This is a genomic window from Mycobacterium paraseoulense, from assembly GCF_010731655.1.
GTDB lineage: Bacteria > Actinomycetota > Actinomycetes > Mycobacteriales > Mycobacteriaceae > Mycobacterium > Mycobacterium paraseoulense.
The window spans coordinates 3260906-3317289 of sequence record NZ_AP022619.1 but is presented as its reverse complement, the minus strand read 5'-3'; the positions used below and the strand labels follow the sequence as shown (position 1 = coordinate 3317289).

At 66.9% G+C, this 56384-nt stretch carries 61 protein-coding genes and 1 pseudogene (2 of these 62 running past the window's edge); 26 read left to right on the top strand and 36 right to left on the bottom strand.

What is annotated here, in order from left to right; translation table 11 throughout:
• Together G6N51_RS15320 and G6N51_RS15315 are read right to left on the bottom strand one after the other, a co-directional pair.
• A protein-coding gene (locus G6N51_RS15320) for an SDR family oxidoreductase (RefSeq protein ID WP_083168402.1) crosses the window boundary here: on the bottom strand, positions 1-460 show its 5' portion. Its footprint begins 308 nt before the window's first position; only the first 460 of its 768 coding nucleotides appear in the window; it begins with the start codon at positions 458-460; its stop codon lies beyond the left edge, outside the window.
• An 86-nt stretch (positions 461-546) separates the two neighbouring features.
• Entirely contained in the window at positions 547-3339 is a 2793-nt protein-coding gene (locus G6N51_RS15315) for a helix-turn-helix transcriptional regulator (protein ID WP_372510136.1), read from the bottom strand.
• Between the two features lie 129 nt (positions 3340-3468).
• Here G6N51_RS15315 and G6N51_RS15310 point away from each other — a divergent pair, with 129 nt between their 5' ends.
• On the top strand, positions 3469-4287 hold the full coding sequence (locus tag G6N51_RS15310; RefSeq protein WP_083168405.1) for an SDR family NAD(P)-dependent oxidoreductase: 819 nt from the start codon (positions 3469-3471) through the stop codon (positions 4285-4287).
• On the opposite strand, the gene G6N51_RS15305 is transcribed toward G6N51_RS15310, so the two are convergent.
• On the bottom strand, positions 4284-4940 hold the full coding sequence (locus G6N51_RS15305) for a PAS domain-containing protein (RefSeq protein ID WP_083168408.1): 657 nt from the start codon (positions 4938-4940) through the stop codon (positions 4284-4286). The genes G6N51_RS15310 and G6N51_RS15305 overlap by 4 nt on opposite strands.
• A 212-nt stretch (positions 4941-5152) precedes the next feature.
• On the opposite strand from G6N51_RS15305, the gene G6N51_RS15300 reads away from it, so the two are divergent.
• The 9 genes from G6N51_RS15300 (at position 5153) to G6N51_RS15260 (ending at position 15093) form a co-directional block, all read left to right on the top strand.
• Positions 5153-5818 (top strand): TetR/AcrR family transcriptional regulator, encoded by a 666-nt coding sequence (locus tag G6N51_RS15300; RefSeq protein WP_083168411.1) that lies wholly within the window; start codon positions 5153-5155, stop codon positions 5816-5818.
• 11 nt (positions 5819-5829) lie between these two features.
• On the top strand, positions 5830-6024 hold the full coding sequence (locus G6N51_RS15295; RefSeq protein WP_083168689.1) for a ferredoxin: 195 nt from the start codon (positions 5830-5832) through the stop codon (positions 6022-6024).
• A gap of 1 nt (position 6025) precedes the next feature.
• On the top strand, positions 6026-7273 hold the full coding sequence (locus G6N51_RS15290; protein ID WP_083168413.1) for a cytochrome P450: 1248 nt from the start codon (positions 6026-6028) through the stop codon (positions 7271-7273).
• 158 nt (positions 7274-7431) lie between these two features.
• Positions 7432-8493: an amidohydrolase family protein gene (locus tag G6N51_RS15285; RefSeq protein WP_174814390.1), complete on the top strand. Its 1062-nt coding sequence runs from the start codon at positions 7432-7434 to the stop codon at positions 8491-8493.
• 10 nt (positions 8494-8503) lie between these two features.
• Positions 8504-9754: a M24 family metallopeptidase gene (locus tag G6N51_RS15280; RefSeq protein ID WP_083168416.1), complete on the top strand. Its 1251-nt coding sequence runs from the start codon at positions 8504-8506 to the stop codon at positions 9752-9754.
• A complete protein-coding gene (locus tag G6N51_RS15275) occupies positions 9744-10862 on the top strand; it encodes a M24 family metallopeptidase (protein WP_083168419.1) in 1119 nt (372 codons plus the stop codon). Before G6N51_RS15280 ends, G6N51_RS15275 begins: the two co-directional genes overlap by 11 nt.
• A 2-nt stretch (positions 10863-10864) precedes the next feature.
• Entirely contained in the window at positions 10865-11860 is a 996-nt protein-coding gene (locus G6N51_RS15270; protein WP_083168422.1) for an enoyl-CoA hydratase/isomerase family protein, read from the top strand.
• Positions 11860-14277, top strand: coding sequence for a CaiB/BaiF CoA transferase family protein (locus G6N51_RS15265; protein WP_232078399.1), 2418 nt, complete (start codon positions 11860-11862; stop codon positions 14275-14277). Before G6N51_RS15270 ends, G6N51_RS15265 begins: the two co-directional genes overlap by 1 nt.
• 6 nt (positions 14278-14283) lie before the next feature.
• Positions 14284-15093 carry an SDR family NAD(P)-dependent oxidoreductase gene (locus tag G6N51_RS15260; RefSeq protein WP_083168427.1) on the top strand — a complete coding sequence of 270 codons (810 nt, stop codon included), beginning with the start codon at positions 14284-14286 and terminating at the stop codon, positions 15091-15093.
• On the opposite strand, the gene G6N51_RS15255 is transcribed toward G6N51_RS15260, so the two are convergent.
• The 3 genes from G6N51_RS15255 to G6N51_RS15245 all read right to left on the bottom strand — a co-directional run bounded on the left by G6N51_RS15255 (position 15090) and on the right by G6N51_RS15245 (position 17668).
• Positions 15090-15920, bottom strand: a complete 831-nt coding sequence (locus tag G6N51_RS15255) for an SDR family NAD(P)-dependent oxidoreductase (RefSeq protein ID WP_083168430.1) — start codon at positions 15918-15920, stop codon at positions 15090-15092. The two genes, G6N51_RS15260 and G6N51_RS15255, sit on opposite strands and share 4 nt — an antisense overlap.
• Positions 15921-15931: 11 nt before the next feature.
• Positions 15932-16780, bottom strand: coding sequence for a mycofactocin-coupled SDR family oxidoreductase (locus tag G6N51_RS15250; protein ID WP_083168433.1), 849 nt, complete (start codon positions 16778-16780; stop codon positions 15932-15934).
• A gap of 237 nt (positions 16781-17017) precedes the next feature.
• Positions 17018-17668, bottom strand: coding sequence for a TetR/AcrR family transcriptional regulator (locus G6N51_RS15245; RefSeq protein WP_083168436.1), 651 nt, complete (start codon positions 17666-17668; stop codon positions 17018-17020).
• Between the two features lie 194 nt (positions 17669-17862).
• Between G6N51_RS15245 and G6N51_RS29685 the strand changes: the two are divergent.
• Positions 17863-18516: pseudogene (locus G6N51_RS29685) on the top strand (acyl-CoA dehydrogenase family protein); the annotation flags it as partial.
• A gap of 12 nt (positions 18517-18528) precedes the next feature.
• On the top strand, positions 18529-19086 hold the full coding sequence (locus G6N51_RS29680) for an acyl-CoA dehydrogenase family protein (RefSeq protein ID WP_408632573.1): 558 nt from the start codon (positions 18529-18531) through the stop codon (positions 19084-19086).
• On the opposite strand, the gene G6N51_RS15235 is transcribed toward G6N51_RS29680, so the two are convergent.
• The 8 genes from G6N51_RS15235 to G6N51_RS15200 all read right to left on the bottom strand — a co-directional run bounded on the left by G6N51_RS15235 (position 19083) and on the right by G6N51_RS15200 (position 25135).
• Positions 19083-19346: a DUF4190 domain-containing protein gene (locus G6N51_RS15235; protein ID WP_083168442.1), complete on the bottom strand. Its 264-nt coding sequence runs from the start codon at positions 19344-19346 to the stop codon at positions 19083-19085. The genes G6N51_RS29680 and G6N51_RS15235 overlap by 4 nt on opposite strands.
• Before the next feature lie 90 nt (positions 19347-19436).
• On the bottom strand, positions 19437-20195 hold the full coding sequence (locus G6N51_RS15230) for an acyl-CoA dehydrogenase family protein (protein WP_276055583.1): 759 nt from the start codon (positions 20193-20195) through the stop codon (positions 19437-19439).
• Between the two features lie 63 nt (positions 20196-20258).
• Positions 20259-21356, bottom strand: coding sequence for an acyl-CoA dehydrogenase family protein (locus tag G6N51_RS15225; protein ID WP_083168448.1), 1098 nt, complete (start codon positions 21354-21356; stop codon positions 20259-20261).
• Positions 21353-21784 carry a nuclear transport factor 2 family protein gene (locus tag G6N51_RS15220; protein ID WP_067921276.1) on the bottom strand — a complete coding sequence of 144 codons (432 nt, stop codon included), beginning with the start codon at positions 21782-21784 and terminating at the stop codon, positions 21353-21355. The genes G6N51_RS15225 and G6N51_RS15220 overlap by 4 nt, the downstream gene beginning before the upstream one ends.
• Positions 21756-22988, bottom strand: coding sequence for a metal-dependent hydrolase family protein (locus tag G6N51_RS15215; RefSeq protein WP_083168451.1), 1233 nt, complete (start codon positions 22986-22988; stop codon positions 21756-21758). The genes G6N51_RS15220 and G6N51_RS15215 overlap by 29 nt, the downstream gene beginning before the upstream one ends.
• A 3-nt stretch (positions 22989-22991) precedes the next feature.
• Positions 22992-23324 carry a hypothetical protein gene (locus G6N51_RS15210; protein WP_073876722.1) on the bottom strand — a complete coding sequence of 111 codons (333 nt, stop codon included), beginning with the start codon at positions 23322-23324 and terminating at the stop codon, positions 22992-22994.
• A complete protein-coding gene (locus G6N51_RS15205; RefSeq protein WP_083168454.1) occupies positions 23299-24585 on the bottom strand; it encodes an aromatic ring-hydroxylating oxygenase subunit alpha in 1287 nt (428 codons plus the stop codon). The genes G6N51_RS15210 and G6N51_RS15205 overlap by 26 nt, the downstream gene beginning before the upstream one ends.
• A gap of 13 nt (positions 24586-24598) precedes the next feature.
• Positions 24599-25135, bottom strand: a complete 537-nt coding sequence (locus G6N51_RS15200; protein WP_083168457.1) for a carboxymuconolactone decarboxylase family protein — start codon at positions 25133-25135, stop codon at positions 24599-24601.
• A 422-nt stretch (positions 25136-25557) separates the two neighbouring features.
• On the opposite strand from G6N51_RS15200, the gene G6N51_RS15195 reads away from it, so the two are divergent.
• From G6N51_RS15195 to G6N51_RS15155, 9 genes are all read left to right on the top strand, one after another.
• Positions 25558-26856 carry an amidohydrolase family protein gene (locus G6N51_RS15195; protein WP_083168460.1) on the top strand — a complete coding sequence of 433 codons (1299 nt, stop codon included), beginning with the start codon at positions 25558-25560 and terminating at the stop codon, positions 26854-26856.
• Positions 26857-26930: 74 nt separating this feature from the next.
• The gene (locus G6N51_RS15190) at positions 26931-28097 is read left to right on the top strand and encodes an acyl-CoA dehydrogenase family protein (RefSeq protein ID WP_083168463.1); all 1167 of its coding nucleotides are present in this window, start codon (positions 26931-26933) and stop codon (positions 28095-28097) included.
• Positions 28098-28131: 34 nt separating this feature from the next.
• Positions 28132-28941 (top strand): enoyl-CoA hydratase/isomerase family protein, encoded by an 810-nt coding sequence (locus tag G6N51_RS15185; protein ID WP_083168466.1) that lies wholly within the window; start codon positions 28132-28134, stop codon positions 28939-28941.
• A 4-nt stretch (positions 28942-28945) separates the two neighbouring features.
• Positions 28946-30094 (top strand): thiolase family protein, encoded by a 1149-nt coding sequence (locus G6N51_RS15180; RefSeq protein WP_083168468.1) that lies wholly within the window; start codon positions 28946-28948, stop codon positions 30092-30094.
• 148 nt (positions 30095-30242) lie between these two features.
• Positions 30243-30836, top strand: coding sequence for a TetR/AcrR family transcriptional regulator (locus G6N51_RS15175; RefSeq protein WP_083168471.1), 594 nt, complete (start codon positions 30243-30245; stop codon positions 30834-30836).
• Positions 30837-30853: 17 nt separating this feature from the next.
• A complete protein-coding gene (locus G6N51_RS15170) occupies positions 30854-31369 on the top strand; it encodes a hypothetical protein (protein WP_083168474.1) in 516 nt (171 codons plus the stop codon).
• Between the two features lie 118 nt (positions 31370-31487).
• Positions 31488-32759 carry a cytochrome P450 gene (locus G6N51_RS15165; RefSeq protein ID WP_083168477.1) on the top strand — a complete coding sequence of 424 codons (1272 nt, stop codon included), beginning with the start codon at positions 31488-31490 and terminating at the stop codon, positions 32757-32759.
• Positions 32756-32944 carry a ferredoxin gene (locus G6N51_RS15160; protein WP_083168480.1) on the top strand — a complete coding sequence of 63 codons (189 nt, stop codon included), beginning with the start codon at positions 32756-32758 and terminating at the stop codon, positions 32942-32944. Before G6N51_RS15165 ends, G6N51_RS15160 begins: the two co-directional genes overlap by 4 nt.
• A gap of 84 nt (positions 32945-33028) precedes the next feature.
• The gene (locus tag G6N51_RS15155) at positions 33029-33262 is read left to right on the top strand and encodes a DUF1330 domain-containing protein (RefSeq protein WP_276055579.1); all 234 of its coding nucleotides are present in this window, start codon (positions 33029-33031) and stop codon (positions 33260-33262) included.
• 3 nt (positions 33263-33265) lie between these two features.
• Here the strand turns inward: G6N51_RS15155 and G6N51_RS15150 are convergent, their stop codons facing one another.
• The 9 genes from G6N51_RS15150 to G6N51_RS15110 all read right to left on the bottom strand — a co-directional run bounded on the left by G6N51_RS15150 (position 33266) and on the right by G6N51_RS15110 (position 41089).
• On the bottom strand, positions 33266-33466 hold the full coding sequence (locus G6N51_RS15150; protein WP_083168486.1) for a ferredoxin: 201 nt from the start codon (positions 33464-33466) through the stop codon (positions 33266-33268).
• An 11-nt stretch (positions 33467-33477) separates the two neighbouring features.
• The gene (locus G6N51_RS15145; RefSeq protein ID WP_083168489.1) at positions 33478-34683 is read right to left on the bottom strand and encodes a cytochrome P450; all 1206 of its coding nucleotides are present in this window, start codon (positions 34681-34683) and stop codon (positions 33478-33480) included.
• A 111-nt stretch (positions 34684-34794) separates the two neighbouring features.
• Positions 34795-35595, bottom strand: coding sequence for an NAD(P)-dependent oxidoreductase (locus G6N51_RS15140; RefSeq protein ID WP_083168492.1), 801 nt, complete (start codon positions 35593-35595; stop codon positions 34795-34797).
• Positions 35592-36407: an NAD(P)-dependent oxidoreductase gene (locus tag G6N51_RS15135; protein WP_083168495.1), complete on the bottom strand. Its 816-nt coding sequence runs from the start codon at positions 36405-36407 to the stop codon at positions 35592-35594. The genes G6N51_RS15140 and G6N51_RS15135 overlap by 4 nt, the downstream gene beginning before the upstream one ends.
• Positions 36404-37303 carry an alpha/beta hydrolase gene (locus tag G6N51_RS15130; RefSeq protein WP_083168498.1) on the bottom strand — a complete coding sequence of 300 codons (900 nt, stop codon included), beginning with the start codon at positions 37301-37303 and terminating at the stop codon, positions 36404-36406. Before G6N51_RS15130 ends, G6N51_RS15135 begins: the two co-directional genes overlap by 4 nt.
• Positions 37300-38955 carry a thiolase C-terminal domain-containing protein gene (locus tag G6N51_RS15125; protein WP_083168500.1) on the bottom strand — a complete coding sequence of 552 codons (1656 nt, stop codon included), beginning with the start codon at positions 38953-38955 and terminating at the stop codon, positions 37300-37302. Before G6N51_RS15125 ends, G6N51_RS15130 begins: the two co-directional genes overlap by 4 nt.
• A gap of 92 nt (positions 38956-39047) precedes the next feature.
• Positions 39048-39368, bottom strand: a complete 321-nt coding sequence (locus G6N51_RS15120; RefSeq protein WP_083168503.1) for a hypothetical protein — start codon at positions 39366-39368, stop codon at positions 39048-39050.
• 120 nt (positions 39369-39488) lie between these two features.
• A complete protein-coding gene (locus G6N51_RS15115) occupies positions 39489-39785 on the bottom strand; it encodes a ferredoxin (RefSeq protein WP_083168506.1) in 297 nt (98 codons plus the stop codon).
• The gene (locus G6N51_RS15110) at positions 39782-41089 is read right to left on the bottom strand and encodes an NADH-ubiquinone oxidoreductase-F iron-sulfur binding region domain-containing protein (RefSeq protein WP_083168508.1); all 1308 of its coding nucleotides are present in this window, start codon (positions 41087-41089) and stop codon (positions 39782-39784) included. Before G6N51_RS15110 ends, G6N51_RS15115 begins: the two co-directional genes overlap by 4 nt.
• A 36-nt stretch (positions 41090-41125) precedes the next feature.
• Between G6N51_RS15110 and G6N51_RS15105 the strand changes: the two genes are divergently transcribed.
• Complete coding sequence (locus G6N51_RS15105; protein ID WP_083168510.1) at positions 41126-41599, top strand: hypothetical protein; 474 nt, start codon at positions 41126-41128, stop codon at positions 41597-41599.
• Positions 41600-41604: 5 nt separating this feature from the next.
• On the opposite strand, the gene G6N51_RS15100 is transcribed toward G6N51_RS15105, so the two are convergent.
• From G6N51_RS15100 to G6N51_RS15075, 6 genes are all read right to left on the bottom strand, one after another.
• On the bottom strand, positions 41605-42471 hold the full coding sequence (locus G6N51_RS15100) for an alpha/beta fold hydrolase (protein WP_083168513.1): 867 nt from the start codon (positions 42469-42471) through the stop codon (positions 41605-41607).
• Between the two features lie 15 nt (positions 42472-42486).
• A complete protein-coding gene (locus G6N51_RS15095) occupies positions 42487-42897 on the bottom strand; it encodes a Rieske (2Fe-2S) protein (RefSeq protein WP_142274826.1) in 411 nt (136 codons plus the stop codon).
• A gap of 1 nt (position 42898) precedes the next feature.
• Entirely contained in the window at positions 42899-44044 is a 1146-nt protein-coding gene (locus G6N51_RS15090; RefSeq protein ID WP_083168516.1) for an amidohydrolase family protein, read from the bottom strand.
• Positions 44045-44068: 24 nt separating this feature from the next.
• Entirely contained in the window at positions 44069-45166 is a 1098-nt protein-coding gene (locus G6N51_RS15085; RefSeq protein WP_083168698.1) for an amidohydrolase family protein, read from the bottom strand.
• 239 nt (positions 45167-45405) lie between these two features.
• Complete coding sequence (locus G6N51_RS15080) at positions 45406-46299, bottom strand: NAD(P)-dependent oxidoreductase (protein WP_083168519.1); 894 nt, start codon at positions 46297-46299, stop codon at positions 45406-45408.
• Positions 46300-46308: 9 nt separating this feature from the next.
• Positions 46309-46689 (bottom strand): carboxymuconolactone decarboxylase family protein, encoded by a 381-nt coding sequence (locus G6N51_RS15075; protein WP_083168522.1) that lies wholly within the window; start codon positions 46687-46689, stop codon positions 46309-46311.
• Between the two features lie 195 nt (positions 46690-46884).
• On the opposite strand from G6N51_RS15075, the gene G6N51_RS15070 reads away from it, so the two are divergent.
• The 3 genes from G6N51_RS15070 (at position 46885) to G6N51_RS15060 (ending at position 49812) form a co-directional block, all read left to right on the top strand.
• Positions 46885-47577: a nitroreductase family protein gene (locus G6N51_RS15070; RefSeq protein WP_083168525.1), complete on the top strand. Its 693-nt coding sequence runs from the start codon at positions 46885-46887 to the stop codon at positions 47575-47577.
• A 77-nt stretch (positions 47578-47654) separates the two neighbouring features.
• Positions 47655-48653 (top strand): acyl-CoA dehydrogenase family protein, encoded by a 999-nt coding sequence (locus G6N51_RS15065; RefSeq protein WP_083168528.1) that lies wholly within the window; start codon positions 47655-47657, stop codon positions 48651-48653.
• Positions 48637-49812 (top strand): acyl-CoA dehydrogenase family protein, encoded by a 1176-nt coding sequence (locus tag G6N51_RS15060; protein ID WP_083168531.1) that lies wholly within the window; start codon positions 48637-48639, stop codon positions 49810-49812. The genes G6N51_RS15065 and G6N51_RS15060 overlap by 17 nt, the downstream gene beginning before the upstream one ends.
• A gap of 52 nt (positions 49813-49864) precedes the next feature.
• Here the strand turns inward: G6N51_RS15060 and G6N51_RS15055 are convergent, their stop codons facing one another.
• The 7 genes from G6N51_RS15055 to G6N51_RS15025 form a co-directional block, all read right to left on the bottom strand.
• On the bottom strand, positions 49865-50437 hold the full coding sequence (locus tag G6N51_RS15055) for a hypothetical protein (RefSeq protein ID WP_083168534.1): 573 nt from the start codon (positions 50435-50437) through the stop codon (positions 49865-49867).
• Entirely contained in the window at positions 50434-51294 is an 861-nt protein-coding gene (locus G6N51_RS15050; protein ID WP_083168537.1) for a hypothetical protein, read from the bottom strand. Before G6N51_RS15050 ends, G6N51_RS15055 begins: the two co-directional genes overlap by 4 nt.
• 47 nt (positions 51295-51341) lie before the next feature.
• Positions 51342-51773 carry a hypothetical protein gene (locus G6N51_RS15045; protein ID WP_083168540.1) on the bottom strand — a complete coding sequence of 144 codons (432 nt, stop codon included), beginning with the start codon at positions 51771-51773 and terminating at the stop codon, positions 51342-51344.
• A gap of 126 nt (positions 51774-51899) precedes the next feature.
• Positions 51900-53264, bottom strand: coding sequence for a cytochrome P450 (locus tag G6N51_RS15040; protein WP_083168543.1), 1365 nt, complete (start codon positions 53262-53264; stop codon positions 51900-51902).
• 44 nt (positions 53265-53308) lie between these two features.
• Positions 53309-53509 carry a ferredoxin gene (locus G6N51_RS15035; protein WP_083168558.1) on the bottom strand — a complete coding sequence of 67 codons (201 nt, stop codon included), beginning with the start codon at positions 53507-53509 and terminating at the stop codon, positions 53309-53311.
• A gap of 46 nt (positions 53510-53555) precedes the next feature.
• Positions 53556-54431 (bottom strand): mycofactocin-coupled SDR family oxidoreductase, encoded by an 876-nt coding sequence (locus G6N51_RS15030; RefSeq protein ID WP_083168561.1) that lies wholly within the window; start codon positions 54429-54431, stop codon positions 53556-53558.
• 49 nt (positions 54432-54480) lie between these two features.
• A complete protein-coding gene (locus G6N51_RS15025; protein ID WP_083168565.1) occupies positions 54481-55182 on the bottom strand; it encodes an SDR family NAD(P)-dependent oxidoreductase in 702 nt (233 codons plus the stop codon).
• A 281-nt stretch (positions 55183-55463) separates the two neighbouring features.
• Here G6N51_RS15025 and G6N51_RS15020 point away from each other — a divergent pair, with 281 nt between their 5' ends.
• Positions 55464-56384: the 5' portion of an aldehyde dehydrogenase family protein gene (locus G6N51_RS15020; protein ID WP_083168568.1), read on the top strand. Its footprint extends 606 nt past the window's final position; only the first 921 of its 1527 coding nucleotides appear in the window; the start codon lies at positions 55464-55466; its stop codon lies beyond the right edge, outside the window.

Genomic DNA, 56384 nt, shown 5'->3' with positions numbered 1-56384 from the left:
CCGGCAGGCGGACCGTGTTGCCGTCGGTTGCCGAGTCGGCGATGGGTTCGACGAATTCGAAGAACTGTGTCGCTCGCACGATCGAGTACGGAATGTCCGATTCCTCGATCAACTTCTCCTGGGCGACCTTGGCCCGCATGTAGCCACTGTCCGGGGCACGGTCGGCGCCCACGATCGAGAGCGCGACGTGGTGTTGCACACCCGCCTCGCGCTCCGCGGCGAGAAGGTTTCTCGTCGACGTGGTGAAGAAGTGCATGACGGGGTCGTCGTCGAAGGACGGCGAGTTGGACACGTCGACCACCGTGTGGACACCCGCGACCGCCTCGGCCAGCCCTGTACCGGTGACGCTGTCGACACCCGACCGGGGCGAGGCCGCGACTGCCTCATGTCCCAGCTCCGTCAGATTGGCGACGACCTGCGAGCCGATCAGCCCGCTGCCGCCGATAACTAATACCTTCATGACCTGCGCCCTCCCGAGGTGTGCGATGAACTGGCGAATTCAGCGTCGCGTGGACGGGGGACGCTCGAACCCTTGGAAGTCCGTAGTCAGTGCGTAGCCGCTCCCCGGAGTTGCCTGCGCGAGGTGATGCCGAGCTTGGCGAACACCTTTCGCAGGTGCCACTCGACCGTATGCGTGCTGAGGAACAGTTGGGCGGCGATCTCGGGATTCGTCATACCTTCGCCGGCCAGCCGCGCGATCTGCGCTTCCTGGGCCGTCAATTCGTCTCCTGGTGCCGCGGACCGTTTGCTGACCTTCTCGCCCGTCGCCATGAGCTCGCGGCGGGCGCGCTCGGCGAACCCATCGGCTCCCATTCGGGCGAACATCTCGTGCGCGGTGTGTAGCTCCGCGCGCGCGTCGACGCGGCGGTTGCACCGGCGCAGCCATTCCCCGTAGACCAGATGGGCTCGGGAGAGGTGCACGGTAATCCGGGTGCGCTCCAGCCTCTCGATTGCCTCGCGGTAGTCCCGTTCGGAAACCCGGTCGTCTGCCAGCAATGCTCGCGACCGGGCCAAGATCCCTGCTGCCCAATCACTTCCGTTGCTTTGTGTGCGGTCTCGGAGTTGCTGCAGGGCGTCTTGCGCCGCGTCGCGTTCACCGCATCGGACGCCCGCCTCGATGAGTTCGACCAGGCACCAACCGAACAGCCCCAGGTCCTCGTGCTCGCATGCCTGCCGGACGGCCGTGAAGGCGTCGCCATAGCGGCCAAGGCCGTTGTACAGCACGGCCGTCGCGTACCCGGTCAACCCGATCACGCGCCCTTCGCCTCGGGTCATCCCGTCGGCGAGCGCGGCCTCCATGAGCTTCACTGCCTCGGCTTCGGTGCCCCGCCAGGCCGGCAATGTCAGGGAGTGATACTTCACCGGGGTGTAGCCGGTGGCGGCGGCGATGCCTTCGGCTTCTTCGATAAGCGCTGCAGCCGTGGCGAACTCACCCGCCTGCACGTGCACGCCGGCGCGGTAGACCAGCGCAAGCGGTAGCATGGCCAGCGCGCCCGCGTCGCGGGCCAGCCGGACGGCCTGGGTGGCCAGTTGGTGCCACGCGTCGTCGTCCCAGAGCTCATGGGCCGCGGATTCCTGGACGATGGGGAAGGCCTGCCAGAACCATCGCATCACCTCGGAATCGCCGCGGTGCGCTTCCGTGCAGATGCGGTCGATCGCCTCACGGAGCGCGGGAACGCCCGCGGAGTGGCCGTCGGTGGCCCGGATGGCAATGCCATCAAGTAGCAGATCGACGGGCCGGGCGGGTTCGGGCCGGGGCGGTGCCGAGCGCGCCGTCGCCGCGGTCATCGCGATGCCGCCATGCGGGCACAGCCGTCCGCCGAACATCGCCGCTCCCACGGCCTCCAAGTACGTCTCCCGGGCCTGCGCGTCATCGAGCGATTCCAGCCCCTTCGCGGCATCCAGCAGCCCGACCGCCGAGTCGGATACCGTCGGCGCGTTGGCGTCGCCGCTGCGGCTCCTGGCGAACGCTATCTGGGCGCGCAGCCGCTTGACCTGGGCTCGCTCCAGCGCTTCCAGGGACGCCGATTCCGCGATCGTGAGTAGCTCCTCCGCGGCGTCGAACGCGGCCACGTCGCGCTTCGCCTGAGCGGCCGCCAGCGCCCTGGTTCCACGGCGTACCGGGTCGGCTGTCAACTGGGTCGCTCGCTCCAGGAACGCGGCCGCGGCGGCGACACCTCCTCGGCTCTGCGCCCGACCCGCGGACCGCTCGAGTTGGACGGCGACGGATTCATCGGGACCCGCGGCGGCGACGGCCAAGTGCCACGCGCGCCGGTCCGGGTCGGTGTCCCGGTCGGTCGCATCGGCCAGTGCCCGATGAGCACGTCGGCGCTCCATCACATCCGCCGAGCGGTATGCCGCCGAACGCACCAAGGGATGGTGGAATCGCACCCGGGTCCCGACGTCAATCAACCCCGCCGCCTCCGCACCCGCCGCGGCATCCGGTTCGAGGCCCAGGCGCTCGGCGGCGCGAATCAACAGTGCCGTGTCGCCTATGGGCTCCGCCGCGGCAACGAGTAACAACCGCTGGGCGTGATCCGGCAGCGACCGAATCCGCCGCAGAAAGGTCTGCTCGATCTGGCCGGCCAGCGGCCAGCTGTCGGGCCGGCCGAACCCGCCCGCCAGTTCGGCCGCGGTGAAACCCTTGGGTAGTTCCAGCAACGCCAGGGGATTGCCACGCGTCTCGGCCACGATGCGGTCGCGAACCTGATCGTCCAGGCGACCGACGATGGCCGAATCCAGCAGCGCGCGCGCGTCGCCGGAATTGAGGCCGCTGACCGTCAGCTCGGGCAGCCCTGCCAGTTCGTCGCCCACCTCCTCGCGCACCGCGAAGATGATCGCGGCGGGTTCGGCGACGAGGCGCCGAGCGACGAAAGCCAGGGTTTGCGCCGAGATGCGGTCGATCCATTGCGCGTCGTCTACCAGAACGAGGAGGGGCTGGCTCTCCGTTGCCGCGCCGATCAGGCTCAGCACCGCCAACCCGACCAAAAAGCGGTCCGGCGCCGGCCCGGCGCTGCAACCAAACGCGATCTCCAGTGCCTCCCGCTGCGGGGCGGGCAGGCGGTCGATGCAAGCCAGCAGTGGCGAGCAGAGTTGCTGTAAAGCGGCGAATGCGAGTTCCATCTCGGACTCCACGCCCCCCACCCGCGCCGTGCGGAATCCCGCGGCGCGCCCGGCCACGAAGTCGAGCAATGCCGTCTTGCCGATGCCTGCTTCGCCCCGCAACACCAGCACCTGGCTGTGTCCGGAGCGCGCAGCCGACGTCGCACGATCGAGGGCCGCGCATTCACTCCGCCGGCCCCGCAAACGTTGTGCCGGGAATGTCTTGGTCACGCACACCGCCGCAAGTAAGGGATTGCCCTCTGACCTTACCGACCGGCCGGACCGCCGGGATGACGTGCCGCCGAGCCGCCCGGCGCTTAAATCAACTGCTTGACTTAACGCTGGCGACCCCGATTAACTCGTCGGGTGGTCAACGAATTGGATGGCAGGGTTGCCATCGTCACCGGCGGGGCGTCCGGCATCGGTCGCGGGATAGTGGAACGGTTCGTGGCCGAGGGGTCGAGCGTGGTCATCGCCGACATCGAGACGGACAGCGGCGAGGAGCTCGCCGCCACATTGGGCACCGCCGCCCTGTTCTGCCGGACGGACGTCTCCGATCCCGAACAGGTCGGGGCGCTGGTCGCGACCACCGTCGAGAAATTCGGCGGTCTGCACGTCATGGTGAACAACGCCGGAATCTCCAGCCCGCTGCGGCGACTGCTCGACGACGACCTTGCCGATTTCCACCGGGTGATGGGCGTCAACGTGCTGGGTGTGATGGCCGGTACCCGAGACGCCGCCCGCCACATGGCCGAATGCGGCGGGGGATCGATCATCAACCTGACGTCGATCGGCGGGATCCAGGCCGGCGGCGGGGTGATGGTCTACCGGGCCTCGAAAGCGGCGGTAATACAGTTCACCAAATCCGCCGCAATTGAGCTGGCGCGCTATGAAATCCGGGTCAACGCCATTGCGCCGGGCAGCATCCCGACCCCGATCCTGGCGTCCTCGGCCGTTGACGTCGACCCCGACGAGCTGGCGCGGTTCGAGGCGCGGATTCGCCAGGGGATGCGTGACGACCGGCCACTCAAGCGGGAGGGCACGCCCGACGACGTCGCCGAGGCGGCGTTGTACTTCGCCACCGATAGGTCACGGTATGTGACCGGGACCGTGCTGCCGGTCGACGGGGGGACGTCCGCCGGCAAGGTGATCCGGCCCCGCAACGAGTCGCGCAAGAGCGACTAGGGGCCGGCGTCAGGGCCCTCCGCGGCATGTCCCGCTTGGGTTTCCAGCCGCAGCTTGGCCAGCGCCTCGGCGCGCGTAAGGTCCTCGACGCCAGCGCTTTCCACGATCACGCTGTGGGAATGTGTCAGCACGCTCAGCACCGCCTCGTAGGGGAGGTCGGGGAACTGGCGCCCGAGCACCTCGGCCGCGCTCCTCAACTCGAACAGTTTGGGATACGCGCGGTCCGCGGGTGTCGGCGGCACGACGCGGCTGACGTCCTGGGCGTGCTGCAGCACGGCGACCGTCTTCTTGCCCTCTTTGATCGGCGAGTTCGTCGGCGTCCAGACTTTGTAGACGAACTCGCCGGGATTCTGTCGGTCAGGAATGTCGTAGCGCTGCACGCCCAGCCAATGCCGGACCCCGCGGCGAAAGACCAACTCGAGCGACGCCGAGACGTTGGCCACGCCGTCCGCGTCCGGATCGGCCGGGTTATCCGGAAAGACGTCGAACAGCGGGCACCCGAGCAGGCTTTCCCGCGGGTGGCCCGACACGCGTTCGCAGGCCGCGTTCACCGCACGGATCCGCAAGTCCGCATCGGACACCAGGTATGGCGCCCACTTCGACTGAAACCACGCCGAATCCTCGATCGCCGAGACCCGGTTGGCTGACAACATGACTACCCCCCAACCGATGGTTCACCGCCTCGACACCGCCACATCGTCGCCGCGCAAGAAGCCATCGTGACCCAGCGGGGCCGATCCGAACGAGGGCCCTTTGTCACCCGTCGCCCGCTATAGGGCATCGAAGCGAAGGCCGCCCGACCACGTGCGCGGCGATTTTAAATCAATCGCTTGACTTAATCGAGGGGGCGCGGTTGACTAGCCGGGTGACCACCATCGGCCGGACCGTTCGCACCGAGCGGGCCAGTTCCACCCAGGAAGCGATCCTGGCGGCAGCCGAGCGACTGTACGCCGAGCACGGCATGTTCGCCGTATCGAATCGCCAGGTGAGCGAGGCGGCGGGCCAAGGCAATAACGCCGCGGTGGGCTACCACTTCGGTACGAAGGCCGACCTGGTGCGGGCGATCGAACACAAGCACCGCGGGCCGGTCGAGCAGCTGCGCGAGCGGATGGTGGCCGAGCTACTCGAATCGGGTGGTTCCACTCAGATGCGGGACTGGGTGGCCTGTCTGGTGCGCCCGCTCACCGATCATCTCGACGAGCTCGGCAACCCCACCTGGTACGCGCGGTTCGCGGCACAGGCGATGACCGATCCCGCGTACTACCACATCATCGTCAAGGGCGCGCTGAGCTCGCCCTCCCTGGTCCAGGTGGTCGACGGCATCAATCGCTGCCTGCCGGACCTACCCGCCGAAGTGCACTTCGAACGAAACATCATGGCCCGCAATCTTTTGATGCATACCTGCGCCGACCGGGAACGCGCGCTTGCCGCCGGTGCCTCGCCGCTCCAGCGGTCCTGGCGGGCCGCCGCATCGGGTCTCATCGACGCCATCGTGGGCCTGTGGCTGGCGCCCGTGACGCCGTACGAGTGAAAGGTCTGCAGATGAAAGTGACTGTCGACCAAGACGTATGCGCCTCGTCGGGGAACTGCGTGATGAACGCCCCGGACGTGTTCGACCAACGCGACGACGACGGCGTCGTCGTTCTGCTGAACCCCAATCCGTCGGCCGAGCAGGCCGAGGGCGCGCGGCGAGCGGCCGCGGCGTGCCCCGCGCTGGCCATTCACATCGAGGAATGACATGTCAGAGACGATGACGAACAGTACGGCGACCGAGGCGGCCGCCGAGATCCCGGACTATCCGATGCCGAGGCAGGCGGGCTGCCCCTTCGCTCCGCCACCCGGTGTCATGGCGCTGGCCCAGGCCCGGCCGTTGTCCAGGGTCCGGATCTGGGACGGCAGCACGCCGTGGCTCATCACGGGCTATGAGCAAGTGCGGGAGCTGTTCTCGGATTCGCGGGTCAGCGTCGACGACCGGCTGCCGGGGTTTCCGCACTGGAACGCGGGCATGTTGTCCACGGTGCACAAGCGTCCACGGTCGGTCTTCACCGCCGACGGGGAAGAGCACACCAGGTTCCGACGGATGTTGTCGAAACCCTTCACGTTCAAGCGCGTCGAGGGGCTGCGCCCGACGATCCAGCGGATCACCGACGATCACATCGACGCGATGCTGGCCGGACCCCGGCCCGCCGACGTCGTAACCGCGTTGGCGCTCCCGGTTCCGTCGCTGGTGATCAGCCAGTTGCTCGGGGTGCCATACGAGGACGCGGACATGTTCCAGCACCACGCCAACGTCGGGCTGGCGCGGTACGCGACGGGGGAAGACACGGTCAAAGGCGCCATGAGCCTCAACAAATACCTCGCGCAGCTGGTCGAGGCGAAAATGGAGAACCCCGCGGAGGACGCGGTTTCCGACCTCGCCGAGCGGGTCAAGGCCGGCGAACTCAGCGTGAAAGAAGCCGCCCAGTTGGGCACCGGCCTGCTGATCGCCGGGCACGAGACCACCTCGAACATGATCGGCCTCGGGGTGCTCGCCCTGCTGATGAACCCGGACCAGTTGGCCGTCATCCGCGACGCCGAAGACCCCAAGGTCATCGCCAGTGCCGTCGAGGAATTGTTGCGTTACCTGAGCATCATTCAGAACGGGCAGCGCCGCGTCGCGCTCGAAGACATCCACATCGCCGGGGAGACCATCCGCGCCGGCGAGGGCATCATCATCGATCTGGCCCCGGCCAATTGGGATCCGCATGCGTTCCCCGAACCCGACCGCCTGTACCTGCACCGCTCCGGGGCCGACCGCAACGTCGCCTTCGGTTACGGCCGGCACCAGTGCGTGGGACAGCAGCTCGCCCGCGCCGAGCTGCAGATCGTCTACCGCACCCTCTTCCGCCGTATCCCCACGCTCGAACTGGCCATCCCCGTCGAGGATGTGCCCTTCAAAGACGACCGACTCGCCTACGGCGTCTACGAACTTCCGGTGACCTGGTAGCCCCCGGGACGCAACATCCCAATGCCGATCCGAATGGAGGGTCAATGATGACGACTCAAACAAGCACCGTTTCGCTCTACCCGCCCGAAGGCTTCGGCGCCCCCAAGGATCGCCGCGGTCACGCCTCGGGCGCCGATGTCGGGCTACCCGCGGGAACCGTGGTGTTCTCCGCGGACAATCACATCTCGTTGGCGGACGACATTTTCTACCAACGCTTTCCGGATGACCTCAAAGACAAGGCGCCGCGGATCTGGTATGAGGACGGCGCCTACCAGGTCGGCCGCAAGGGCCAGTCGTTCCTGCCGGGGGACTTCAGCGCGGTGCTGATGCAGTACGACGACCTGCCCGGGGCGGCCAGCACCAACATCGAGGCCCGCATCCAGGAACTGCATGACGACGGCGTCGATAAGGAATTGGCCTTTCCCAACGCGATTTTGGCGCTCTTCCACTACCCGGACAAGAACCTGCGCGAGCTGGCCTTCCGCATCTACAACGAATACATCGCGGAACTCCAGGAACGGTCGAACGGTCATTTTTACGGCGCCGGGCTGATCAACTGGTGGGAGCCGCAGGGTGCCAGGAGAACGCTCGACGAGCTGAAATCGTTGGGGCTCAAGACGTTCCTCCTACCGCTGAATCCCGGCAAGGACGACGAGGGTAACCCGATCGACTATTCGAGCACGTCGATGAATGCCGTCTGGGACGAGATCGAGGCCGCAGGACTTCCGATCACCCATCACATCGGGGAGACCCCCCCGAAAAGCCCGACCGAGTTCAACAGCGTGGTGGTCGGCATGATGATCAACATCGACGGGTTCCGGGAGACGTTCGCCAAGTATATCTTTGGCGGCATCCTTGACCGGCACCCGGCGCTGCGCCTCGGCTGGTTCGAGGGCGGCATCGCCTGGGTGCCGTGGGCGCTGCAGGACGCCGAGCACCTGGTCGCCTCCTACCAGCACATGTTCAACCGTCCGCTAGAGCACGACGTGCGGTACTACTGGGACACCCACATGAGCGCGTCGTTCATGGTCGACCCGCTAGGCCTGCAGCTGATCGACAAGATCGGGGTGGACAAGGTCATGTGGTCCAGCGATTACCCGCACAACGAAAGCACTTACGGCTACTCGGAGAAGTCGCTGGCCGCGGTCGTCGACGCAGTCGGTCCCGCGGACGCCGCGAAAATCGTGAGTGGCAACGTCACGAAGTTCCTGGGCCTGTAGGGGCGCGGCGATGACAACGTTCGCGCAAGCGGGCGCGGGCACCAGCAGCCTGGTGATCCCCGAGACGCCCGACCTGGGGCGCATGCGCCGGGAGACGGGGACGCGGCTGCGTTCGGCGATGGCCGAACGCGGCGTCGACGCAATGATCCTGCTGGGCAACAGCGCGGTGGTCTATGCCACCGGCACCAGTTGGCCGCTGGGTGATGCGGGTCTGTCCTACGTGGAGCGGCCGGTGGCCGTGGTGCTCGCCGGAGACGAGTGCCCGCATTTGTTCTTGCCGTTTCGCGAGGGCGCCGCCCGGGAGTCCGACCTGCCCGCCGATCATGTGCACGGGCCGGTTTATCTCGAGTTCGACGAAGGCGTAAACAATTTCGCGCGCCTGCTGGCAGATCTGATTCCGGCCGGCGCGGTGATCGCGGTCGACGAGTGCACCGGCGCGATGTCGCGGGCGGCAAAGTCGTTGTTCCCCAAGGGTGGGCCCGTCGACGCGGCGGCCGTGGTCAGCGCGGCCAAGGCGGTGAAGACACCGGACGAACTGTCGTGCATGCGCACCGCGATCCGGATCACCGACGAGGCTATGGTCGAGGTCCAGAAGCGGTTGACCCCGGGGATCCGTCAGGTCGACCTGTCCGCAAGCTTTTTGCGGCGGGCGTTCGAGTTGGGCGCCACGGCAAGCATGCTCGAGCCGATCTGGCAGGTGATGCCGCCGACCAAGGCCGACGGTGTGTGGACCACGCACGGCGACCTGGCGTTGCCCCTGCTGAGCACCGAGCGAGAACTGGCCGAGGGCGACGTGCTGTGGACCGACGTCAGCATCACCTACCACGGTTACTGCTCGGATTTCGGACGCACCTGGATCGTCGGCCGGGATCCGTCGCCGCGTCAGCGGGCGCAGTTCGACAAATGGTTCGCGATCATGTCCGCCGTCCTGGATGTTGCCAAGGCCGGCGCCACGGCCGCCGACCTGGGGCGGGCCGCAACCAACGCCAACGGCGGCAGTAAGCCGTGGCTGCCGCACTTCTACCTGGGCCACGGCATCGGCGTGAACGCGGCCGAAATGCCCATGATCGGAACGGATCTGGGCCAGGACTTCGACGAAAAATTCGTCCTCCAAGCCGGCATGGTCCTGGTCTTGGAGCCCGTGGTGTGGGAGGACGGCACCGGCGGCTACCGCAGTGAAGAAGTCCTGGTGATCACCGAGGAAGGCTGGATCCGATTGACCGACTACCCCTATGACCCGTATGGCTCCCATGTCAGTTGAAGTTTGCCCTGACGACCGCGCGCTGCGCTCGGGCCGCCGTCATCGGGTGCTGGACCAGATGGCGGCGCACGACCTCGACGTCCTGGTCCTCGGCCGCCAAGCCAACGTCCGCTACGTCACCGGCGCACCGCAGCTGTGGGTCGCGGGCACTCGGCCGTTCGGTCCGACGTGTGTGCTCGTGCGCGCGACCGGGGCTATTCACCTGTTAAGCACGTGGGATGAAGGTGTCCCCGATGACATTCCACACGAGAACCTGTACGGGATCTCGTGGAATCCGATGAACACCATGTCGGCGCTGCAGCGCATCGACGGCGCCGCGACCGCCCGCCGTGTCGGAACCGATGCGATATCACCGGTTTTCGCCCAGCTGCTGCCGACGGCGTTTCCCCATGCGGAACTCGTGGACGGCGAACTGGCGATGCGCGCCGCGCGGCGCATCAAGACGGCCGAAGAAGTCGTGGCGTTGCGCGACGCGATCTCGGTGGCCGAAAAGGGTTTGGCCGCTGCCGTCTCCGAATTGCGGCCCGGGGTGAGCGAGCAGGCGCTGGCCGGTGCCCTGCTGGAGGCCGTCGCCGCCGGCGGGGTGAGCACCCCGTCGAATCAGGATGTGGCGTGGGTGACCTCACCCGATCATCCCTGGCGGCGAGCGGACGGCGAGGGACGGGTGAAAGACGGTGATCTGGTGGCGTTTTCGGCCGGGGTGCTCGCCGGTGGCTACGTCGGTGAGGTCGGGCGCACCTGGCCGGCGGGCGAGGCGCGCGGCGCCGCCGCCCTGTACCGCCGCTGGGAACGCCTGTGGGACAAGCTGCTAGCCGCGTGCCGGCCCGGCGGGGGAACCGGCCAATTGCTGGGCGCCTACCAGGCCGCGGGGGAAGCGGCGCCGCCGATGCCGGTGGCCCGCGGCCTGGGCATGGGCTTCGACCCGCCCGTGATCTCCAAGCACCTGCCCGCGACCGCGGCACAGGAGCGGTTGGAGCCCGGCATGGTGCTGGCGGTCACGGGCTACGTCTGGGAGCAGGGAATCGGCGCCGTCTTCGGACGGGAGGCCGTGTTGATCTCCGCCGATGGACCAGAGGTGCTGACCTCCAGCCCGTTCTGGCAGGAATAGCCATGTCCGGCAAGTCCGGTCCGCCGGCCGTGCAGATCATCAGGTACCACAAGGACCCCGAGACCCGCATCGCCACCATCACGTTCGATCGGCCCGGGCAGCTCAACGCGCCCACCATCGCCGCCCGGCTGCGCTACGCCGACCTGTTGCACCGGGCCTCGATTGACGACGAGGTCAAGGTGCTGGTGGTCCGCGGGGCCGGTGAGGACCTGGGTTCCGGTGCCGATCTCACCGAGGAAATGGCGGCGCAGAACTCGGTGGATCAGCATAACCGGCTCGCCGAGTACCGGATCGGCGACGAGGACGTCAGGTTTCCCCCCGAGGGCTCATTTCGCCATGGCGCCACCCTGGGCCAGTGGTACGCCAACCCGAACTCGGGGATACGGGGCCTGCAGGACTTCAAGAAGATCAGCATCCTGGAGGCCAAGGGCTACTGCTACGGCTGGCATTTCTACCAGGCGGCCGACGCGGATCTGGTGATCTCCAGCGATGACGCGCTCTTCGGGCACCCGTCCTTCCGCTACTACGGCTGGGGTCCACGGATGTGGTGGTGGGCCCAGACGATGGGAATCCGGAAGTTTCAGGAAATGGTCTTCACCGGAAGGGCTTTCACCGCGGCGGAGATGTACGACTGCAACTTCCTCAACAGTGTGGTGCCCAGGGCAGAACTCGAGGCGGAGGTGGACAGGTACGCGCTGGCCTGCGCGCGGAACCGTCCCACCGACACGGTGTTCATGCAGAAGGTGTTCTTCGAGATCATGAAACAGTTCCAGGGCGAGTACCTGGGCAGCATGTTGAGCGGGTTCTTCGAGTCGCTGGGCGGCCGCGTCCGGCCCGACGGCCCCGACGATTTCACCCTCGGCGACGCCGTCGAACGGGGTCTGGGTAAAGCGGTGAAAGACAACGACGACCGGTTTCCGCCGGAATGGCGACTGAGCAAGAAGGGGCGCAAGAACGAAGGCGGCAAGAAGGAGCCCAGCCGGAAGCGGAAGCGCTAGTGGCGGAGTCCACCGCCGAACCGCCCCTGGCCGGCTACACCGTGGTCGACCTGTCCACCGGAATCGCGGGTGCCTACTGCACCAAGTTGCTGGCCGACGGCGGAGCGGACGTCATCAAAGTCGAGCCGCCCGAAGGCGATCCCTTGCGTTCCTGGTCGGCCTCGGGCGCCGTCATACCGCCGGGCAATGACGGGGCGTTGTTCAGTTTTCTGGCCGGGTCGAAACGCAGCGTCGTCGCGGATCGCCGCATCGATGACGATATGCGCCTGGTCGACCGGCTGCTGGCGGCCGCCGATGCGGTGGTGTGGTCCGGCGGTTCGGAGGTCGCGGAGCGCCCGGACTTCGCGCCCGCGGCGATGCACCGCCGCCATCCGCATCTCACCGTCATGTCGATCACGCCGTTCGGGCTCCGGGGACCCTGGCACGACCGCCCTGCCTCCGAATTCACCTTGCAGGCATGGTCCGGCGGGATCGTCGGCCTCGGACGTGGCCAGGCCGACCGCGCGCCGGTATTCGTGGGCGGCCAGGCCGGCGAGTACCTGGCCGGGGTCTACGCGAGCGCGGCCATGCTGGCATCGCGATACGGCCGCACCGGCGATGGCCCGGGCGAACTACTGGACCTGTCGATGCTGGAAACACAGATCCTGTCGCTGACCTACTATCCAGTCACCTATTTCGAGATGCTGGGGCGGCCCTGGCGGGATGCGCGCCGCGTCACGGTGCCAGGTGTGGCGCGCGCCAAGGATGGACTCGTCGACGTCGGCTGCGGGACCGCGCAACAGTGGTTCGACCTGTGCGCGATGATCGGCCACCCGGAATGGATCGACGAGGACTCATCGCTCACCATCACCGAGCGGGCCAATGTCAAGGCCGACGAGATCTACGCGTGGTTCGAAAGCAACACGGTAGACGAGATCCGCGAGCTCGCTACGGCATTCCGGATCCCCAACGCTCCGGTGGCCAACGGCGCCGACATCGCATCGCTGGAGCACTTTCGCGAGCGTGGTTCGTTCGTTCGCAACCCGGGCGGCGGGTTCCAGCAGCCCGGCCACCCCTACCGGATGACACCCGCGCGGCTCCGAGCGCCGCAACGGGCGCCGCGGCTCGGAGAGCACAACGAGCGCTACCGCGCCGCAGAACTCGTCTCCCGGCCAGCCCCTACCGGTCCACCAAATCGATTGCCGCTCAATGGGCTTCGGGTGCTGGACATGACAACGTTCTGGGCGGGCCCCTGCTGCACCCACTTCCTGGCGATGCTGGGTGCAGAGGTCATCCACGTCGAGTCCACCCGCCGTCCCGACGGGACGCGACTCATCGCCGGCGTGCCCGTCATCGAAAACCAGTGGTGGGAGAAGTCCCCGATCTTCGCGGCGCTCAACACCAACAAGAAGGGCCTGACGCTGGACCTGCAGAGCCCGCGCGGCCGGCATCTCCTACGCCGGCTCATCGCGACCTGCGACGTGGTCGTGGAGAACTTCACACCGCGGGTGCTCGACCAGATGGGATTGGATTTCGCTGCGGTGCAAGCCATCAGGCCCGACGTCGTGATGGTGCGAATGCCCGGCTTCGGCCTCGACGGCCCATGGCGCGACAACCCAGCGTTCGCCTACGTCATCGAAGCCGCGTCCGGACTGACGTGGCTGACCGGATACGCCGACCGCACGCCGTATGACCCCTACTCGATCGGTGACCCCAACGCGGGCATGCACGCCGTGAATGCGCTGCTGCTGGCGCTGGAGCACCGGCGGCGCACCGGCCAGGGCGTCTTCGTCGAAGCGGCGATGGTCGACGCCGCGCTCAGCATCGCCGCCGAGCAGATCATCGAATACTCCGCGTACGGGGCGCTGCTGGAACGCGCGGGCAACCGGGGTCCGACGGCGGCGCCCCAAAACCTCTACCGCAGCGCCGGCACCGACGAGTTCGGCCGACCCGACTGCTGGGTCGCGATAGCCGTGAACACCGACGAGCAGTGGCGCGCTCTTTGCGTGGCGATCGGATCGTCCTCGTGGGCGACGGATCCCGAACTGGCCACCGCGACCGGTCGAAGCGAAAACCATGACGCCATCGACGAACGGTTGACCGCATGGTGCGCGCGGCGCGGCGGCGACGAGATAGTCGCAACTCTGTGGGAGGCCGGCGTTCCGGTGGCCAAGGTGATGCAGCCGCACCGCCAGACGGAATTGGACCAGCTAGCGTTTCGCGGCTTCTTCGAGGAAGTGGACCACCCGGTGAACGGCCCCGCTAGGCTCAGCACCGTGCCGATGAGAATGTCGACCGGGCCGTCGAGGTTCCACCGCCGGCACGCGCCGCTGCTGGGCCAGCACAACGACGAATTGCTGGCCGAGCTCGGGTTGAGCGCCTCCGAAATCGCCGACCTGGAAGCCGGCGACGTGATCGGCCGCGCACCGGCGATGTGACCGGCGATGACGATCGATCCCTCCGACATCCTGCTCACCGGTCGCGTGGCGGTGGTGACCGGTGGGGGGGCGGGCATCGGTCGCGGCGTCGCCGCCGGGATGGCCGCCTTCGGCGCGTCCGTGGCGATCTGGGAGCGCGACCCGCAGACCTGCGCGCAGGCCGCGGAATCCATTGGCGCCCTGGGCATCGTCGCCGATGTCCGTGACAGCGGCCAGGTCGACGACGCGCTGCAGCGCACGAACGCCGAACTCGGCACGCCGACGATCCTGGTCAACAACGCCGGAGGGGTGTTTTCCTCTCCGCTGCTGGAAACCAGTGAGAACGGTTGGGATGCGCTCTACCGGGCCAATCTGCGCCACGTGCTGCTGTGCACCCAGCGCGTCGCGCGGCAGATGGTGTCGGCCGGCATCGGCGGCAGCATCGTCTCGGTGACCTCGATCGAGGGCGTGCGTGCGGCGCCGGGATACGCGGCGTACGCGGCGGCCAAGGCGGGCGTCATCAACTACACCCAGACCGCCGCGCTGGAACTGGCGCCGCACGGCATCCGGGTCAACGCGATCGCCCCCGACATCACGCTCACCGAAGGGCTGGCGCAGCTGGGCGGCGAAGCCGCGCTGACCGGGATCGGTCACGTGGTGCCGCTGGGACGCCCTGGTCACGTCGACGAAATCGCCAGCGTCGCGGTGTTTCTCGCATCAGACATGTCGGCGTACTTGACCGGGCAGACGCTGCACGTCGACGGCGGCACCCACGCGGCGAGCGGTTGGTATCACGACCCGAAAACGGGCGAGTACCGGCTCGGCCCGTCCGGCTAGTGGCTCCACCCCTCGGCGGCCTGGTCCGAGAAGGTGCCGTCGATGCGTTCGAACCTGCGGCGGATCGACGCGCGCGCGGCCTCGTGCGGCAGCACGTACAGGCGGTTGGCCAGGATCGCATCCGCCGTCAACCGGGCGACATCTTCCACGCCGACGCCCGCGTCCTGAGTCGGTAGCGTCCCGTCCGCCGCCTTCGGCGAAGACGACAGCCCGTAATCCGCACCCCGGATCCGTTCCGAGTTGGAGACCAGTTTGGTCTCAACGACCATCGGGCACAGCACCGAAACGCCGATGCCGCTGTCCTTTACCTCCCGGGCGAGCGTCTCGGCCAGGCCGACCACACCGTATTTGGCGACGCCGTAGGCCCCTAGGCCGGCGTTGGGAACGAGGCCTGCGAAGGACGCGGTGAACGCGAGGTGTCCGCCCGTGCCCTGTTCGAGCAGCCTCGGCAGGAACGCCTCGACGGCGTGGATGTTGCCCCACAGGTCGATGTCGATGACCCAGCGCCAGTCGTCGTGGGTCATCTGCGCAATCGGGCCCGCGACCACGATGCCGGCATTGCTGAAGACGACGTCGACGCGGCCTAGGAGGCGGAAAGATTCTTTCGCGAGGTGAACCATTTCGTGGAGATGCCGGACGTCGCATACCACGCCGTGTGCGTCGAATTCCTGGGCGCACAGGTGGTTTACTGCCTGCTCCAGGCCGGGCTGATCGACGTCGGAGAGCACCACGCGGGCGCCCCGGCGGGCGAATTCGGCGGCCGTCGCCAAACCGATACCACTCGCACCGCCCGTGACGACCGTTCCGCGACCTTCAAACCCGTCCATGGGACGGAACTCTATTTCAAGCAGCTACCCGCATCGATCGGCAGGGTCACTCCGGTGATGTAGCGGGATTCGTCGGACGCGAAGAAGAGCACCGCATTGCTGATGTCGATCGGTTCCACCCACGGGATCGGCAGGGTGTGGAACAGCTGACAGATCGGCGCCATGTCGTCGGGTCCCGGGTTCTCCAGGTCCGGGCGGAACATCTTGAACGTTCCCTCGTTGTGCAGCATCGGCGTCTTGACGTGGGTCGGGTGCACCGAGTTAACCCGAATCATGTGTTGCCCCAACTCGACTCCGAACGCGCGCATCAACCCCACAACCCCGTGTTTGGCGGCGACGTAGTGGCCGGTGTGGGGGTAGGCCTTCAGCCCGCCGACCGAGCTGGTCAGGATGATCGAACCGCCCCGGCCGCCCGACAAGAGGTGCGGCACACCGGCTTTCACCGTCTTCCACACCCCGGACAGGTTGATGTCGATCATCTCCGTCCAGTCTTCTTCGCTGGTCTTGTCCAGAGTGTCGCCACCGTTGCCGATTCCGGCATTGGCCACGATGATGTCGAGCCGGCCCAGTTGTTCGACGCCGCTGTCCACCGCGGCCTTGAGCGCCTCGTAGTCGCGCACGTCCACTTCGGCGGTGACGATCCTGCGATTGTGCCCCTTGACCAGGTCGGCCGTCTCGGCGAGGTCCTCGGGCGTCGACGCCGGTATCGCGGTGTCGGTAACGCCCTCGCGGATCGGCTTGCAGATGTCGATGGCGATGATGTCGGCGCCCTCCTGCGCCAGCCGCACCGCGTGGCTGCGGCCCTGACCGCGCGCCGCTCCGGTGACGAAGGCGACTTTGCCCTCAACACGTCCGGTCATGGCTACCCCTACTCCTGACTAGTGATCGCGCGCCTGGGTGCACAACGGCCGGACCCGTCCCCCGGGATCCCCGATCTCGCCGCCTTTGCACTCTGTCACCACCCCGTCGGGGGTGTCAACGGCAAATCCATTTTGGTTACTTGCGGTTCTAAATATTAGAGAAGCGCATTCTCGTCAGCAAATTGGCGTGCGCTATGTGGTCAGCTCGAGCATGGGTGATGGACGGGTGCGCTTGCGCTAGCCGACGAAGCCGCGCGAACAGAAATCCCATACCTCGTCGCTGGTGATGGGGTGGACGGTCGCGTCGTCAGAGCCGCCGCTGGATTGCGCGATGAACATGACCGTCTGCATGGTCATGGCGGCCATCCGCTTCGGATTGACGCCCGCCCGCAATTTACCCGCGTCGCACGCCGCTTCCATCAATTCGGTCAGCAGCGCCAACAGGGGGGCGTGCGCCACTTTGACCTCGGCCGGGTGCGTGACCAGCAACCGCGGCGCGAAGTCGGTGAACAGCGGCCGCTTGGCCGTCGGATCCGGACGGGAGGCCTCATACAGGAGCTGGACGGCAACCTTCAGCCGCTCGAGGGGATCGGACTGGCTTTCGGTGGCGGCGCGAATCTGGTCGGCGGACCGGCTGAGGGCATCTTCGAACAGCGCCAGCAGCAACTCGTGCTTGCCGTCGAATTGCAGGTAGAAGCTGCGTAGCGACTGGCGGGACCGGTCGACGACCTCCTGCACGGTAAAGTCGGTGGAGCCCTTCTCGATGATGATGGCCTGTGCCGCGTCGAGGAAGCGCTGAACCCGTTGCGCGGCGCGCAGTTTCGCCGTCTTGATGGACCTCTCGACGGCGCGCTGCTTCCAGGCGGGCTCTTCGCTCGGGCTGGTCACGGCCGGCTCAGCTGATTGCCGCGAGGGGAGAACATGATTGGACTCTACCGGAGAACGCCGTGACATCGCTGCGCTCGACCCCCTCACGGATCATGTGTCGGAGATTGTAACTTTCGTGTCACGAGAATACTATTCTCTTAGACGTGTGTAGGGAAGCGTAATCATAAGAGCGAACCGCGCCGCCGGCGGAAATCGTGATCTACCGACGCGGGGAAGTGCTCACGACCGTTGCGGGGAGTCGCGTGCAGCTCACCTTTGACGCCGACGTGGAGGCGTTCCGCGCAGAATTCGTCGCCTTCCTGGACACCCATGTGCCCCCCGAGGCCGAGGCCTTCGACAGGCCCCGCTCCAGCTCGGATGTGCCGGAATGGGCCCGGCGCTGGCAGCGGCTGCTGTTCGACAGCGGTTGGCTGCTGCCGGGCAACCCGCCCGAGTTCGGCGGACGCAACGCCACGCTGTTGCAGCAGTACGTGTACCTGGAGGAGCTGGGCCGGCGGCACATCTACCAAAGTTTCAATCCGCAGGGTGTGGGCATCATTGCGGCCTCCCTGTTGACCTTCGGAACGCCCGAACAAAAGCGCAAGTGGGCGGTGCCGATCCTGCGGGCCGAGATCACCGCGTCGCTGGGGATGAGTGAACCCGGCGCGGGCTCGGACCTGGCGTCGCTGAAAACCCGGGCGGTGGTCGACGGTGACCATTTCGTCGTCAACGGGCAGAAGGTGTGGACATCGGGCGCCCACGACGCCGACGTGCTGCTGACCTTCGTGCGTACCGATCCAAAGGCCGCCAAGCACAAGGGCATTAGCGTGTTGCTGATCCCGACCGACACACCCGGTGTGGTGCGCCGGCCCTTCGCGTCGATGTGTGACAGCGATGAAGTCGACTTCAACGAGGTGTTTTTCACCGACGCGCGCGTCCCGGCCGAAAACCTGGTGGGCGAGCTGAACGGCGGATGGCGGGTGGCCACCGGGTCGCTGGGGCACGAGCGCGTCATGCTGTGGATGGGATACGTCGACCTGTTGCACGAACTGAGCGTGGATTTCCGTCCATCGGGCCCGCTGGAACGCGATCGCTACGCCACCCTGGTGATGGACGCCCACGCGCTGCGGCTACTGGGATCCGCGGCGTTGTCGCGGGCCGCTCGCGGGGAGGAGGACGTGCCCGCCCAGTCGGTACTCAAGCTGCTGGGTTCTGAGGCGCTGCAGCGGGCAGCCGAGGACGCCCTGGACGCCGAGCACGGCGACGGGCTCGTGCACCGCGCGATGACCGCCCCGTTCGCTCCGCTGAACCTCGACAGCCATTACCGTAGCTGGTTCGACCGCTATGCGCGCACCTTCGCCGCGACGATCGCCGGCGGCACGTCGGAGATTCAGCGGAACATCATCGCCGAGCGTGTGCTGGGGTTGCCGCGGAACTAGCGGGCGTCCAGCCAGGCGTAGTAGCCGATCGCGACGAGCCCGGCCGCGATCGACACCGCCCCTAACACCATGCCCGCCAGCGCGATTCGGGGATTATTCGCTTCTCCTCGCTGCACCCTTCTGCGCGCAATGTCACCTGTTATCACCGCCGCGATGCCGAAGGGCACCCCGACCAGCATCCAGCACGTGAGGAGGGCGACCAAGCCCACGAGCAGCGAGGCGACGCCCATCTCGTTTCGGATCGGCTCGGGCTGACTCATCGCGTCCCATCGTGTTGGCGGCCGGACGCAGTCTACGCGCCGGTCCCCGGTGCCATCCGTCGCAGAAACTCTGCGACGTGGCGCGCGAGGCTACAGCTGCGCAAGCCGGGGGGCGAACCGCTTGTCCACCAGCGTCTTTCCGGCCTCGCGGGTCAGCTCGCGGGTGTTTCCCAGCAGCCCGTCCAGGATCAGCGACCGTTTCACGTGGTGGTGTAGCGAGTGCTCGGCGGTGAAGCCGATGCCGCCGAGCACCTGCTGGCAGTGGCGGGCGGCGGTCAGCGCAGCCTGGCCGGCGGCGGCCTTCGCCAGCAGTGCGGCCAGCCCGTCGTGATCGTGGGGCTGCCCGGCGACATGCAGCGCCGCTTCGGCACCCTCGATCGCGACGAGCGTCTCTGCCAGCCGGTGCCGGATCGCCTGGAACGAACTGATGTGCCGCCCGAACTGAACGCGGTCCAAGGCGTGCTGACGCGCCAGCGACAACATGGCCCGACCGGCGCCGACCAACCACCAACCCAGTGCGCGCCTGCCGGCATCCAGCGCGGACGACGGTAACGAATCACCTTGAAGCACACGGTATATCGGCAGCGACTCGTCGATAGCCGTTTCGGCACCCGCGCCGCGCTGCCATTTCACCCAGGACCCGCCCGCAAACGGTAGCGGCGGGGCGCCTCCCGGCGCGGCGCCGATCTCGCGCGACACCACGTCGTTGAGCACCGGGGCATGCGCGCCCGTCTCGCCGAGCAGACGGAACACCAAAGGGATCGCAAAATCCGGCATTTCGTCCAACATGTCGCGCCAGCCCAGCTCGATCAGCGCCGCGTCGAGCTCGTCCCCCGATACGGCCACCATCGTTGTTCGCAACGAACCTTCGAGCAGGCGCAACGACTCGGCATCGGTCGCGGTGTCCACGGTTCACTCCTTCCCGAGGTCGAGGAGCCGGCGCGCGATGATATTGCGTTGGATCTCGGCGGTGCCGCCGTAGATGGTCGCCGCCCGCGAGTACAGGTATTCGGGACGCCACGGCGTGTCATCGAGCTCGAGCGTGCCGGGCAGCAGGTCGCGGACGGTGTCGTAGAGCCGCTGCTCGGCGCCGGCGAGCAGCACCTTGTCGATCGAGGTGTCCGGTCCCAGTCGTGCTCCGCCGCGCAGCCGGTGCTGGGTGTCGCGTGACCGGCAGCGCAGCGTGTGCAACGCCAGATAGGCCGCCCCGAGCGCGGATTCGTCGGGCTCGCCGGCGTCGCACGCCTGGGCGATGAGGTCGTCGAAGCGCGAGTACAGGTAGGCGATTCGTTGCCAGAAGCACGTGGACCGCTCGTAGGGGAGTAGGTCCATGGCGAGCCGCCAGCCGTCGCCCGGCCGGCCGAGCATCCGGCTACCCGGGATCACCACATCGTCGTAGTAGACCTCGCAGAATTCGTCGACCCCGTGCATCGTCTGCAGCGGCCGGACGGTGATGCCCGGGGTGTCGAGATCGACGAAGAAGGCGGTGATCCCGTCGTGTCCCGGCGCGGTGCGGGTGAGCAGGACGCAGCGCGCCGAGAACTGCGCGAAGCTGGTCCAGACTTTCTGCCCGTTGACGATCCACTCGTCGCCCCGCTGCGTCGCGCGGGTGGTCAGCGACGCCAGGTCGCTGCCGGACCCCGGTTCGGAAAAGCCCTGACACCAGTGCTCTTCGCCGCTCAGCAGCCGCGGCACCATCTCGGCGGCAAGCGCCGCCGGCGCGTAGTCGATCATCGTGGGTGCGAGCACCTCGAGCATCGAATAAGGCCCGGGTTCGGCGAGTCGGCGACCGACCACCTCTTCGCCGACGATCGCGCGCAACAGGGCGGGACCGCCCAATCCGCCGACCTCGGCGGGCCAGCCGTAGCGCATCCAGCCGGCGTCATACAGCGCGCGGCTCACCCTGGCGAACTGCCGCATATTGCCCTGCAGCGAGTGGTCGGGGCCGGGGGTCAGGTCATTGTCGTCGAGCCAGGCGCGCAAACCCGCCCGGAACTCCTCGACATTCACGGCGTGGGACGGCCGACCGCGTGCGGGCGCCCGGAGTCGTGCACGCCGCTGCGACGGATGAACGTCATGGCACGGGTTTTCAGCCGCCATCCGTCGGGGGTGCGGGCATAGGTGTCGCGGTAGTAGCCGATCCGCATGTCATGGGTGGCGTGGTCGATGAAGCACAGCGGCTGGGTGCCGCTGGCGGAGTCACCGTCGATGTCGACGAGCGCTGTCCCGGTGAGGAACAAGCCCTTTGGCGCTGCCGCCACCAACTCGGGAAATCTGTCCAAGCGGTAGGTGTCGCCGAACGCGCTGTAGGTCCCGTCCGGCGTGAAGACGCCGATGAGCCCGTCGATGTCTTCCTGGGTGATGGTGACGGCGTAGCGGGCGAGCAGCTGCTGGATCTCGACCAGGTCGTCAGTTCGCGTTGGCTGTCTTGTCGACATAGACCTTGCCGCCTTTCATGACAAAGCTCACGTTCTGGGTAACGGTGATGTCTTCCAAGGGGTTTCCCGGGACTGCGATGATGTCGGCGAGCTGGCCCGCCACGAGCCGGCCGCGGTCGGTCGAGTTGATCAGCTCGGCCGCGGTCACCGTCGCCGCCCGCAACACGGCCAACGGCGGCAGCCCCCAATTCACCAGGGTGACCAACTCGTCGGCGTTGCGCCCGTGCGGTATCGCCGGCGCGTCGGTGCCGACCGCGATCTTCACCCCGGCCTGGTGGGCGGCCAATATGGAGGTCCGCGCCTTCGGGAACATCTCGGCCGCCTTGGCCTGCAACTCCGGCGGAGCGTGCGAGACGTCCATCGCATTACCGTCGGCCAACCGCCGCGTGCTCACCAGGAAGGTGCCGTGCTCGACCATCGACGTGATCGCTTCGTCGTCGATCAAGAAGCCATGCTCGATGCAGTCGATGCCGGCGTCGACGGCATGTTTGACCGCCTCGGCGCCGTGCGTGTGCGCGGCGACGCGCAGCCCGCGCCGGTGCGCCTCGTCGACGATCGCGCGCAGCTCCTCATCGGAATAGTGCTGTGCGCCGGGCGGACCGGTGAGCGACATCACCCCGCCCGAGCAGCAGACCTTGATCAGCTCGGCGCCGTGTTTGATCTGGTAGCGCACCGCCTTGCGGATCTCGTCGACGCCGTTGGCGATGCCCTCCTCGACGGTCAGCTCCAGCGCGTGGGGCGCGAACGCCGCGAACATCGTCGGGTCCAGGTGCCCGCCGGTGGGCGTGATGGCATGCCCGGCCGGCACCACGCGCGGCCCGTCGATCCAACCCGCGTCGATGGCCTTGCCCAGCGCGACGTCCAACAGGTAGCCGCCGGTCTTGACGAACAGGCCGAGGTTGCGCACGGTGGTGAATCCGGCGCGCAGCGTGCGCCGCGCGTTGCCGACCGCGCGCAGCACCCGCGTCGGCGGGTCGTCCTGAACCTGGGACAGTCCGGGCTTTTCGCCGCGGCCGCCCATCAACAGGTTGACCTCCATGTCCATCAACCCCGGCAACAGGATCTGGTCACCGAGGTCGATGAGCTCGCCCTCCGGCTCGCCGCCGACCCTCACGATCCGGTCGCCCTCGATCTTCACGACGCCGGGGGAGACGATCTCGCCGGCGTCGACATCGAGCAGCCCGGCGGCCTTGAGCGTCAACACCGGTTAGATCACCGGCTCCCGAATGCACTCCACCCAGGCCGCGCCGCTGTCCGGCACCCTCGGTTGTTTCCACGCCTCGATCGGAAACGACACCATGACGAGCGACTGCATCATGTGCATGAGAGCCTTTGCGTCCTCGGGGAGATCGTCGAGCGGGTATTTGTCACAGTAGGCGATCACGTCGTTCAGGCGGGGGAAAGCCACGTCGTAGAACGCCTGCATCTCGGCCATCGTCGAAGACAGCCGCTTGGCGTAGCGCTCGGGTTCGGTGGCCAGGTCCCAGTCCAAAAAGGGTTCGAGATCGGCGAATTCAGCGGGCAGCAGCGACGTGGCCATTGTTCTGATACTCCTTCACGTAGTCACCGGTCGTCTTGTGCAGGTGACGGATCAAGACTTCCTGGTCGCACAGCAGGAACTCCGTGACAGCCCGGGTGCCGATCATGGTCTGGGTCGCTTCCAGCGTGTTGGCGTCCTGCAGCGCGTACTCCTTGAAGGTCACGGCGGCCAACTCCTGGGCCAGTCGTTCCCGGGCATTGCGCGGCGGGACGAAATACAGCGTGCATTCGAAGAGGTGCTTGTCCACGGCCGTCGGCCAGTAGTGGTAGGTCAGGTACCAGCCCGGCTCCCAGATCAACAGCATGAAGTTCGGGTAGAAGAGCCACGAGTCGATGCCCCACTGCGGCACCCTCTTCACGTTGACACCCGGTGGCAGCTCGAGCTTCTCGATGAGCTCCGGCTTGTCCCACGGGCCGAACAAACCGCTGCGCAACACCTGGTCCATCGGCTTCACCATTGACATGTCCGGGGGCGGGGCCTGACCACCCCACGTCGATTGCAGGCTGTGCGGCCCGGCCACCTCGTAGTGCAGCGCCTCGTATCCGAACTTCTGGATCTTGGCGGCTTCTTCCTTGGTGTACTGCCCCTGGTGCAGGATCGGCGCGTGGTAGAACTCGATGAACGCGTCGATGAACAGCTTCCAGTTACTGCCGACCTCGGCGCGATAGGAATAGGTCTCGGTCATCTCGCCGAAGGGGTAGCCCTCGATGCTCTTGGCCAGTGGCCCGAGGTAATCGACCAGCGGCGCCGCGTTCTGGTCGAAGTTGATGAAGATGAAGCCTTCCCACACCTCGCACCGGACGGGCGCTAGGCCGAAGTTGCCCTTGTCGAGATTGAAGAACTCCTCTTCCTGTTGAACGAAGGTCAGGTCGCCGTCGAGGCTGTAGCGCCAGGCGTGGTACTTGCAGGTGAACTGTCGGCAGGTGCCGGAGGTCTCCTCGTTGGGGAAGTCGTTCCACACCAACTTGTTTCCCCGGTGGCGGCAGACATTGTGATACGCCTTGACCGATCCGTCCTTCGTCTTGACGATGATCACCGACGTGCCCTTGCCCGCCGACGGCAGTTCCCTGGTGAAGTAGCTCCCGGTACGCGGCAGTCGCTCGACTCGGCCGACGTTGAGCCAGGTCTTCCTGAAGACGGCGTCGCGCTCGGCCTCGAAGAATGCCGGATCGATCGAGTCCGTGTAGTCGACCGGTGCCGTGCCGAGTTCGGGGTAGTTCTCTGTCCAGCTGCCGGCGGCCGGCTTGGGGAAGTGGGGCACCTTTCTACCTCTCTTAGTGTTCCTCATCGGCGTTCTCGAGCTGTACGCCAAAAGTGTTGAAGGCCATGGCCAGCAAGGCGTAACAGCCGACCGTGAAGACGAAATCCATGCGCTGCTGGTCGTCGAGGCGCTCGCCGAGCGCGGCCCAGGTCTCGTCGGACAGCTGTGATTTCTCCTCGAGCTCGTCGACGCCGGCGATCACCACGCGGTCGAACTCGTCCAACCCGCCGGCGTCCTCACCGGCAAAACTCTGCACCGCGGCGATCTGGTCCTCGGTGATTCCTTCGGCCTTGGCCATCGAGACGTGGTGGGACCACTCGTAGGCGCAGGTGCGGCGATGCGCGACCCGCAGGATGGCCAGCTCACGGACGCGCGGCGGCAGCGTGGACGAGGTCAACAGGTGGACGTTGAAGCGGAGAAACGCCTTGGCCAGCGCCGGGTGGCGGGCGAGGGTGCTGAGCGCGTTGTTGGTGTCCGCGTCGCGCATTGCCGAGAGTGCCGTGCGGGCAGTGTCGTCCCACTGGTCAGCGGGCAGCGGCGCCAACCGCATCCGCGCACTCCTCTCGCTATCCCCCCAGCCACCTCTCGGTGAAGGAGAATCAGATTCTCATTTACAACTAATAGAGTTGCATGAATCGAGCGGCCGGTCAATGGCGGCGGGCCCGGCCGGCAACCGGTCGTCCGCCCGGGCCAGTCGATACCCCGCCTTCCTGCGAAAACCTCGGTGACCGCGCCGCTGCGTCGGTCGACGCGGGCTTTCGCCTTCGCACACCGCCGCCAACGGGCGGGCGATTCACCGGTCCGTTCCGCGCCTGGTCGGCCGGTGACCCCCGGCCGCTGCGCCCGCTGGATGTTGATTCTCGCTTGGCGAGAAGATAGTTTTCATTTAGTGATCTTGGCGCGGGACAGCGATTCGCCGAGGCTGCGTGGGAGCGGAATCGAATAGACGGACCCGACGGAAGGGCAACGGCCATGAACAAAGAAGACATGATCCTGATCAGCGTCGACGACCACACCGTCGAGCCGCCCGACATGTTCAAGAACCACCTGGCGAAGAAGTACATCGACGACGCGCCCCGGCTGGTGCACAACCCCGACGGCTCCGACATGTGGAAGTTCCGCGACACGGTGATCCCGAACGTGGCACTCAACGCGGTCGCCGGCCGGCCCAAGGAGGAGTACGGCATCGAGCCGACCGGGCTCGACGAGATCCGGCCGGGTTGTTACAACGTGGACGAGCGGGTCAAGGACATGAACGCCGGCGGCATCCTGGCCTCGATCTGCTTCCCGTCGTTCCCCGGTTTCGCCGGCCGGCTGTTCGCCACCGAGGATCACGACTTCTCGATCTCGCTGGTGCAGGCCTACAACGACTGGCACATCGATGAGTGGTGCGGGGCGTACCCCGCGCGGTTCATCCCGATGGCCATCCCGGTGATCTGGGACGCCGAGGCGTGCGCCGCCGAGGTGCGCCGGGTGTCGAAGAAAGGCGTGCACGCGCTGACCTTCACCGAGAACCCGGCCGCGATGGGCTACCCCAGCTTCCACGACGCGTACTGGACCCCGCTGTGGAAGGCGTTGTGCGACACCAACACCGTGATGAACGTGCACATCGGCTCGTCGGGCCGGCTCGCGATCACGGCGCCCGACGCGCCCATGGACGTGATGATCACGCTGCAGCCGATGAACATCGTGCAGGCCGCCGCGGACCTGCTGTGGTCCAAGCCGATCAAGGAGTACCCCGACCTCAAGATCGCGCTCTCCGAGGGCGGGACCGGGTGGATCCCCTACTTCCTCGAGCGGGCCGACCGCACGTTCGAAATGCACTCCGCGTGGACCCACCAGAACTTCGGCGGCAAGCTGCCCAGCGACGTCTTCCGCGAGCACTTCCTGACGTGCTTCATCAGCGACAAGGTGGGCGTCGCGCTGCGCAACATGATCGGCATCGACAACATCGCCTGGGAGGCCGACTACCCGCACAGCGACTCGATGTGGCCGGGTGCGCCCGAAGAACTGTGGGACGTGTTGTCCCTCAACGACGTTCCCGACGACGAAATCAACAAGATGACCTACGAGAACGCCATGCGCTGGTACTCGTTCGACCCGTTCACCCACATTTCGCGCGAACAGGCGACGGTCGGTGCACTGCGCAAAGCCGCCGAGGGGCACGACGTGTCCATCAGGGCACAGGGCCACGAAAAGGACGCTCGAGGCGGCTCGTCCTTCGCAGATTTCGCGGCCAACGCGAAAGCCCTTACCGGCAACACGGACTGACCGCACCCCCGGACTGGGTTGTGCGCCGGTGCCCTTAACCGATTGAAGGAGACCTAGCTGTGCCCGGCGCAGGAATGAACTTCGAGCTGACCGATGACCAGGAGCTGATCCGCCGGTCGGTTGCCGAATTGGCCGCGAAATTCGACGACCAGTACTGGATGGAAAAAGACCAGGCGCACGAATTTCCCACCGAGTTCTACAAGGCCATCGCCGACGGCGGCTGGCTGGGCATGACGATCCCCACCGAATATGGCGGGCACGGCCTCGGCATCACCGAGGCCACGATCCTGCTCGAGGAGGTGGCGAAATCCGGCGGCGCCATGAACGCCGCCAGCTCGATCCACCTGTCCATCTTCGGCATGCAGCCCGTGGTGGTGCACGGCTCCGACGAACTCAAGGCGCGCACGCTGCCCAAGGTCGCGACGGGCGAAGTCCATGTCTGTTTCGGTGTGACCGAACCCGGTGCTGGACTGGACACCTCGCGCATCACCACCTTCGCCAAACGCGACGGCGACCGTTACATCGTCAACGGCCGCAAGGTGTGGATCTCCAAAGCCATGGAGTCCGACAAGATCCTGCTGCTCACCCGCACCCAGTCATATGAGGAAGTCACCAAGAAGACCGACGGGATGACCCTGTTCATCACCGATCTGGACCGCGGCCGCATCGACGTCCGCCCCATCCGCAAGATGGGCCGCAACGCCGTCAGCTCCAACGAGTTGTTCATCGACAACCTCGAGGTGCCGGTCGAGGACCGAATCGGCGAGGAAGGCAAGGGTTTTCAGTACATCCTGGACGGCCTGAACCCCGAGCGGATGCTGATCGCCGCCGAGGCGCTCGGCATCGGCCGGGTAGCCCTGGACAAGGCGGTGAAGTACGGCAACGAGCGTGAGGTCTTCGGCCGGCCCATCGGCATGAACCAGGGCCTGCAGTTCCCGCTCGCGGACTCGCTGGCGCGCCTGGACGCCGCCGAGCTGATGCTGCGCAAGGCCACCTGGTTGTACGACAACGGCAAACCCTGTGGCCGCGAGGCGAATACCGCGAAATACCTCTGCGCCGACGCCGGCTTCACCGCCGCCGACCGGGCGTTGCAAACCCACGGCGGCATGGGCTACGCGGAGGAGTACCACATCACGCGCTACTTCCGCGAGGCCCGGCTGATGAAGATCGCGCCGGTGAGCCAGGAGATGATCCTGAATTTCCTGGGATCGAATGTCCTGAAACTGCCGAGGAGCTACTGATGACCCGTACGCCGTGCGACGGCGGCATGGTGATGTGACGGCCACTGACGCTCCGGTGCTCCTGTCGGAAGACCGCGACGGAGTGCGTACGCTGACCCTCAATCGTCCCCGCCGCAAGAATGCGATCAACCCCGACCTGTGGATCGCGCTGCGCGACGCACTGCACGCCGCCGGCCGCGACCGCGGCGTGCGCGCGCTCGTGCTCACCGGCGCGGGCGGCAGTTTCTGTTCCGGCGCCGACATCTCGGTCCCGGAAGATATCCACCCGAACCACAAGCTGCAGCGGCTGACCGATGTCGCGCTGGCCTTGCGCGAGCTTGCGGTACCGACGATCGCGAAGGTGACCGGAGTGGCCGTCGGGGCGGGCTGGAACCTCGCGCTGGGGTGCGACTTCGTCGTCGCCACACCCGAAGCTAGGTTCTGTCAGATCTTTTCCAAGCGTGGTCTGTCGATCGACCTCGGCGGTTCCTGGCTGCTGCCCAAACTCGTTGGCCTGCAACAAGCCAAGCGGCTGGCGCTGCTCGCCGAGATGATCGACGCCGAGGAGGCGTACGCCCTGAACCTGGTGACGTGGGTGGTGTCCGGCGCGGAGATCGACGCCTTCGTCGACGATCTCGCCGACCGGCTGGCGGCCGGTCCACCGATCGCCCTGGCCCACACCAAGGCCCTGTTGAACGAGGGAGCCGAGAGCACGCTGCGCGGGGCGCTGGCCAACGAGGCCCGCGCCCAGGTGGGTAATTTCGCAACGGCCGACGCCGCCGCCGCCTATGCCGCTTTCGCGGAGCGCCGGGAGCCGTCGTTTACTGGGCGGTGGGCATCAACAAGATCCACGGAAGCGGAGTAGGGATATGCGGGAAACAGTCATCGTCGAAGCCGTGCGCACCGCGGTGGGGAAGCGCAACGGCGGCCTGTCCGGGATGCACGCCGCAGACCTGTCCGCTGTGGTCCTCAACGAACTGCTGGAACGCGCCGGGGTGGGCCCGGAGATCGTCGACGACGTGATCTGGGGGTGCGTGTCGCAGGTCGGCGACCAGTCCAGCAACATCGGCCGTTACGCGGTCCTGGCCGCCGGCTGGCCCGAGACCATCCCCGGCACCACCGTCAACCGCGCGTGCGGGTCGAGCCAGCAGGCGCTCGACTTCGCCGTGCAGGCGGTGATGTCCGGCCAGCAAGACGTCGTCGTAGCCGGCGGTGTCGAGGTGATGAGCCGCGTTCCGCTCGGTTCGGCCAGGGCGACCGGCATGCCGTACGGCCCGAAGGTGCTCGCCCGCTATGACGACTTCTCCTTCAACCAGGGGCTGTCGGCGGAGATGATCGCCAAGAAGTGGGGGTTCTCCCGCACCCAGCTGGATGAATACTCCGTCCAGTCCCACGAACGGGCCGCCGCGGCCCAGGATGCCGGCGCGTTCACCGGCCAGATCGTCCCGGTGTTCACCGACGACGGATCGGTCGTCGCCGCCGACGAAGGTATCCGCCGGGGCACCACGGTCGAGAAGCTCAGCGGGCTCAAGCCGGCCTTCACCGAAGACGGAGTGATTCACGCGGGCAATTCCTCGCAGATCTCCGACGGCGCGGCGGCACTGCTGGTCACCACCGCGGAGATGGCGGTCGAGCTGGGGCTGACCCCGCTGGTGCGCTACCTGGCGGGTGCGGTGACCGGGGCCGACCCAGTGCTCATGCTCACGGGCCCCATCCCGGCGACCGAGAAGGTACTGACGAAGGCAGGCGTGCCGCGCTCGGAGGTGGGCGCGTTCGAAGTGAACGAGGCCTTCGCGCCGGTGCCGCTGGCATGGCTTGCCGAAACCGGGGCGGACCCCGAGCGGGTCAACCCGCTGGGCGGGGCCATCGCGCTGGGGCACCCGCTGGGCGCCTCTGGCGCGGTGTTGATGACGCGGATGGCACACCACATGCGCGACAACGGGATTCGCTACGGCCTGCAGACCATGTGCGAGGGCGGCGGCACCGCGAACGCCACCCTCGTCGAGCTCGTGCGCTAGCGCGGCACGACCCAGACCGGATACGGCACCCCTGCGTGACGACGCCCTCGAATTCGACTGTCCGGGGCGCCACTTGTCACAGGGCGCAAACTAACCTACTGTGTGTTCACTAGGTTGGTTCCGCCCACCGAACGGTTGAAGGAGTCCGGTGCCCGACGCACGGCCATACGACACGCTGCTCGCCAAGGGCGAGGACCGCAAGCAGCGGATTCTCGAGGTCGCCCAACGGCTGCTCACGCGCAATGGCTGGCGCAGCACCACCCTCGCCCAGATCGCCGGCGAGGCCGGCGTCACCCCCGCGGGGCTGCTGCACCACTTCGAATCCAAGGAGCAGTTGCTGCACGCCGTCCTCGACGCGCGCGACCTCGACGACGACCTCCACGCCGACCGGACCGGCGATCTTTTCGCCCAGATTGCCCAGGTCGCCGACCGGTTCAACCGGGCGCCCGAGCTGGTCGGGACGTTCACCGTGCTGCTGGTCGAAAACATCCTTCCCGACGCGCCCCTGCACGACCGGATGCTGGCCCGGCATCGCGCTGCGACCGACATCGTCGCCGACCTCATCCGGCGCGGGCAGGCCGATGGCCGGTACCGCACGGACATAGACCCCGCCGTCAAGGCAGTGGAAATTCTCGCCTTCGTCCACGGAATGGAAACCACATGGTTGCTCGATCCATCGATACCCCTGACCGAGGTGTTCAAGCAGTACGCCGAGACGCTGGCGCGCGACTTCGCCCCATAGACGAGCCGCGCGAGGACATGAGATACCGGCTCGACGTGGTCGCCGCCACCGTCGTCGACGTGGTGCGGTTCGCCGGCGGCTGGCTCTTCGACCGGGCAATGGCGGGCTGGGACGTCACCGTGCTCCTGGCCGACCTGGCTGACCACCCCGACGCTCGGCCGCTGCAGATCCTGGGCGCCCAAGTGGTCGACCTCGAGGACGCCTTGGCGTCGGTGCGAACACGCCATCGTCCCCAGGCCCTGGCGGCCGCGGCCGACCTGTTCGGGTGCGACTCGCGCGTGCGGCAAGGGGTGTTGCAGGCCCTCGACCACGGAGTTACCGAGGTCACGCTCTGGGGTGAGACCTGGCCTGCCGAGCTCGACGACAGCGTCGGCCTGGTGCAGCACCGGCTCAGCATGGCCGCACACACGTTCAAAGCCCAGGCCCTGGCCGCCGCCGCTCTGCCGGCCGCCCCGCTCGGTCACGTCGAGACCTTCCGCAGCGGGCTGCTGGCCTGGCCATCGGTCGCGGCCGATCTGATTCCCGCCGGCTGACGCCGGACTCCGGTACCCGGGCCGACCGCCCCTCGTTGACGACCACCATGCCGTGTGGAAATGTAATACTCATCTGCGAGAGGCACATTCTCACTAGCCGAAATTCAAGGAGCGGGAGATGGCGAACGAATTCTCCGAATTGGACTTCTTCCGCGGCAGCGAGCTGATTGACGACCCGTACCCCTACTACGAGGCGCTGCGCCAGCAGTGTCCCGTCACGCGGGAGCCCCATCACGACGTCACGATGATCACCGGTTGGGACGAGGCCTGCGCCGTGCTCAACGACGCCGAGACGTGGTCCTCGTGCATCTCGGTGACCGGCCCGTTCCCCGGCTTTCCGGTACCGCTGGAGGGCGACGACGTCACCGAGTTGATCGAGAAGCACCGCGACGAATTGCCGTTCAGCGACCAACTGCCGACGCTCGATCCGCCGACCCACACCAACCACCGCTCGCTGTTGATGCGGCTGATCACCCCCAAGCGCCTCAAGGAGAACGAGGACGCCATGTGGGTGCTCGCCGACCAGGTGCTCGACACGTTCCTGGCGCCCGGCCACGGCGACTTCATCAAGGGTTTCGCGGGCCCGTTCACGCTGCTCGTCATCGCTGACCTGCTCGGCGTGCCCGAGGAAGACCGCGACAAATTCGTCAAGGGCATCCGCGACCACTCGGGCGGCGGCGTCGGGGGCACCAAGGGCTCGCTGGCGCACAGTCCGCTGGAGTTCCTCTACGGACTCTTCTCCGACTACGTCCGGGACCGCCGCCGCGATCCCCGTGACGACGTGCTGACCGGCCTGGCGACCGCAACGTACCCGGACGGCTCCATCCCCGACGTCGAGGACGTGGCACGCGTCGCCAGCAATGTCTTCTCGGCGGGGCAGGAGACCACGGTGCGGTTGCTGGGTGCGGCCCTGCAGACGCTCGGGGAGCGGAGCGACATCCAAGCGCAGTTGCGCAAGGACCGTAGCCTGATTCCCAACTTCATCGAGGAGTCGCTGCGCCACGAGAGCCCGGTCAAGGGCGACTTCCGGCTGAATCGGGTGCCCGTCAACGTCGGCGGCGTCGACCTGCCCGCCGGAACCACGGTGATGGTCGTGCAGGCGGCCGCCAACCGTGATCCCCGCCGGTTCGAGGACCCCACCACGTTCGATCCGGCCCGCAAGAACGCCCGCCAGCACATCTCATTCGGGCGCGGTATCCACAGCTGCCCGGGGGCGCCGCTGGCGCGCGCCGAAACCCGGGTGGCGATCGAGCGCCTGCTCGACCGGACCTCCGACATCCGGATCGACGAGCGCATGCACGGTCCCGCGGACGACCGTCGCTACCAATACGTTCCGACGTACATCCTGCGCGGGCTGACGGAGCTGCACCTGGAGTTCACCCCGGCATGAAAGTCACAGTCGACGACCAGCGCTGCCGTGGCCACGGCGTCTGCACGACGCTGTGCCCGGAGGTGTTCAGTCTCACCGACGACGGATACGCCGAGGCGATACCGTCAGACATCCCAACGGAATTCGAGGCAGCCACTCGGGAGGCGATCAAGTCCTGCCCCGAGCAGGCCATCAGCGAGATCTGATCAGCACCGCAGGGAAACAAGGAGATTCACGAAGTGGCTAAGGGATACGTCATCTTGACGGAGGCCATCAACGATCCGGAGGGCATGAAAGCCTATGCGCGGGCCGCCGGTTCGGCGATGGGCGGGGCCACCATTCTGGCGGTGGACACCGCTCCCAAGGTGATCGAGGGCACCTGGCACGGCGATCAGACCGTCGTGCTGGAATTCGAATCGGTGGACGCGGCCCGCGCCTGGTACGAGTCCGAGGGTTACCAAAAGGCGGCGAAGCTGCGGCAGGCCGCGGCCGACTGCAATGCCGTCATCGTCTCCGGATTCTGATCGCTACTCGCCCACGATCGAGATGGCCTGGCGAGGGCACTGACGGACGGCCTCGCGCACGTCTGCCTCGTTCTCCGGGGTGACTTCCTCCTGCAACACGGTCAGCATGTCGTCGTCGCCGAGAAGGAAGATGTCGGGGTTGATGCCCATGCAGACACCGTTGCTCTCGCAGAGCCCCCAATCGACCTCGATTTTTCTGGTCACCGCGACCCCCTTTACCGAAGCACCTTGACGGGCACGTTCTTCCAGCCCGCGACGTTTTGCATGTTCACCCGCGTGCACCCGGCCCAGTCCACCTCGTAGCGGGGCATGAAGTCGAGGAGCCGCTCCAGCGCGATCCTGCTTTCCAGGCGGGCGAGCGCGGCGCCGAGGCAGCTGTGGATTCCGTACCCGAGCCCGAGGTGCTGGGCCTCGGTCTGGTCGCGCTCGATGTCGAAGGTGTCGGCGTCGGTGAAGGCCTCGGGGTCGCGGTTCGCCGCGGCGCCGCACAGGAACACCGGCTTGCCGGCGGGAATCACGCCACCGCTGACGTGCGCCTCCTTGAGGGTGTAGCGCACGTTGTACTGCACTGGACCCTCGTAGCGCAGTAGCTCTTCCACCGCCCCCGGGATCTTGTCGCGGTCGTCCTGCAGCTTCTGCCATTGGTCGGGGTGACGGGCGAAGATCACCGCCGCGTTGCCCATCAGTTTGGTGACGGTCTCGGCGCCCGCACCGCCCAGAAGGGTTGCGAATCCGCAGATCTCGATGTCGTCGAGCTTGCGCAGCTGGCCGTCCTCGCCGGGGATCTCGGCCGCGATCAGCCGGCTGATCATGTCGTCCTGCGGTTCTTGCCGCCGCTCCTGCACCAGGCCGAAGTAGTACATCGCCGTGTCGATGTTGGCCTGCATGCCGGCTTCGCTGATCTCGATCTGTCCCGGTTCGTGAGACAGGCTGGTGTCGATCCAGTGGCGGACCTGCTGCCGGTACTCCTCCGGCACGCCCGCCATCCGGGTGATCACCTCCACCGGGAACGGCCCGGAGAAGTCCTGCACGACATCGAAGTTGTCGGGGTCGGCGGCACCCAGATACTTGTCGATCACCTCGACGATCGTCTCGCGCTGTGACTGGATCGCCCGGGGGGTGAACGCCTTGTTGAGCAGGCTGCGCATGTGGCGGTGCTCCGGCGGATCCATGAAGATGATCGACTTCTGCTCCGGGGACACGCCCCGGCGCACCATCGCCAGGTCGCAGCCGCGCGCCGACGAATACGTCTCGAAGTCCTTGAAGGCGGCCGCGACGTCCTCGTGGCGGGTCAGCGCGTAGAAGTCCTCTTTCTCGTCGTAATACAGCGGCGCTTCCTCGCGCATCCGTCGATAGATGTCGAACGGATTGTTGAAGTAGTCCTCGGAGTACGGATCGAAGACGACCTTCGGTTTTGTCACTGATTCCTCCTCAGCGGCGAGGGTGGGCTGAACCGTTACAGCCGAGTCGTTGACTGTAACGGTAACGGTAATACCTTCGTGACGAACCGGAAAGAGCGAAACGCCAGCTTCTCAAACCCTCTTCGCGACGTCGATGGACTGGATGACCTCCTCGAGGGCGCCCAGATCGCTGCCGAGTTCTTCACTGATGCCGCGCACGACGGCGACGTCCTTGTTCACGAATTCGCCGGCAACGTCGAGGAACGATGCGACGGAGCCGCCCGCCGCCACCAGGTTCAGTACGCGGCTGGCCGCGCTGCCGTGCGCCAGCGCCCTCAGCAGCGTCGATTCCGGCACGCCGAGACGCTCACCCAATCGCATGGCCTCCGCGAGCAGCCCGATATGACCCGCGAAGAGGGCGTTGTTCACAAGCTTCACTTTCTGGCCGGAGCCGCGCGGGCCGACGTGCAAGACGGGATCGCCGTAGCTGCTCAGCACCGGCCGCACCCGCGTGACCGCGTCGTCGGCGCCGCCCACGAACAGCGTGAGCCGGCCGGCGGCGGCGTCGTGTGGGCCGCCGCTGATCGCGGCATCGATGACGTCGAGCCCATCGGCGATTGCGGCGAGGGCGTCGATCGTTTTCGGGCTGGCTGTGGTGTGCACCACCAGCGCCGCGCCGGACGGCATCGCGGACAGCAACCCGCCGTCCAGGCATACCTCCCGCACCTGCTGATCGGTGAACACGCAGAGCAGCACGATGTCGGCCAGCGCGGCGGCCTCGGCGACGTCGCGGACCGCACGCGCGCCGAGCTTCTCGAGCTCGCACCGCTTCTCGGCCGTTCGGCCCAACACTTGAACGTCATGCCCGGCCGTCAGCAGACGGGACACGATGGGACGGCCCATCCGTCCGGCGCCGACGAATCCGACCCTCACCGTGGATGGCCCATCAGGGCCAGGGCGGCGTCGGCCGCCTCCAGCACGGCGCCACCGCTCGTCCCGGCCCGGTCGGCCAAGTCGACCACCAGGCGGACGTCCTTCTGCAGCAGCGCCCCGGCCACGCCGGCGAGCCGGTCCAATCCGCCGATCCCGCCAAGGGCGTTGAGCGCGAAGCTGTTCCCGCTGCTGCGTGAGACGACTTCGGTGAGGCGGTCCGGGTCGACGCCGAGGGCGCCGGCCAGCGACAGCGCGCTGGCCGCGGTGGCCAGGTGGGCGGTGAACAGCAGGTTGTTGAGCAGCTTGGTGGTTTGACCGGAACCCAGCTCCCCGAGGTGGACTATCGGGTCGGCGTAGGTTGCGAAGACCGGGCGGCACCGCTCGACGACGTCGGCGTCGCCGCCGACCATCACCATCAGGCGCCCTTCGGAGGCCGCCGGTGCACCGCCGCTCACCGGCGCGTCGATGACCGAAACGCCTTTGGTCGCCGCCTTCTTCGCCAGTTCGCGGCACGTGTTGGGGTGTACGGTGCTGTGCACCGCGATCACGCCCCCCGGCTTCATCGCCACCAACAGCCCGCGCTCGCCGTCGACGAGCTCGTCGATGTCCGCGTCACCCACGACGCAAAGACACACCAGATCGCTGGCCGCCGCGAGCCCGGCCGGTGACTCGGCGACCTTCGCCGTGGTGTCGGCGAACGGCTCCAGGGTCGCGGGCCTGCGCGCCCACAGCGTGGTCTGGTAACCGCCCTCGACGATCCGCCGCGCCATCGGGCCGCCCTGACTGCCCAGGCCGATGAATCCGACTCTCATCCGGCCTCCAGGTCGCCTTCTGCGTCAAGGCGATTCGCGCGGGCCGCCACACAGTCGTCGACGAACGCAAAAACCTTCGCGTGGTAGTCGGACGCGGTGTGACCCAGGCTCATGTTGTGTCCCGCGTCGGGCTGCCGATGCACGGTGAATCGCGGCGAGCCGGAGAACAGCTCCTCGATCTCGGCCACCGCGGAAGGATCGTTCTGCCAGACCTTTTCGTGTTCGGCGATGCTGAATTGCACCGGGACCCGCACCGCGGGCGCAAGCGCCGGAAAATCCTGGCGGGCCCAATTGGAGACCATCTGGTCCTCATAGGACGGCGCGGTCGGAGAGACCGTGGCGCCGGTGAGAACCTCTGGCGGGTAAAGGTTTTCGGGGTGCCACAGCAACTCACGCAGGCCGGCCGGGCGGCGCTCGCGGGTAGCGGTCTTCAGGATGTCCCGGGCCGCCGGATGGTAGCGGCGGCCGGTGCCGGCCAGTTCGATGCCCAGCAGCTCGGCGCCGCGCTCGTCGGCGCCCATCCGCATCACGAGTTCGCACCCCCCGGAATGGCCCATCAGGAACAACCCCGCGCCGCGTGGCCGATCACCGAGGATGCGGTCCACCGCCCCGTAGGCGAGGTTGACCCGCTGCTCGGGCAGGGCCATCGCCTCCGGATAGGGCGCGGAGCTGCCGTAGCCGGGCCGGTCGAGCGCCACCACGGTGAATCCGGTTGCCGCGCCGGTCCGTAACAGCGACAACGACGGGTGGCCCGGGCAATCGAAATAGGCCGCGGTGGTGCCTCCGCCGTGGATGGCGACGATCACGGCCTTGGGCTCGGCGGATTCGGCGATGAGCGCCGACATCGGCACGCCGTCGACGATCACCAGCCTGGGCCGGGCAGCGGGGCGGGTCATTCGTCCGCTCGCAACAGCAGCACACCGCTGGGGGTGAGACCGCCGCTGCTGACCACGCCGACGCGGGCGCCGGCGACCTGGCGGTCCCCGGCCTCCCCGCGCAGCTGGGTGACCGCCTCGTGGACGAGGCCCATGCCGTGGGTCCGGCCGTGCGAGAGCTGGCCGCCGTGTGTGTTGAGCGGTAGCTGGCCGTCGCGGGCGATGTTCTTGCCGCCGTCGAGGAACTCCTTGGCCTCGCCGATGCCGCAGAAGCCCAGCGCCTCGATCCACGACAGGCAGTTCATGGTGAAGCCGTCGTAGAGTTCGGCGACGTCAACGTCGTTGGGGCGCAACGTCGTGCGTGTCCACACGTGCGCGGCCTGGCCCAGTACCTGCGGCTCGTGGGTGAGAGTGCTCTGGTCCCAGTCGATGCGTTCGATGATCTGCGTTCCCACCGCTTCCACCAGCACCGGCGACTTGGCGAGATGGCGGGCGGCGTCGACGGCGGAGACGATGACCGCTATCGCGCCGTCGCACGGCACGTCGCAGTCGTAGAGGCCGAAGGGTGTGGTGATCGGCCGCGCGTTCAGATAGTCGTCCATCGTCATCGGACTTCGGTAGACCGCCGTGGGGTTCAGCTCGGCGTTGGCCCGCTGGTTCAACGCGATCCAGCCGAGAGTCTCCTTCGTGGTGCCGTAACGGTGAAAGTGCCGCTGCGCGTTCATGGCCAAGGTGTGGGCCGCAGATGTTGCGCCGAATGGCATTTGCCAGCCCGACATCCGGCCCATCGACGGGCTGATCTTTCCCTGCTTCATCAGCTCGCCGTTGGTGGCTTCCCACAGCGTGCGGAAGCAGAGCACGTGACGGGCCAGGCCGCAGGCGACCGCCTGCATGGCCGCGATCAACGATCCGCCCGGGCCGAATGTTTCCATGGCGCCGTTGTGCCACGTGGGCCGGATGCCGAGCGCCGCTTCCAGCGCGGTCACCCCGCCCTCCCCGAAGCCGCCGACGTTGATCGCGCCGGGGTAGGTCGACAGGCCGTCGATGTCTGCGTACGCCAGGCCGGCGTCGGCGATGGCCGCTTCGCACGCCTGCACGGTCAGCGCCAACGGCGGCTGCATCAGGCGGCGGCCGATCGGCGACATGCCGATCCCGGTCAGCGCGACCTTGTCTTCGAACTTCTCGGTGGTCAGCATCGGGCGTACATGCTCGCCGAAGCGCTCCGGCGCTATTTCGTCGACGGGCAGTGGACCGGGCTCGGCGTCTTGTACCGGCCGGAACAGCGGAAACCACACGTCCTCGACCTGCTCGAAGACGACTTCGACCTGTTGGCCGAGTTCGAGCCGATCCGGCTCGCACTCGATGATGTTGGTGGTCAACCGAACCCGCGGATCTTCGGCGATGGCGACCTGGGCGATCACGTACGGCGCCGGCATGCCGGGCAAACTGAACCGTTCATTGATGGTGAACCCGGCGAGCGTTGCCCGGCCCGAGACCGCCCGCACGCCCATATCGCGCGACCGGCAGTACCGGCACACCGGCGCCGGCGGATGGATCAGCGATTCGCAGCTATTGCATTGCTGCAGCCGCAACGCGCCGTCGGCGCCCGAAGTCCAGAAGAATTCGTTGTCCTGCGTGATCAGGGGCAACGGTCGTCCCTGTGCTGCTGACACGTTACCTCCGCGAGTCGGAACGGCCCCCGAGCGCTCTTGGTAGGACCGTTATACGAATCGGAGAATTACGTTATCACCGCGGGGTGGCGAGATCACAGCGGCACCCAGACACCGCCTACGTAGATGCCCCACTGGTGAAAGCCGACACTCCACATCGGGGGCTCCGATGTCCACCACGGCTGTGGCGGAGGCGGCGGCACATCGTGCCCGGCGAATGACGGGGCGTATGGCGGCGGGAGCGTGTACCACGCCGGCGCTGCCGGCGGCGGCTTGCACTCGCGGGTCGCCGGATTCCACGACATGTTGTCGACGCACTCCGCCGAGCCGATTGCCGGCCTCGCGATCACCGCGACCGCCGTCGCCACGAAGGCAACCGCGATGGCGGCGGCCAGTCGACGAACGAACCATCTCATGGTGGGCCTCCCATTGGGGCCATCCTGACTTTGGCTGCTGTCAGCCTATTCCGTTGAGACCGCCATGACCATGTCCAGCGGCATTCTGGGGCGACAGCGCGGCTCTTCGTGAGCCCCGGCTCAACGCGTGAATCCCCATTCCGCCTCGTTCTCTTCGGTTTTGAGGTGCTCGGCGGGGTCGTCCGCGTCGGTGAGCGGCGGGTGCGGCGCCGGCGAGGTGCGTTCGCCGATCTCGGCGATGGCGTGCACCGGGCAGTCCATCAGGGCGCGCATGACCGCATCGCGATCCGGCTCCGCCACGGAGCCGTCGCCGATGAGGGACGCATAGCCCCAGTCGTCGAGCGAGAAGTATCCCGGCGCGTATTTCGCGCAGATCCCGAAGCCGTCGCACACGGTGCGGTCCAAGCGGATCTTCATGTCAGCCTCACAGCTTCCGCCTCGTAGGGACGGTCGGCGCGGAAGGCGCCGCGGGTGCAGTCCGGGCATGCGCCGTCGAGGTGGGCGGCGACTTCGCCGGGGAATTGACCGAGCAGGCTGGCGGCGACGTTGGTAGCGGCGTCCAGTGTTGCGCACGCGCCGCGCCCGCGCAGCAGCACCGACCAGCGGCGCAGCCGCTCGACGTCTTCCGTCGTCGCGGCACCGTCGCGCAGCGCGCCGGCGGCCGCGGCCATCGCCGCCGTACCGTTGAAGCACGAACCGCACTGCCCGGCGTTCTCCCGGTCGAAGTAGGCCAGCACGGACGCCGCGACCGCGACGGGGCAGTCGTCGGTGATCACTGAGATCGCGCCGCAACCCAGGCCACTGCCGAGCCGCCGCATCGACTCGTGGTCCAAGGTCGTCTCCAGCACGGTGCGGTTGAGCAAACCGGCGAAGTAACCGCCCATCAATGCCCCGCGCACCTGATCCGCCGGAACGCCGTGTAGCGCAAGAAGTTCGGTGAACGGCATACCGTGCGGAAGCTCGTAGAGGACGGCCGGCCGGCCGGCCCCGGTGATGGTGGCCAGGAAGGTGCCCGGGGAGAGCGATGTGCCCTGCGAACGGAACGCCGCAGCGCCGTGGCCCTGCAGGTACGGCAGGTTGGCCAGAGTCTCGACGTTGCTCACCAGTGTGGGCCGATCACCGACGCCGGTCTCGAAGGGGCGTGGGGGCTTGTCCGTCGGTTTGGCCGGGCCGCCGTTGATCGCGCGGACGGCGGCCGTCTCCTCGCCGGCCACGTACCCGGGCTGCACGGTCAACATGTCGACCGTTATGCCACCGAACGCGTCGGGATCAAGCTCGTCGAGCGCGGCCTCAACGCTGTGCGCCGATTCCGGGTCGGACACGTAGACATAGCCGCGGTCCGCTTCGATGACCGCGGCCGCCAGCCGGAGCCCGTCCAGAATCAGGTGTGGGCGGTTGCGCAGCAGCCAGCGGTCTTTGACCGAAGCCGGTTCTCCCTCTTCGCCATTCGCGACGACGATCGAGCCAGCGGCGCTGCGACCATTGTCGCGTACCGCGCGCAACTTGGTCGCGAGCGGAAAGGCCGCGCCACCGCGGCCGACCAGTCCGCTGGCTTCGACCTCGCGCAGCAAGGCATCGGCGTCGACGAGCGGCCGGTATCCGCCGAGCCGTCGGTACGCCGTGAGGTCTTCGCCGGACCTGGGCGTCCCTTCTACCAACAACCGGGGTTCACAGCCGGGGCAGGTGGCGGCGCTGATGCTGGTGGATTGCGCGGTGTTCACGACTGGCCCGCCATCGTCCTGGTTAGGCTTGCACCCATGCGAACTGCGGTGGTGCGCGTCAATGTTGACCCGGAAAGCGCGTACACGCCCGCGCAGCTACGAGGCGGCATGGCAGAGCTCCTTCGGGTTGCGCGTGAGGCGGGTGCCGACGTGGTCGCGAACGACCTTGCGGCGATGCCGGTGGGCCGCCGGGAGGTCGAAGTGCTGATCGCGGCCGAACACGGTGACGAGGCCAAGAAGGCGGCGATCGAGTTGTGCGCCAATGTGTTCGGCGGCTCCCCGGTTCCCGGTGTGGTCACCTTCATCAGCCGGGGCACCGACGCTGACGCGCACGGTGTGCTGTCCGGTTTCGGGCTCACCGGTGATATCGAGCGGACCCCGGGTGACGACGGTTTCGACATCGTGTACGTGACGCTGCGTGAGGAGGATCTGGAACGCCTCCCGGAGAGCCGAATCCACACGGCGCTGGAGGCGTCGCTGAACTGCGAGGTTCACATTCGCACGGTCTAGCACCATCACGAGCCCAGGAACTCGAGGATCGCGGGCGCGGCCTGCACCCACGTGTCGAACATGTTGAAGTGCTGCACCCGCCCGGCCGCGCGGTCCTCGGACGCACGTTCCCACGCGTCCTCCGGCCACGGCGGATCGATGAGCTTGGACCCCTTGATCAGGCAACTCACCTCGAGGGATGTTCGCTTGGGGTGATCCATGTCGTTCTCGCCGCCGCGAATGATCAACGTGGGAACCTTGATTCGGTCGAACATCTCGTCCTCGACCCCGGGAATCGTCTGCCCGGGCTTGGACACGAACGCGTTGAGCCAGCGCAGCATGACCTTGAGGAACTCGTCTTTGTCGAAGTCGAGGAACCGCTGTTTGTTGTTCGGGTTTTCCTCGATGCGATCGCGCCATTCCTGCACCTTGACCACGCCGTCCATTCCGGTGCCGCGCACCGCGAGAATGCTCGGGATGATGTAGAAGGAGCCCAGCACGAAGCTGCCGTAGATACCGCCGACGATGTTCCACACCACGAGCTTGGTGACCATCTCGGGGTAGAGCATCGTGGTCAGCATGGAATCCCTTGCGCCGCCGGACCCCCCGGCGAGGATGCAGCGCTCGAAGCCCAGCCCGGTCACCAGCTTGTGCAGCGTCTCGGCGCGCATGTGCGACTCGCTCTGCCCGTAGAACTGCACGTCGGAAGCGCCGCAGTTCGGCCGGTCCCAGAGCAACACGCGATAGCCGCCGCCCGCGAGTGCGTCGGCAAGCGGGCGCAGGCCCTCGATCTCCTTGCTAAACCGCCCACCCGGCGTCAGCGCAATGAGATCACCTGAGTCACCGAGGATTTCGTAGACGACGTTTCCCCCGTTGATCTCGATAGACGGCACGCGATTCTCCTGTGGTTAGGCCTGCACCAGAACGTCGTTGCCCACGATGCGCACCGGGTAGGTGCGGATGCTCCATTCCGGTTTGACTGCGGTCGTGCCGGTCGCGAGCTCGAAACCCCATTGGTGCCAGGGGCAATAGATGTATTCCAGGTCGCGCACCATGACCGAGTCACCCGGAGCGGTTTCGTCGACGATCGTCCGTCCCCGGGCACGTCCCGAACACAGCGGACCACCTTGGTGGGGGCAGTAATTCGCGATGGCATAGAAGCTGCCGTTGACGTTGTAGACACCGACGCCATGCCGCCCGATGGGTACCAGCTTGTGCTTGCCCGGTGGGATCTCGTCTACGGTTGCGACGACATGCTCGCGGCCCTGGGCGAGGCGGGGCCCGGGCCGTTTGGTCGCCCCTTCTTGTTCAATGGTCAAGTCAGAGCACCCGGGTCTGACCCTCGAGGACCGGAACGGTCTCGGGCAGGTGGTAAGTCGCGATGCCGTTCTTGTACATCACCGCGTCGCGGGCCGCTTTGGGGAGGTGCTTGACCAACCAGCGGGGGTCGTCGAACGTCCAGTGCGGGTAGTCCGAGGAGAAGAGCAGGATCTTCTCGCACTCCATCCATTCGAGCGCGCGGGTCAGCTCGGTCTTGTCTTCGGGGTAGTCCAGCGGCTGGGTGGTGAACTTGATGTGGTCCTTGACGTACTCGGACGGCTTGCGCTTGATGTCCACCCATGACTTGCGTGCGTCGTAGATCGCGTCCATCCGCCACATCAGGGGCAGGATCCAGGTGAACGCGTGCTCGACGAAGACGATCCGCAGGGTCGGGAAGCGGTCGAAGACGCCGTCGAAGATCAGGCTCATCACCTGGTTGGCCGCCAACAGCGAATAGGTCACCATGAAGTCGTGGTTGTAGCTGGGGAATCCCACCGGCGGAATCGGTAATTCGTCGAACTGGCTGCGCGACAGGTGGCAGCTCACGGTGATGTCGTGCTTGGTCGCCGCCGCCCAGATCGGGTCGTATTTGGGATGGCCCCACGACGGCTTGGGCTCCGCCTTGATCAGGATCTGCGCCATGTAGGGATGTCCTGCCCAGCGCTCGATTTCGCGCACGGACTCTTGCGGCTCCTCGATGGCGATGCAGATCGAACCGCGCCACCGCTCGTGCCAGTTGTGGTGGCTGTCCAGCCAGTGATTGGCCTGCCAGTCGTTCAGCGCGTACGACATCGCGTGTTGCGCTTCGGGCAGGCGGGCCGGGTAGGCGGCCGGTTCCAGGATCGCGATGTCGGAGCCCGCCTCCATGATCAGCTGGCGGAACGCCAAGTCCGGGTCGCTGCAGGGGAACTCGCCGTTGGGCGGGAACGTGTCCACGCGCATCGCGTAGGAGTGCGCGTAGTCGGGGGCGTCGTAGAAGATCAGCTCACCGACATTGCGGTTGAGGAAGTACTTGCTGCGCCACGGCTCGGGGATGTACGGAAGCAGCTCGCCGCGCTTGGGCGCCGGGTGGACATCCGAGTCGACGCACCGGACGGCTATGCGCTCGGCAGCGGGAACCCGCTCCTGCGAATGTGTCAACGTCATCTTCGAACTCCTCGGTCTTGCGTCTTACTCATACTGTGCGCCCACTCCGGCGGGCATGTCTATGCCGTAGAGCTGCGCCGCGTTGCGCCAGCACACCTTCTCGCGCTGTTCGGCGGACAGTGCGCTGGGCAGCTTCGTGGCGTCACCGAACTGCCAGTGCGGGTAGCTGGAGCCGAACATCACCATGTCTTCCTTGCCGGTGAAGCCGAACCATTCACCGGCGAACTCCACGTCGCCGGGACCGTCGAGGCTGCCCTGCACGAAATACACGTGGCCGGGGAGGTAGTCGCTGGGAATGCGCGGCGCCCAGGGCGTCTGCTCCAGGTGCGGCCGCCCGAATGTGTCCATCCGCCAGATGAACGGGGTTACGAAGTCGCCGGCGCCGTCGGCCCAGACGAACTTCAGTCCGGCGAAGCGCTCGAACACTCCCTCGGCGATCATGTTCATCAGGTGGTAGATGTAATTGAGCGCCATGAAGCTGACGTATTGCTCGTAGGTGCGGGTGTTGCCGGAAGGCGTCGGCGGAAACATGATTCCGTTGCCCACTTCGATGTGCGCGGCGACGGGAAGGCCCGCGTCGACCGCGGCCTCCCACAGCGGCCAGAACTGCGGTTTGCCGTACAGCTCGCGGGATTGCAGCGGGACGCCGATCTGGACCACCCGCGGATGCGCACGCCATTTCTCGATCTCCCGCAACGCGCCGGCGATGTCGTCGGGATTGACCCGAATGGTGCCGCGGAACCGGTCGCCGAACTCGCTGGACTCTAGCCAGTCCGACACCATCATCTCGTTGTGCGCGGCGTGCAGCGCCGTGCCCAGGTGCCGGTCCGGCATGATGCCGCGCGCCATCGGATGCAGGACCGCAATGTCGACCCCGCGCTTCGAAAACAGTTCGTTGGCAACGAATTCCGGATCGGATCCGGGGTACTGGCGGTCCGGGCCCTCGGTGCCGGGCGCGTACTCACCGCCCGGGGCGCCGTACCAGTCCATCTCGTAATCGGGGAAGCCACGACTCTTGAACGGCTCACGCAGGGTCTTGCGCAGCGCCTTGTTGGACGGGAAGAAGATGTGCACGCTCGCATCGACGAGTGGTGTGCGGGTTCCGTCAGCGTGTTCGATCACGACAGCCATCCTTCGACTCGGGCGGCCAACGCGAGCCCAGTCGGGTCATATGATAGATAATCTAACATTCTTCTCAACCGTCGATCAACGGGTTTTCGGTAAGCGTTTCGTTTAGTCATCGTCCCTGGTGGGGAGCGTTTTTCGGAAGCGGCTGCAAGTATCGTTCTTAAATCGGGATAATACCATTCTCCGACCGATGGATCAGGGCCATCCGCCGCTATGCGCCGGGAGGCGACTGGCTACGCAGGATGCGGGCCGACGGTCACGCCGGCGGCCTTCTCGAGCGGTTTGATCACCGTGGTGAAGTCGGACTCGGGGCCTTGGTCGTCCGCGGTGTTCTCCCACAACCGGCAGATCGTTGCGGCGACATCCGTGGGCACGCCGAGTGCTTGCGCTTCATCCAGATAGAGGTGCACGTCTTTGACCATCAGCCCGGTGGCGAACCCGTAATCGAATGTCCGGGGGAGGATCGCGCGGGGGAACTTGTCCCGGCTCGCGCTCGTCGCGCCCGAGCCGGCGTTGAGCACTTCGATCATCACGCCCGGGTCGAGCCCGGCCTTGACGCCCATCACCACGACCTCGGCGGTCGCGGCCAGCGCATTGGCCGCCAGGATGTTGTTGGCCAGCTTCATCGTCTGCGCCGAACCGGGTGTGGCTCCGACGTAGATGGGCCGGCCGAGCGCCTCGAGCACGGGTCTGACGGCCTCGAAACCGGCGCGCGGACCGGACACCATGATCGCGAGGGTGCCCTTCGCGGCGCCGCCGACGCCGCCGCTGACCGGGCTGTCGATCGCCGTGATGTCCCGCGCGGCGAGCCGGTCATGGATCTGATTCGCGGTGCGACTGCCGACCGTGGACAGGTCGACGTAGCGTTCGATCCGCGCGCCCTCGATCACGCCCGCCGGACCGGTCGCCACGTCGAGCGAGGCGCCCGGCGTCGGCAGGCTGGCCATCACCGTTTCGGTACGGTCGGCGACGTCCTTCGGTGAGGACGCGGGGTGGGCCCCCAAGGCGACGATGCGTTCGAGCGCGGTTTCGCGCGTGTCGAAGGCGACGACCTCATGGTTTTCCTGAATCAGCCGGCGTGCCATGGGAAAACCCATGTTCCCCAGCCCGACGAATCCGACTTGCACGACGATCCCCTAATCCCGCTCTAGTTCGGCGAACGCCTCGCGGGCGACGCGGAAGCTGTCGACCGCAGCCGGCACGCCCGCGTAAATGGCGACCTGCAGGAAGATCTCGCGAATCTCCTCGCGGGTGACGCCGTTGGTCAGCGCCGCCTTGACGTGCGTGCGCAGTTCGTTCGGCCGGTTCAGCACCGAGATCATCGCCAGGTTGAGCATGCTGCGCGTCTTTCGGGACAGCTCCTCGCGGCCCCACACCGCCCCCCAGCAGTACTCGGTGACGAGGTCCTGCAGGGGCCCGGTGAAATCGTCCGCGTCGGCCAGGGCGCGGTCGACATACTCCTCGCCCAGCACGGCGGATCGGATGTGTAGCCCCCGCTGATAGGTTTCGCGATCCAAGGCCTTCTCCTTCGTTCCGGGGCGCGGGCCCCGCGATGTCCTGAGCGCAGTCTCGCATCGCGACCGATCCGCGCGGTCTACAGTCGACACTCGATGCGGGCTCTGAAGATTTTTCCCTGGCCCATGCCGGACGCCCATCCGACTTCGCTGGCGCCGAACGGATCTGTGCCGCAACAAAATTGCTAAGGAGAAGCCATGACCGGAGCGAGCAGCGACGTGTGGGAAGTGATGTCGACCGCGCGGACGATCCGGCGCTTCACCGATCAGCCGGTCGACGACGCTACCCTGGGGCGGTGCCTGGAAGCGGCCAGGTGGGCGCCGTCCGGCGCCAACGCACAGGGCTGGCGTTTCGTCGTGCTGCGGTCGCCCGAGCAGCGCGAGGTGGTGGCCAAGGCGGCGGCCCAGGCGCTGCAGGTGATCGAACCCGTCTACGGCATGGCCCGCCCCGCCCCCGAAGACAACAGTCGCCGTGCCCGCACCTACCGCGCGACCTACGAATTGCACGACCGCGCGGGCGAGTTCACCTCCATCTTGTTCGCCCAGCAGCACTATCCGACGGCGTCCGAGCTTCTGCTCGGCGGGTCGATCTTTCCCGCCATGCAGAACTTTCTGCTGGCCGCGCGCGCCCTGGGGCTGGGGGCATGCCTGACCAGCTGGGCGTCTTACGGCGGCGAGCGGCTGCTGCGGGAGGCGATCGGCGTACCGGACGACTGGCTGATCGCCGGGCACGTCGTGGTCGGTTGGCCCAAGGGCAAGCACGGGCCACTGCGCCGACGGCCCCTCACCGACTTCGTGGCTCTCGACCGCTGGGATCAGCCCGCCGACGAGTTGGCGGCGACCGTCGAGCCGGCCCGGGGACCCGGCTTGCGCGGTTCGGTCAGGCCATAACCGCATTTCGAGATTATTACTTCCGCGCACGAGAATGGTATTCTCGCTCGCGGCGGTGATGACAGGAGGCGGCCTTCATGCTGTTGGAGTTCGATGCCGATCAGCGGCTGTGGCAGAAGACCGTTCGCGACGCCGTCGCCAAGCAGTGCCCACCCGCACTCGTGCGCAGCGTCGCCGAGGAGGGCGTCGACCCCAGCCCCTTGTGGAAGTCGTATGTGGACCAGGGCTGGACCGAGCTGAACGATCCCGCCAGCGCCGTCGAATTGGGCATCGTGCTCGAAGAATTGGGCCACGCGACCGACCCCACCCCCTTCCTGGCCACGATGAGCCAGTTCGCCCCGTTGGTGGGTGACAGGTTCGACCCGCACGAATCGGGTACCGCCGTGTACGGTGGGGTCGCGGCGCACCGGGACGCCGAGGGCTGGGTGTTGGACGGTACCGCGCGGCACGTGCTCGACGGCGACCGCGTCGATCGCCTGGCGGTGGTGACCGACGCCGGGGTGTTCGCCATCGCGTCGAACCTGGTGTCGGCGCGGCGCACCGCGGTCTTCGATCCCGTCTTGCACGTGGCCGACCTGTCGTTCTGCGAAGTCCGTGTGCCCGACAGCGCCCGGCTCACCGCCGACTCCGAGCGGGCGCACCACATGGCATTGGCGGGCATGGCGATCACCATGGTCGGGGCGTGCCAGCGCATCCTCGATCTGGCGCTCGAACACGTCCGCAACCGTCGGCAATTCGGTGTGCCGATCGGCTCGTTCCAGGCGGTCCAGCACAAGGCCGCGGACATGCACGTCGCGGTCGAACGGGCCCGGGCCCTGGCGTACTTCGCGGCGCTGACGATCGCCGCCGACGATCCCCGTCGCCGGCTCGCCGCGGCGATGGCGAAGGCTTCGGCGGGGGAGTGCCAGTCGCTGGTGTTCCGGCACGGGTTGCAGCTCCATGGCGCAATGGGATTCACGTGGGAGAACGATCTGCAGTTCGCGCTGAAGCGCGCCAAGGCCGGTGAGTTGATGCTCGGCGGCGCGGCCGAGCACCGGGCGCGCATCGCGGAGGAATACCGTGCAGCTGACTTTTGACTCCGACGTCGAGGCGTTCCGCGCGGAGTTCGCGGCCTTCCTCGACGAGAACCTGCCGCCCGCGAGCGAAACGCTCGAGCGACCTCGTTCGGTATCCCACATGCCGCAATGGGCGCGCGACTGGCAACGGCTGCTGTTCGACAACGGCTGGCTGCTGCCGAGCCAGCCACCGGAATTCGGCGGCCGCAACGCGACGGTCATTCAGCAGTTCGTCTATCTGGAGGAACTCAGCCGCCGCCGGATCTACCACAGCTTCAACCCGCAGGGCGTGAACATCGTTGCGGCGTCGCTGTTGTCGTTCGGCAGCGAGGAACAGAAGCGGCGGTGGGCGGTCCCGATCCTGCGGGCCGAGATCACCGCATCGCTGGGAATGAGTGAGCCCAGCGCGGGTTCCGACCTGGCGTCGTTGCGCACCCGCGCCGCGCTCGGCGGGGATCACTTCGTGGTCAACGGGCAGAAGGTGTGGACGTCGGGCGCCCACGACGCCGACGTCTTGCTGACATTTGTGCGCACCAATCCGGATGCGCCCAAGCACAAGGGAATCAGCGTGCTGATCATCCCGACCGATACCCCGGGGGTCGTGCGCCGGCCGTTTCCGTCGATCTGCGGCGCCGACGACCTGGATTTCAACGAGGTGTTCTTCACCGACGCCCGGGTACCGGCGGAGAATCTGGTCGGCGAGCTCGACCAGGGATGGCGGGTCGCCAACGGGTCGCTGGGGCACGAACGCACGATGATGTGGCTGGGCTTCGCCGATCGACTCGACAACATGATCGACGACTTCCATCCCGGCACCGAGGTCGAGCGCGACCAGTACGCGACCACCATCATGGACAAGCAGGCGCTGCGCCTGCTGGGCTCGGTGGCCTTGGCCCGCGCGGCGCGCGGCGAAGACGACGTGGCGGCGATCTCGGTGCTCAAACTGCTCGGATCCGAGGCCGAACTGCGTGCGATGGAGCTCGCGCTGACGTCGGCGGGAGCCGACGGGCTCGTCCACCCGGGCCTGACCGGCCCCTATGCGCACATGAACCTCGACCACTATTTCGCGAGTTGGTTCGAGCGCTATGCGCGCAGCTTTTCGGGGACGATCGCGGGGGGCACCTCCGAGATCCAGCGCAACATCATCGCCCAACGGGTGCTCGGCTTGCCGCGGGGTTAGCTCCCGTGTCGAGTGTGCGCCCGGCGTCACGCCCGCCGGGCGAACCGAGCCGCTAGACCGGATCGAACTTGGTGATCAGCCAAGCGCCGTTGACGCGGGCCAAGCTCACCAGCACGCTGCTGGAAGCCATCGCGGGCTCGGGGTTGTCCTTGCTGGTGGTGCTCTGGTCCACCAACACCAGCACGACGGCCGAATTCGGATGCAGTTCCGAAACCGCTGCCCCCAACACCCGAGCGCTGGTCTTCAGCGACTTCTGTTTGGCGGCCGGAGCGACGATCTGCTCGGTGAACTGGTTGTAGTACGACAGGAAATCCCCCGACAGGTGCGACTTTGCGGCTGCGAAATCTTTGTCGAGCGAATCCGGCGAGTAGGACAGCAACGCGACGGTTCCGTCGGATGCCGCGGTGATGACCGCGTTGGCGACGCCGGCGTCGGTTTGCTTGTCCGGCCGGTATTGCGTGAAGTACAGCCACGTCGCCGCGCCACCGGAGATCAGCAGGAGCAAAATCAGGACGACGGGAACGACTTTCACCTTGCGCCGCGCGCGAACCGGGCGGCGCCCAGTGCGTTCGGTCTGCTCGGGAGAGTCGTCGGCGACGTCGATTCCGCCGTCGTCCTCGCTCATGGAACGAACTCCAGTTTGGACATCTTGTATTGCCCGCCGTCGTCTGTGACGGTCACCTTCAGCCGCCAATTGCGCGGTTCGTCTTTGGCGCCCGCGGCGTTGCTGATCCGTGATGACGCCGCGACGAGTACCAACGCGGAATTCCCGTCGATGGATTGGACGGCCGCCGCGTTCACGGTGCCCTGAGTGACCACTTTGGACTGCTCGACAACGGTTGTGAAATCTTTTGCGCGCTGCTGGAAGTCGTCCCTGAACTGGCCGGTCGAGCTGTCGATCACCCTTTGGACGTCCTCCTTGGCCCGGTTGAAGTCCATCGAAAACATGTTGACGACACCCTGTCTGGCACCCGCGACGAAGTTCGCGGTGCGCTGGTTGCGGTCGGTGGTTTCGTGGCGTTCCCAGATCATGTATCCGCTGGCCGCGACGAAGGCACAGATGAGGATGATGGCGGCCGCTTTCCACGTCACGGACAACGATGGCAACCGCAGGCGTCGCCGGGAGCGGGCCGACGTGGATTCCGGCTCTGCGTTTTCGGTGGATTCGTCGGAGGCTTCTTCCTCGGCCTCCGCTTCCTCGTCGGTTGCTTCGACGGTGTCGGCGACGTCGTCCTTGGTTTCAGCTTCGGCGGTGTCGGTCGCATCCCCGTCGGCATCCGGGGCCGCCTCGGCGGTCTTTGCCTCGGTCTCTTTCTCCGCCTGGGCCTGCGCTTCACGCCGGAGCCGGGCGGCGCGGGCGCGGGCGCGCGCCGCGGCCGCCAGTGCTTCGGCCTCGGCCGCTTCCGCCTCGGCCTCTTCGAGCAACGCCTGCACGTCGGCTTTGGAGGTGGCCGAATCTTGCGGTTCCTTCGCCTCAGCCATCGCGCTTACTGCCCGTCACTTTCATGGTCGACTGACTCCGGTCGCGGCTACCATCGCACGAGCGAGAACGGATAACTGGCAGTGCCCCCCGGTCCGCCACCGCAACCCGTGTCGAACGTCGAGTCCACCTGACCCGCCAGCGTCACCGCATCCCACGAGTAAACGTCATGCGAGGGAAAGAACTGGACCACGCAGCGCACACCGTCGGGCACGTCAACGGCCATGACGTAGCGGCCGTTGGTCAGGTGAGCGTCCGCCTTCCAGGGCGCCGCTTGCCCGTTGGGTTGCGCAATCGCTTGGACGGTCAGGCATTCCGGTCCCCGATCGTATCTGCACGGCCGAATCGCCCAAATCCAGCTGTGGCCCGGGTCCCGGTTGGTGTCTACCCGGTAGTTGCCGACCTGGATGTCGGCATGGGCGGTCGGCGTGACGGTCAGCGCGGCCGTGGCAAGCGCAAGGCCTACTGCGAAAGTCTTCACCGTTGCGTCTCCCGTCTCTGCGCGCGCGCCTGGCCTGAATATAGAGCGCGTCCGCGCTGAACAGGCATACTCGGAAAAATTGGCGCAGTCAACGACAGCCCTCCTCGCAGGTGGCGACGCCGGATGTCAGTCGATGACGGCGGCTTCCTTGCGTTCGGTGATCGGCCTGGCGAGTTCCTGCTCGTCAACGATGCGCTGCAGCTTGTCCAGCGTCTCGTCCAGGCCGGCCCCGATCCTGCGGCCGGGGGTGAAGGTGGCGGGCAGCTTGCGCATGCCCTGGATGACGCCGATGGTCTCGTAGTGGATGGTGCCCTCGGGGTCGCACTGATAGTCCGGCATCCGGTCGAGCACCGCGGTGAGCATGGACTTGAACACGGTGCGGGCCACGTTCGACCCGGCGCACCGGTGCACGCCAAGCCCGAAGCTGAAGTGCCGGTTGCCTTTACGATCGAGGACGATGTCGTCAGGGTCGTGGAACACCGCGGGGTCACGGTTGGCCATCGCCCACGAGATCCACAGCCGCTCGCCCTCTTTGAACCGCGTGCCGTCGAGCTCGACGTCGTCGGAGAACGTCCGACCGTCGCCGGGCGCCGGTGTGAAGTAGCGCAAGAACTCCTCGGTCGCGGGGTCGAGCAGCGTTTTGCGTTCCCCGCTGAGCAGTTCCCGTTGTTCGGGATGCTCCGAGAGCCACTCCAACGAATGGGCGGTCAGGGCGGTCGTGGTGTCGAACCCGCCGCCGATCACCAGGCCGAGGTTGCCCAGGATTTCCAAGTCCGGGGCCGGCTCCCCGTCGATGCGCATCTGCAGCAGGGCATTCACGATTCCCGGCCGCGGACTCTCGCGGATCTCGAGCATGTTGTTCACCATGTCGAGGCCCATCTGCTTGTGCATTTCGGTGACGCGCTCGATGTCGGGAGAGTGTTCGGGCGTGTACACCGCGGCATGGACCGGTTCGCTGTACATGTTCCACTTCTTCAGCGGGATGCCCATCATCGCCAAAGTCAGCACGGCCGGAACGATGTTGGCCAAGTCGTCGACGAAGTCGATGCTGCCCCCCTCGATCTTTTCGTCGAGGCAGGCGCGCGTCACGTCGTCGATGAACGGCTCCCAGCGCTTGACCGCGGCCGGCGACAGGTAAGGGTTGAGCACCGTGCGGTAGATGCGGTGCTCGGGGTCATCCATCTCCAGGATGCCGCCGCGCACCGCGCTGACACGGCTGGCGGTTGGGATCGAAATGCCTTTGTAGCCACGGCGTTCGCCGTGGATGTCGTGGTCGTTGGACACGGCGGGGCAGCGGGCCAGCTCGAAGACCTCGTGGCTGCCGGCCGCCACCCAGTGGCCGCCATAGGTGTCACTCCACGCCATCGGGCACTTGGTGTGCATCTCCTTGGTGATCGCCGTGAACTGCGACCGGTACTCCGCGGAATGCCGATCGAAGTGGTACTGATTCTTTTTGCGGTCGCTGTCGCTGACGACGTCGTCGACACTCAAAGCTCTGTCTCCCTAGGTATTTCGTCGGTCAACCCGGGCACGATTCAGGCGTCTTCGGTGATGATGATGGCCTGCTCCGGGCAGGATTGGGCGGCTTCACGAACCTTGTCCTGCCGATCGGCGGGCACCACTTCGTCGACTGCGGACGAACTTCCGTCAATGTCGCTGAGCTCAAACGACTCCGGTGCGATCATCGCGCACAGGGTATGGCCCTGGCAGCGCTCTGGATCAACCCAGACCTTCACGGTGTCTCCTTGCGTGGTTCGTTGCGGGCTAGAGTCGGGCCGCTTCTCAGTTCTGGTAGTCGTACCACTTCAGATAGCCGCCGGCATCGACGCGCAGCTGCATGCCGGTGACGTACCTGGCCTCGTCGGAGGCCAGCCAGAGCACGGCGTTGCTGATGTCTTCCGGTTCGACATAGGGAATCCTCATCGCCTGTTGCACGCCGAAGACGGGCTCGGCATCCGCCCGGGTCGGGTGTTCGAGGTCCGGCCGGAACGAGCGGTACATCGGCTCGCTCTGCAGCATCGGGGTGTTCGTGTTCGTGGGGTGCACGACGTTGGCGCGAATTCCCAACGGCGCCAGCTCGGTTGCCAGGTCGTGCACGTAGTGGGCGATCGCGCGCTTGGAGTGCACGTAGGCCATGCCGCCCGGATCATTACCCGGGACGTCCTTCTTGCCGGTATCCATCAGCGCCGCCGTGGATCCGGTGGCGATGATCGAGGCGCCGGTCCGCAGGTGCGGCAACGCGACCTGGATGGCGTTGATGGTGCCGATCAGGTTGGTGTTGATGACGTCGCACCATGCCTGCAGCGGCGGCTCGCCCTTCATGCCGGCGACCCCGGCCTGCGCGACCACGATGTCGAGGCCGTCGAACTCGGCGAGCCCCGTCTCGAGCGCGTCGCGCAGTTGGGCGGCGTCGCGCACGTCGGCGCGGGCGGCCACGACGGCCTGGCCGGTCTTCTCGACGAGCCGTGCGGTCTCGTCGAGATCCTCCGGCGCGGCCATCGAATAGCCGATGGTGTCGATGTCGCAGCACAGGTCGACGGCGATGATGTCGGCGCCTTCCTCGGCCAGTCGCACCGCGTGGCTGCGGCCCTGGCCGCGCGCCGCGCCGGTCACGAAGGCGACCTTGCCCCGCACGCGCCCGTGTGCGCCGTCTCCCACCGCTTCTCCTTCCAATTGACCGCCGAAGACCGCCGAGGGTCGCGACGTCTCAGGTGTTGCGACCGCCGTTGACACCCAATATCTGACCGGTGATGTAGCCGGCCTCTTCGGACACCAGGAAGGCGCATGCCGCCGCGATGTCTTCCGGCTTACCCATCCGGCGCACCGGGGTCCGCGCGATGGTCTCGTCGATGTCGCCCAGGAAGCCGTTCTTCTCCGCGGCGCGCAACATGGGGGTGTCGATGAAGCCCGGCGGGACGGCGTTGACCGTGATGCCGGCGGGACCGTACTCGAGTGCCAGCGATTTGGTGAGCCCGTTGACCGCGGACTTGGCCGCCACGTAGTGGCTCATATAGGGCGCCCCGGAATGCGTGCTCGACGAAGAGATGTTGACGATCCGTCCCCACTTCGCCTCGATCATGTCGGGCAACGCCGCCTGGATGGTGTGGAAGACCCCGTTGAGGTTGACGTCGATCACCCGCTGCCAGTCCTCGAACGTGATGTTGTTGAAGCGCTTGAAGCGGTCGAGGCCCGCCGCATTGACGAGGACCGTGACGGGCCCGAGCTGGGCGCGGATGGCCGCGAAGGCGGCATCCACCTGCGGCCGATCGGTGACGTCGGCGGTGAAGGAGTTGTCGTCGTCCGACGGCCGGAGGTCGATCGTGGCGACGTCGAGACCGTCCGCGCGCAGCCGTTGTGCGACGGCAAGACCGATGCCGGATCCGCCACCGGTGACCACCGCAGTCTTCACTTTCAGGCCCCTACTCAACGGGTGACCGTCTCAGTCACAAAGAATAGCGCTTACAATTATGAGAACCTTACTCTCACGCCGAAGCGGGTCGCAACATGCGGTGGAAACCCTGTTCGGCCTGCGTCAAACTATTCACCGCGGCGGCTCGCCGGCGTTTGCGTCGCTGGTCAGCGGCCCGCCCTCATTCCTGAGAGTTTCTTGAATTATCGAGACTCGAATGTAAGATTCGCCGGGGAAGAGAATGAAATTATCGTGACCGTCACCACATTAGGGGGTACGGAATGCCTGCCCAGGACACGGCAGAGCCCGCCACTGCGACCGCAGTGACCATCGCGGATGCCGCGCCTGAGTCACACGTCGACCGCCGACTGCTGATCGGTGGTCGGCTGGTCACCACCGACAAGACTTTCCCCTCGATCAATCCCGCCAGCGGCGCGGTCATCGGACATGCCCCGGATGCCGGTGTCGGGGAGGCCGAAGCGGCGATCGCGGCGGCCCGCGACGCGTTCGACACCACCGACTGGCCGACCGACGTCGGGTTGCGCATCCGCTGTCTCGACCAACTGCATCGGGCGCTGGTCGACCACGCCGACGAATTGCGCGAGCTGACCATCGCCGAAGTCGGCGCCACGCGCGCGCTCACCCAGGGCGCTCAGCTCGACGAGCCGATCGGCATCGTGCGCTTCTACGCGGACCTGCTTGGCAGCTACCAGTTCTCCGAGGACCTCGGTGAGAAGGAATCGCGGGGCATGCTCCATCACCGCTGGGTGGAAAAGGAGGCGGCCGGGGTGGTCGCCGCGATCATCGCCTACAACTACCCGAACCAGCTGGCGTTGGCGAAGCTGGCCCCCGCGCTGGCCGCGGGGTGCACCGTGGTCCTCAAGGGCGCGCCGGACACGCCGTTGGTCACACTGGCGCTCGGTGAGCTGATCGCCAATCACACCGACATCCCCGACGGCGTGGTCAACGTGCTCAGCTCCTCGGGACCCGAGGCGGGCGAGGCGCTGACCACCAGTCCCGACGTCGACGTCGTCACCTTCACCGGATCAACGGCCGTCGGGCGCAAGATCATGGCCGCCGCGAGCGGAACGGTCAAGCGCGTGTTCCTGGAACTCGGTGGCAAGTCGGCGGCCATCGTGCTCGACGACGCCGACTTCGCCGGCGCGGCGACGTTCGCGGCGTTCAGCATGGTGACCCACGCG

Coding starts and splice junctions, on each gene's coding strand:
- G6N51_RS15305 (WP_083168408.1), bottom strand. CDS start 4,940: ATGTTGTCAGCCAACCGGGTCTCGGCGATCGAGGATTCGGCGTGGTTT.
- G6N51_RS15295 (WP_083168689.1), top strand. CDS start 5,830: ATGAAAGTGACTGTCGACCAAGACGTATGCGCCTCGTCGGGGAACTGC.
- G6N51_RS15290 (WP_083168413.1), top strand. CDS start 6,026: ATGTCAGAGACGATGACGAACAGTACGGCGACCGAGGCGGCCGCCGAG.
- G6N51_RS15280 (WP_083168416.1), top strand. CDS start 8,504: ATGACAACGTTCGCGCAAGCGGGCGCGGGCACCAGCAGCCTGGTGATC.
- G6N51_RS15275 (WP_083168419.1), top strand. CDS start 9,744: ATGTCAGTTGAAGTTTGCCCTGACGACCGCGCGCTGCGCTCGGGCCGC.
- G6N51_RS15270 (WP_083168422.1), top strand. CDS start 10,865: ATGTCCGGCAAGTCCGGTCCGCCGGCCGTGCAGATCATCAGGTACCAC.
- G6N51_RS15260 (WP_083168427.1), top strand. CDS start 14,284: ATGACGATCGATCCCTCCGACATCCTGCTCACCGGTCGCGTGGCGGTG.
- G6N51_RS15255 (WP_083168430.1), bottom strand. CDS start 15,920: ATGGACGGGTTTGAAGGTCGCGGAACGGTCGTCACGGGCGGTGCGAGT.
- G6N51_RS15250 (WP_083168433.1), bottom strand. CDS start 16,780: ATGACCGGACGTGTTGAGGGCAAAGTCGCCTTCGTCACCGGAGCGGCG.
- G6N51_RS29680 (WP_408632573.1), top strand. CDS start 18,529: ATGTGTGACAGCGATGAAGTCGACTTCAACGAGGTGTTTTTCACCGAC.
- G6N51_RS15235 (WP_083168442.1), bottom strand. CDS start 19,346: ATGAGTCAGCCCGAGCCGATCCGAAACGAGATGGGCGTCGCCTCGCTG.
- G6N51_RS15230 (WP_276055583.1), bottom strand. CDS start 20,195: ATGGTGGCCGTATCGGGGGACGAGCTCGACGCGGCGCTGATCGAGCTG.
- G6N51_RS15220 (WP_067921276.1), bottom strand. CDS start 21,784: ATGTCGACAAGACAGCCAACGCGAACTGACGACCTGGTCGAGATCCAG.
- G6N51_RS15210 (WP_073876722.1), bottom strand. CDS start 23,324: ATGGCCACGTCGCTGCTGCCCGCTGAATTCGCCGATCTCGAACCCTTT.
- G6N51_RS15200 (WP_083168457.1), bottom strand. CDS start 25,135: ATGCGGTTGGCGCCGCTGCCCGCTGACCAGTGGGACGACACTGCCCGC.
- G6N51_RS15195 (WP_083168460.1), top strand. CDS start 25,558: ATGAACAAAGAAGACATGATCCTGATCAGCGTCGACGACCACACCGTC.
- G6N51_RS15190 (WP_083168463.1), top strand. CDS start 26,931: ATGAACTTCGAGCTGACCGATGACCAGGAGCTGATCCGCCGGTCGGTT.
- G6N51_RS15180 (WP_083168468.1), top strand. CDS start 28,946: ATGCGGGAAACAGTCATCGTCGAAGCCGTGCGCACCGCGGTGGGGAAG.
- G6N51_RS15170 (WP_083168474.1), top strand. CDS start 30,854: ATGAGATACCGGCTCGACGTGGTCGCCGCCACCGTCGTCGACGTGGTG.
- G6N51_RS15165 (WP_083168477.1), top strand. CDS start 31,488: ATGGCGAACGAATTCTCCGAATTGGACTTCTTCCGCGGCAGCGAGCTG.
- G6N51_RS15160 (WP_083168480.1), top strand. CDS start 32,756: ATGAAAGTCACAGTCGACGACCAGCGCTGCCGTGGCCACGGCGTCTGC.
- G6N51_RS15155 (WP_276055579.1), top strand. CDS start 33,029: ATGAAAGCCTATGCGCGGGCCGCCGGTTCGGCGATGGGCGGGGCCACC.
- G6N51_RS15135 (WP_083168495.1), bottom strand. CDS start 36,407: ATGAGAGTCGGATTCATCGGCCTGGGCAGTCAGGGCGGCCCGATGGCG.
- G6N51_RS15130 (WP_083168498.1), bottom strand. CDS start 37,303: ATGACCCGCCCCGCTGCCCGGCCCAGGCTGGTGATCGTCGACGGCGTG.
- G6N51_RS15120 (WP_083168503.1), bottom strand. CDS start 39,368: ATGAGATGGTTCGTTCGTCGACTGGCCGCCGCCATCGCGGTTGCCTTC.
- G6N51_RS15115 (WP_083168506.1), bottom strand. CDS start 39,785: ATGAAGATCCGCTTGGACCGCACCGTGTGCGACGGCTTCGGGATCTGC.
- G6N51_RS15105 (WP_083168510.1), top strand. CDS start 41,126: ATGCGAACTGCGGTGGTGCGCGTCAATGTTGACCCGGAAAGCGCGTAC.
- G6N51_RS15090 (WP_083168516.1), bottom strand. CDS start 44,044: ATGACGTTGACACATTCGCAGGAGCGGGTTCCCGCTGCCGAGCGCATA.
- G6N51_RS15070 (WP_083168525.1), top strand. CDS start 46,885: ATGACCGGAGCGAGCAGCGACGTGTGGGAAGTGATGTCGACCGCGCGG.
- G6N51_RS15065 (WP_083168528.1), top strand. CDS start 47,655: ATGCTGTTGGAGTTCGATGCCGATCAGCGGCTGTGGCAGAAGACCGTT.
- G6N51_RS15055 (WP_083168534.1), bottom strand. CDS start 50,437: ATGAGCGAGGACGACGGCGGAATCGACGTCGCCGACGACTCTCCCGAG.
- G6N51_RS15050 (WP_083168537.1), bottom strand. CDS start 51,294: ATGGCTGAGGCGAAGGAACCGCAAGATTCGGCCACCTCCAAAGCCGAC.